Genomic DNA, 57,671 nt, shown 5'->3' with positions numbered 1-57,671 from the left:
AAATGGTTGGGAAAAATTGGGCCGGTGACGAATTGTCTGGCCATGATTACCAATGGCGCTGATGTCTGCTGGCGTTAATGATTGTTGTTTTAAAAACTGCTGGACAGCGGCGGCAAATTTTGTTGCCAGCAACTTATCCAATACACCCATTTGGTCAATCTCATTATTGCCAGGTGTGTATAAAGCGGTTATTTGTTGCCGGGTGTCAGCATCAAACGCCTGAAAATAAGAGGCAACCAGCTGGTGCGGAGTTTGGCCGAAATCAACCAGTGCCAGATCGATGCCATCGGCACTGGTTCCTGACATCAGGCCAAGGTAAAACTTGGCCGTGAGGTTATTCGGCAATGGTGCTAACCGCAGTATCCGTAGCGGCTAAGAATGCTTGCTTGGAGCCTTCGAGCTGGCTGATCATATTGTTGGCAACCAGGCTGAATTCCGCTTTGTATTTTTTATCAATCGGCAATGCATCCGGTAATTTAACCGTACGCGGGTTGCGATGCACCCCATTTAATAAGAATTCATAGTGCAAATGTGGCGCCTGCGATAACCCGGTGGAGCCGACATAGCCAATCACTTGACCTTGTTTAACCCGCGCACCTTTTTTTACGGCGCGTTTTGAAAAGTGCAGATATTTGGTCACGATGTTATTGGCGTGTTGAATAAACACGTAATTGCCATTGTACTTATTAAAAGTTGCGGCAATAACCCGGCCATTACCGGCGGCTTTAACCGGAGTGCCTTGCGGCGCGCGATAATCAACACCATTGTGAGCTTTTACCCGTTTTAATATCGGGTGATAGCGTTTTGGCTTAAAACTTGAACTGATGTATTGGAAGCTCACTGGCGCGCGTAAGAACGATTTACGCATACTGTCGCCATTGGCCGCATAATACTCGCCATCTTTAAAGCGAATGGCCTTGAAGGTTTCGCCCTGATTACTAAATTCTGCCGCTAAAATATTGCCATGGCCAACAAAATCGCCATCGACGTACTGGTTTTCAAACATCACGGTAAAACTGTCGCCCTCACGAATATCCAGGGCAAAGTCAATATCCCAGCCAAATACATTGGCCAAATTCATCGTTTGGTTATTGCTTAACCCCGACGCTAACGCCGCACTCCAAAAGTTACTGGTAATTTGCGCCTGGGCGTAGTCGATACGAGTTTCTATTTGTTTTTGTTCAACGCTACTGCTAAAGCCGGTATCCGTTTTATTGACTATGAGCGTGTCGGTTAACGACATTTGGTATTTTAATTTAATTAAATCACCGTCATCATTGCTGGCAATGTTAATTTCATCGCCCACTTTTAATGAACGCAGGTTTTTGCCTGCTGCGGTGTTATCAACGGCATAGGTTGTTGCGGCACTAAAACCAAAGCGCTTAAATATTTTCCCCAGAGAATCACCACTTTTCACGATTGCCGTTTGCCAGGAAATCTGTTCCGCCTTAACTGCAGCAACTTCAGGCTCTGCTATTTGCGTTTCTTCAGGAATGTCTAATTGGTAAATTTTACCAACTTCGATTGCCGATTTAGTATTGTTACGGCTTGCAGATGCCTTTTCTGAAGGAAAAACCAACAAAATGAGTAAAAAAAGGCTGCAACCACTGATCAACACCTGGTGTTTTTTGGGGAGGTCTAAAAATATATTTTTTAATTTAATCAATGTGTTACTGCTATATGTTGTTGTGATCACTAGTTTTCTAGGATCAACTATAGCAAAAAAACCAAAAAACTCACAACCCTAGGGTTCCCACAAGCCGCCTATTTGCAGTAGAATTCCCTGATATTTATGAGAATTAGCGAAAATTAAAGGCGAAAAAATGACCGATATTGAGCAAGCGTTTGCCGAAATTAAACGTGGCGCAGAAGAGATATTGCTTGAAGATGAATTGTTAGCAAAGTTAAAAACTGGCAAACCGTTAAAAATTAAGGCAGGTTTTGATCCAACCGCCCCTGATCTGCATTTAGGTCACACGGTACTGATTAATAAGATGCGTCAGTTTCAGCAATTAGGTCACGAAGTTATCTTCCTTATCGGTGATTTCACCGGCATGATCGGCGACCCTACCGGCAAAAATGTTACCCGCAAGCCGTTAACTGAAGTCGACGTATTAGCCAACGCCGAAACTTATAAAGAACAAGTATTCAAAATTTTAGACCCCGCCAAAACTCGCGTTGAATTTAACTCAACCTGGATGGAAAAATTAGGCTCTGCCGGCATGTTAAAGCTTGCATCGCGTCAAACCGTGGCACGAATGATGGAGCGTGATGACTTTAAAAAGCGTTTTAAAGAAGGCCAGTCTATTGCCATACATGAGTTTATGTATCCACTGGTACAAGGTTGGGATTCGGTCGCGTTAGAGTCGGATGTAGAGCTTGGTGGCACCGATCAAAAATTCAACTTGCTGATGGGCCGAGAATTGCAAAAAGGCGAAGGTCAACGTCCACAAACCGTATTAATGATGCCATTGCTTGAAGGCCTGGATGGTGTGCAAAAAATGTCTAAATCATTAGGCAACTACATTGGCATTACCGACAGTCCGAACGATATGTTTGGTAAAATCATGAGTATTTCTGATGTGTTAATGTGGCGTTATTACGATTTACTAAGCTTTAAACCGATTGCTGAAATTGAAGGCTTTAAAACGAAAATTAGCGAAGGCGCTAACCCTCGTGATATTAAAATTGAATTGGCAAAAGAGCTTATTGAGCGTTTCCACAGTAGCGATGCAGCAACTGCCGCGCATCAAGAGTTCATCAATCGTTTCCAAAAAGGTGCGATGCCAGATGAAATCGATGAGAAGGCGGTTTCTACTGAAGGTGGTGAAATTGCCATTGCTAATTTATTAAAAGATGCGGGCTTAGTCGCCAGTACTTCCGAAGCGATGCGCATGATCAAACAAGGTGCGGTTAAAATTGATGGTGAAAAAGTTAGCGACAATAAATTACAATGCCAATCCGGCACGGTTGCGGTTTATCAGGTTGGCAAGCGCAAGTTTGCCAAAGTTACTCTGACTTAAGCAATTAGCTCAGCCTTAATAAATAACAATTTTAAAGCCAGTATTTATAGCAAGCGACATAAATACTGGCTTTTTTATGTCGTTATGGCTTAAAGTTAAATAATTGAAATCTTGCAAAATCTAATACATGATCACTAAAAACAATATCCTGCTTTATTTAGCCACTATCGCCACTGCGGTGTTGCTCTTAGCCTGTACTTCAAATATTGACACTGACTACAATAATAAATTTGATTTTACTCAGGTCAAGAGTTATGGCATTTTTCCGCGCGAATCAAAGTTTACCGAGTTGCAAAGAATGAGTGACTTTCAACGCAACCGAATAGAATTGGCGATTGAAAATCAAATGGACAGCCAGAATTTTGAATATAAAAACTTCGAACAGGCTGACGTTATCGTCACTTACTTCCTGGTGGGAACCAGCTTAGGTGAATTGCAAACATACAATAAAGGGGTGATGGCCTGTTTGGCTTGTAGTCAAAAAGAACAAGCGACTTTAAATGCCGGAATTCGTCGTTCAATGTTGGTTATCGACATCTTGGACAGTGACAAAAAGCGTTCCGTTTTTCGTGGTTTCATCAAGGTAAATATCAAAGAAAAAAATACCAGCGAAGAAAATCAGGCGGAAACAGTGCAAGCGGTAAAAGAAATTTTATCGCAATTTCCACCGATACAATGATCACATATTTAATTCGAGGGTGAACTTCGAATTATCATCGATGATAAACTTTCGCTATGCATGCTATTTATCCATTTTTGCTGATGAAAAAGTAGAGCACATAGATAATCAAATTGCTATAATTCCGCCATAATGAAAGAAAAAAATTACAGGCAATTTAATGACACTTCCAAATGATGAAAACGGTTCGGTTTTAGCTGAAATGCAAGCGGCAGGTATCGACTTGTCACAACCGATTATTGTTGAATTTTTTCAGTTATTTGAGCAGCAAGAAAATGCCAATGCCCTGGCTCAACATTTAACCGATAGCGAGATGGACGTTAAAGTGAATGTCCACCCGGATCAAACGCCAAACGTTTGGGATGTAGACTGTCAAATTGAAATGATCCCAAGCTATGACAATATCATTGCTATGGAAGAAACCTTTGAACAGTTAGCGAGAAAATTTGACGGTTACAACGATGGTTGGGGCGTTCATTATGCATAAAACGTTTCGGTACCAGTTTCGGTTCACGGATTAATAAAATGGTGAGCAAGGAGGTAAAAAATATCGCCACTACATACTCGGTTTGCACCGGCCAAAACACTGGAGCACCTAAAATGATGTCTCTGATTGTCCCACCACCGACAGCAGTAACGGCGGCTAGAACCATCACCCCAAATGGGTCTAAACAATAGCGTCCGGCCAATAATGCTCCGGACAAAGCAAAGACTATGACCCCAAAAATATCGGCAAAATAAATAAACGTACTTATTGGGTTGTCACTAGGTACCATGGCTTAAACTCTGTTACTGCTTGTTGCTCACTGTCGGCAAATTGGCTGCTTGCCAACCATTCATATCACCAGATAGGTGACTTACTTTGTGAAAACCACTGTCTTGCAATAGCTTAATAGCGATCCCCGCCCGACGTCCTGAGCGGCAGTAAACTATGATGTTTTTATCTTTGTATTGCGCAATCGATGACATTTTATCGCCCAGCTGAAGATGGGAAATATTGACCGCACCCTCGATATAGCCGGCTTGATATTCCTCATCACTGCGTACATCGAGTAATAACCATTGTTCATTAGTTTGCTGCATGCTCAGTAACTGCTGCTGCTCGACTTCAGCAGGTAATGCGGCAATATCTGGCTGATTAGCACAAGCCGATAACCACGCCATAAATAGTAAAGCTAGACATTTTTGAAACATTGAAGCTCCTGATTATAAACTGATATATGCTCAATATAGCCTAAACTATTACCAAAACGAAAGTTAACTTAATGATTTACCTTTTAAATCATTTAACATATTGATCACCAGCTTAGAAGAATTCACTGACGCGGTTTCTAAATAGGCTTCAAATGAGGTTGGTGATTCTTTACCGGCAATATCACTCATTGAGCGAATTACCACAAACGGCAACTTAAACTGGTGACAAGTTTGGGCAATTGCCGCACCTTCCATTTCAACGGCGGCCATGGTGGGGAAATTTGCTCGTGCTTTGGCAATATCGTCATCTTTGGTCATGAAGGTATCGCCGGTGGTAATTAACCCGGTTAAGGTTTTAATAGCCGCTAATTTATCGATGCCTGATTGTGCTGCGGTAACTAAGGTTGGGTGTGGCAGAAATGCTGCCGGCATGCCCGGTAGCTGACCAATTTCGTAGCCGAACGCGGTAACATCTACGTCGTGATGACGAACTTCTGCGCTGATCACGATATCACCCACTTTTAACGATTGTTCAAAGCCACCCGCAGAGCCGGTATTGACGATGTAATCTGGGCCATACTTTTCAATCATTAGCGCTGTTGCCAACGCTGAGGCAACTTTACCGATACCAGACTGCACTAAGACCACGTCTGTGCCTTCTATTTGACCGGTAAAAAACGTGTAACCGGCATGTTGTTGTTCAGCGAAGTTTTGCAGTTTTGCCTTTAAAATTGCCACTTCCGGCTCCATTGCGCCGATAATACCTGCTTTCATTAGTGCTACTCTTAGGTTGGTAAAATATTGCCGCAATTATAGAGCTAAATTCTGGCAATTACATTAAATAATATTGGCGTCTGGTTTAATAATAAATGGGTTGGTCATGTTTGGGGATATGGATCAAGTTTAGGTTGGCTTGTCGTGCTCGGTTTACTGCCAGCTGGCTGGCCGAAGCTAAACTGATCAGCGTACCTACGTTGGCAATTATCGCTTTGTGGACTAATTCAACGGAGCAACGGCTGGTGACTAAGAACGCCAATTCACCCGTTGGCTGTGTATTCATTTGTAGTTTGCAACCGATTAGCTTATCTAAGGCATTGTGTCGGCCAATATCTTCTCGACAGGCGATTATTTTATTATTCTGCAATAAAAATGCGGCGTGCATAGCGCCAGAACTTTGGCCTTGTGTTTGCCAGGCTGATAATTGTTGTTTTAATGCCAATACACTGGCTGAGTCTGGAGCTTTGCTGCGGATTAACGGCGTCAGCTTTGGCATTGCCTGTGCCAGTGAAATGACGCCACAGATACCACAGCCGCTATTGCCTTGAGTTTGTCTACCCGCCGCTTGCAATTTTGATAAACATCGATTGGCAATTTGCACGTTTACGATGGCAGTGAGCTCTGCAGCATTGATGCGGATGTCGATGTCGTGAATATCATAACTATTGACAATCACTCGTTCGCTGAACAAAAAACCAAAGGCAAAATCTTCAAGGTCGTTCGGGCTTAACATCATCACCGCATAGTCAATATTATTGATGGTGATCGCCACTGCGTACTCTTTTACCAGCAGCTTGGTATTCGATAGATCGGCTAAATGTTTTTCCATAATCTCAAGCGTTGTTGCCATTATACCAAGTTAACTGATTATCTGCTTATTGGCAGACAAATCGAAATCGATAATAAAGTGGGGACTGTTGAGCCATTGTAGCATTAAAACCGGCAGAAAAATGCCGTCAGGAATTTTTCGATATCTGTTGATATCTGAAGCTGTTTATCAGCAAACATCGCCGGGTCTTCTGCCGTCGACAGAATATCGTGATGCCTCGCCCGCAACCTGCACTATCGCTCTTTAATATAGGCAGTTAGAGCAATTTATTTTATCTTATTTTGACATATTAATTTTTTTCTGCAGAGCGGATACGGCCACATCATCGCTCACTGATTATCTTTAACCGAGCATTGATCCTCGCTCTGTTGCATATAGTTGACTGAAAATGCAGATCATTATTCTAATGGCGTGATTTATGCTTGCTAGTGTTTGCAATTTCGAATTGGATCAAAGCAAGCAAGGTTGTAGCGTCGTAAAAATGCGCCGTTCGATAGCTCGTTGGAGTAGAAAAATCGCTCGTATGGTCTAGACTATGGGGTTGACAGCTCAAGATGAATTGAGGAGTGAACTTATGAATTCAATCTCCACTCTTAAGGGAATAGCAGTCCGAATAATGCTCCGGCTTAAGATGCATCAGTGGCCGGGACTTCAGTGTAAGCTATATAGATGCGAGATGCAGTCGGCAACACTCAGTGGGCGAAGCCGCATAGGCCATGGCATTTTTCTGGCTTTCTGGGTTTTGCTGGCGATACACCCGGGTCAGGCCCTGGGCGAAGATGAAATCGTCATTCAGTCCGTCGGCAACAGCCCGGTGGATGCAACCAATTCAGTGCTTAGCGCCGGGGAACGCGGCGGTTTCAGGGGAGCGTTATGCGATGTGCCGACCGACGCTGCCCCCAGCCCGCTCTTTGATGCCCAATCCTTCAGCCAGCAGATGCTACGGTTTGAAGAGTTCGGCTCCAGGAAAATTGAAGAGCCGTGTCCCACCGGCGACTGTCCGCTAACGCTGCCCTCGCCAGTCAACGCCTACAGCACGGTAGGCGGCGCGGCGCTGGACAATTTTTTAAACCAGCGTATTCATCCCTTTCCCAGCGAGCAGCGCAATAATAACGTCCTCAACCCATGGCAGACAGCTATTGAGAGCATGCACACCGGGTCACTGTTACCGCTGACGCCGGGGGCGTTGACCAGCTACGGCGATGGCAGACCACCGGGACCGCAATACGGCCATCAGCGCTGGCAGGAATTTTTTCCACAGGTCTATGTCGAGACGGCGATAGCCGGCGCACGGTATAGCCTTGGCGCTCGCGACCAGTATCAGAAGCATCAATACAGCTACGGCGAGTTCGGCAAGGGACCCGACGGAGAATCGGGCACCAGCGATGACGGACTCTATCATAATACCGTGGGCCAGCCGGGATTTGAGGGCACTACCGCTGGCATCCCCATCAGGTTTCATCCCAATATGCCGCTGCAGGATCCCCAGTCGCTCTGGACCTTCGACGGCACGCTGCCGCCGAAACTGCTGATGGCACGCTATGGTGAACCCATACTGTTTCGAAATTACAACGCGCTGCCGATCAAGTTCGAGGCCAACCGCGGCTTTGGCAATCACTTCATTACCACCCACGAGCACAATGGTCACACACCGGCCGAGAGTGACGGTTATGCCAATGCCTTCTTTCTTCCCGGTCAGTTTTACGATTACCATTGGCCGGTGATCTTGGCCGGACAGGATTCGATCAATACCGATGCCACCGATAAACGGGCCTCGAGCCCCTGTATTCCCGGAGAAACCATGGTGATCAGTAAACCCGGCGCGACCCCGCCTACTTCATTCACCAAGACAACGGTGACCTGTCCGGCCGAGGGCCGCATTAACATACCCGGTGACTGGCGCGAAACCATGAGTACCCACTGGTTTCATGATCATATGCTCGACTACACCGCGCAGAATGTCTACAAGGGCAACGCGGCCATGATGAACTACTATAGTGCGCTTGACCGCGGCAACGAGTGTGTGGATGACGGCGTAAACCTGAGATTCCCCAGCGGCTGTGCCATGGGGCCGCACAGCTGGGGCAACCGCGACTATGATGTCAATCTGGAAATAGCCGGTAAGGCCTGGGGCCAGGACACCGCCGCCTATACCGGAACGGCGGTGAGCGATACCCGCGGCCAGCTCTGGTTCGCCACCTTCGAGGATGACGGTTTCCTCGGGGACCGAATGACAGTTAACTGGCTCTACGATCCCTACCTAAATGTCCGTGCCCGCAGTTATCGCTTCCGCGTCCTCAATGCCCATGTATCGCGCTTTCTGCGCCTCGCGCTGGTGGTTGAGCGAACCGATGGCAACGGCGAGTTTGCCGGTGAGACCGAGAATGTCTCTTATGATCGGGTGGGGTTTCATATGATCGCCAACGACGGCAATATCATGGAGCATGCGATACCGTTCGACGGCAGCTTAGATCTCGATGCCGACGGTAAGACGTTGGATCACTTTGGCATTCTGCCAACCCAGTCGATCGCCGAGCGCTATGACATTATCGTTGATTTCAGTCAGTTTACCCCGGACGTTGCCGGCAATATCAGCCAGTTTGGCGCAGAGCCCAGACTTTATCTGGTCAACCTGCTGGAACATGAAAATGGCAAGAAACCGGAGGCCGTGGTGTCTCTGGCCGAGATACTGGCGGGCGATTATGACGATTGTGACACCATTGTTGGTAAGTTGCTGGAGTTTCGGGTCAAACCCTATAGCGGCACCGACTTGAGTATGAACCCCGCCGACTATGTGCCGGGTAAAAAGAAGATGATCCCACTGCCTGAGATCAGCGAGCAGGAGCTGGCGAGTGCGCATCACCGGACCTTTGTTTTCGGCAGAGGCGCGGCCACCGACCTGGAGCCGGTGACCATCACTCAGGCCAGTTTCACCGACAGCCCGGCACCGAGTCAGGCCGGCACTAACTTTCCGTTTGAGGTCAACGGCGAAGGGGTTAACCATACCGAGTTCAAACAATTGCCCGAACATGCCGATAAACCCTGGGGCATTGCAACCGATGGCAGTGACATTACCTTGCCGATGGATGCGCGCCGGCTGACGGCGGCGCCCAAGCTCGGGGATTTTGAGATCTGGCATCTGCAAAACGGTGGTGGCGGCTGGAGCCACAATGTCCACATTCATTTCGAGGAAGGGCGGATCCTGACCCGTGATGGTAAGGCGCCTCCCGAGTGGGATAAGTGGGCGCGCAAGGATGTTTACCGTATCGGTCCCATGGATGACAGCGGCGATGAGGTCACTCTGGCTATCCGTTTTCGGGAGTTTGCCGGTACCTTTATGGAGCATTGCCACAATACCCAGCACGAAGATCACGCGATGCTGATGCGCTGGGACATCGAGAACCCGGGCCAGCTGAAAGCCTTCCTGACACCAGAGCCGCAATGGAATGGCGTTACCTATACCGAGAGCTACGAGCTGCCGACCGCCAGTGCGGTGCGGGCAACGCAGGTCGGCGACGTTGAGGCAGCTGAGAACTTTCTTCAGGATCACGAAGCAAGCGAGTTGCTCTGTCCACCGGGCGCGACGACTGCCTGTCCTGGGGCTCCTGATGGGGTCATACTGGAACTGACCTTTACCGGCACGGTCGACGAGAGCGGACGCATCCGGATCATGGGCGAGATTGGCGCCGGTAATCAGGCCAGCTCGCCTGGCCTGCAGTGCCGTACAGACTCCGATGGCGAATTTCGTTGTCGCGGCAGGGGATTGACCCCAGGTGATACGTACACAGTAACAGCATCGGCGCCAGAGCCAGAGCCAGAATCAGAGCCAGAGCCAGAGCCAGTAGCGAACACCGGTACGGTCGATGAGCGCGGACGCATTGACATCAAGGGCAATGTCGGAGCGGGCAATCAGGCCAGCGCGACGGATCTGCGTTGTATTACGGAAGCCAACGGCGACTTTCGCTGTCGCGGCAGGGGGCTGACCCCGGGGGATGTGATCCCCGTGACCGGGATCTAGAAGCTGCGGTTGCATGAGTCTAAGGCTCGCTTTTGACCAGGTTCAGGTTTGGGCACTGCAGGCCGTGCCCCTAGGGCCCATTGCCAATGATTAGCAAAAGCTTACAAGGAGTCGGTATCATGCATAATGATAAAATAGTCATCAAGGTGATGCTTGCCGCCCTTTGTCTGGTGAGCGCATTGAGCCTGGCAATCAGGCCGGCAGGAGCCGGAGGCGCCAGTTACTTTCCCAATATTGCCCTTATCACCCATCATGGTAACAAGGTGCATTTATACGATGATTTGCTCAAGGATAAAGTGGTTGTTATCAACTTTATTTATACCAGTTGTCCAAACAGCTGCCCGTTGGAAACCGCTCGTTTACGTGCGGTACAAGAGCTGCTCGGAGAACGCGTTGGCCGGGATATCTTTATGTATTCCATTACCATAGATCCCGAGGTGGATACCGTGCAAGTTCTCAACCACTATGCCGAGAAATTCGACATTGGGCCCGGCTGGGTCTTCCTTACCGGCAAAGAAGATGACATTATTTTGTTGCGCAAAAAACTGGGCTTATACATGGATGAAATCCAGAATGGTGATGAGCTGGATCATAATCTTACGATGATCGTAGGCAATGAGGCCACTGGCAAGTGGATCAAGCGCTCACCGTTCGATAACCCGAAAGGGCTGGCGAACCTCATCGGATATGATCTATTCGACGGCATGGTAGCGCGCACGGGTGCCAAAAGTTATGCCAGTGTCCCGGAGGTGTCCAAGCCATCACGTGGGCAGTATCTGTATCGCACCCGCTGCACCGCTTGTCATACTTTGGGGCAGGGGGACGGACTCGGACCGGATTTGTTGGGAGTCGTAGCAAAGCGGGACAGGACATGGCTTGCCCGGTGGCTGAAAGTTCCGGATGAAATGCTGGCAGAAAAAGATCCTATTGCGATGCAGCTGTTTGCCCAATATCAGCAGCTGGCCATGCCGAATTTACAGCTCAGCGATATCGATGTGGCTGCGCTGATCGACTACATGGCCGCCGAAAGCCGCCGCATCACGATGACGAATGTCGAAGCTAGTGCCAAAGACGAGCAGTTCGATCACAAAAATCACTGAAGTCCCGCCCAGACGCTGGGCAATCGGCTAGGCTGGCAGGTTTTTGGCCGATTCTTCAGACAATTCAACAACTGGTTTGTCTGAGCAATAGGCACTTGTGATTCATCTTAAATTTTTTGAAAACCGTTGCCTAATACACGATAACAGTCTCCAGTCATTCCATACTCCCAGTTCCTAGTTCCCAGTTCCTTACTCCTTGTCCCTAACTCCTTATTTTACTTTTGCGCTAGCTGCAGCTGGACAGCGAGAGACTGGGTAACGGAAGTCATCTGTACGACCTCTACCGCCAACTTGCCCGGCCCGAGGAGTTCGTCAACCAGGTGTTGTGAGAACGGCCAATAATTAAGCTCGGCATTCAAAACCAAGGGCCCCTGAATACCGGTTGGGATGGTAAAGGTATAATCGACAATGGCATAACCTTTTGGCAGTATCCGGGTATCGGCAAGCACCCGATCGACTGACCATACATCCAAGTCGACCACGTTATTGTCTTTATCTCCCAGATACACCTTAAAGTTCCTGGTCCCAGTCTCGGTCTTACCATTACGGATAGCGCCTGAACGGTAGATGAGATTGCCGCTGCTATCGGTCACTTTGAAATCCACCCACATTTCCCGCCCTTCCGGAAATCCGGTGGGAATTTTATGGCCGGCGCCGACATTGCTGACTTTAACCTTAATGGTCGCTAGCTCCCCGCCGAGCAGCGTCTGCTCCGGTGTCAGTACTTCAATCGTGGCGGCAGACCTGAGCATTTCTCTTGCACGCTCCGCCATCTCGTGCTGACCAAAATGCTTGTGCAGGGTGACATTGCCGCCGGTAAAATGATGAGAAGCAATATGATCCCGTTGCTTGCCCATCGGTGCGGATTTTCCCGGGTTGGTTGTCACTCCTGGTCCTGGGGTCATATGACAGTCCTGGCACTGAACTCCCTGCTCGTTGTAGGCGCTCTCGCTCCATTCGTCGTAGGTCCGCTCAATCGGTGTGCTGTTAAACGGGTGAGAAACATTATGGCAAACCGCGCAAAATTCTGATTTCGTCAGCAGTTCCGAGTAATTAGATTGATGATAAGGCGAAGCAGCATCGCGGTGGGGGCCATACTTGACGCGCTTACCGTTTTCACTGGGGGTTAATACATAGGCACCGTTATCGTTGCCGCTGACGGCCGAAATATTATGGCAGACTTCGCAGCTGACCCCTGGCGGTGTAAACGACTTGGTTAAGTCCGCGGTGGTGATGTTATGTGCGGTCATGCCGATAGGGCTATGACAGCCGATACAAAAATTATCCACCTTGGCGTCAGTCGCCGCGCTTGCCCGCTGCAATAAGGCCTGGTAAATGGGGTCAACCCAAGCCTGGGCCATCGCGGAACCCTGCCATTGTTGATAAATTTGCTGATGGCAACCACGACAGGTTTCAGCAGAGTCAAACATCTCCGGGGTCAGAGCCCGCCCTTGCGTCGATGCCCGCGACGGATAAAATGGCATCGCGTTTGGTGTCTGCTCAATCACGCTGCGTTCGGGTTGCACCCACTTATCATTGTCTGCCATCGTTGAGACACTAACCCCGGCCAAGATAACAGTGAGTAACAACAGCAGCAAAGATCTGACATCCGCCCAGCGTCCAATAAATGTCCGCCAGATAATCCGACGATGATTGTTGTCAGCCATGTGCAACCTCAACTATTCCGTTATAAAGAGCAATAAATTCATGTTGTTTGGCATTTACCGGGTACCAACCAAACTTTACCGATATTTTTACCTGTAAACGTTATGCATCAACTGCGCCATAAATGAATTAATCCAATTTTTCAGTTAGATATGAAAAGCAGTAGTAAGCGATTTCCTTCGAGCGTAAAACAAGCTGACAGTAGCGGGTATTTCTCTTGGGTCCGTGCGTTAAGGTAGAGCAGGAATATACAAACAATAACATCGACCGGAGGCTCAGCCTGACAAAGCCCTAAGCCTCACAGAGCCCTAAATACAGCACCAGTATACGGCCGCGGTAAGTTATCAGAATAAGAAAACTGCCACATAAAGATTATCCTTTTGGCGGGCAGTTTCAGCCAGATCACTGTCAGCCTATTTTACACAGACAAGATTTGGCTCTGGCTCTAATTTTATAGCTGACTGAAAATACAGACTATTATGATGATGGCGCGATTTATGCAATACATAAGGTTTTCAAAGTGAAAGTGTGGCTAAGCCAGGTTGGAGCAAAGAAATGCGCAGTACGATGATATCGCTGATGTGGGAATAGTATTCGCGGTGGATCTGGACTAGGGAGTGGACAACCTAAGGTCAACTAAGGAGTGAAATTATGGATTTAACCAGCACGTTTAAGGGGATAATAGCCCGAATATTGCCCCTGCTTAAGGCGTATCAGGATGGGGGTGGTCGTAAACAAGACAGACAGGAGTTGAAGTCGGGGACACACTTTCGACGAAACCGTAAAAGCCATGTCATTCCTCTGGCAATGCTTTGTTGTCTGCTGGGCATGAGTCCGGGCCAGGCTCTGGCCGAAGAGGAGATCGTGGTTCAGTCTGTTGGCAACAGTCCGGTTGATGACGCCAATCCGGCGCTCACGGCGGGGCTGGAAGGTGGTTCCAGAGGAGCGCTATGCGATGTGCCGACCGACGCTGCCCCTAGTCCGCTGTTTGGCGCCCAATCCTTCAGCCAGCAGATGCTGCGCTTTGAGGAATTTGGCACCAGAAAGCTCGAAGGACCATGTCCCGCTGGCGGTTGTCCGTTGACGCTGCCACCGCCACCAGACCCCTATAGTGCGGTGGACAGCGTGGCACTGGACAATTTTTTAAATCAGCGCATTCATCCTTACCCCACCGAGCAGCGCAACAATAACGTCCTCAACCCTTGGCAGACGGCCATTGAGAGCATGCACACCGGGCCACTGCTACCTCTGACTCCAGGAGCGCCGACCAGCTACGCCGATGGCAGACCACCTGGACCGCAATACGGTCACCAGCGGTGGCAAGAATTCTTCCCACAGGTATATTTTAAGTCGGCGGTGTCCGGCGCACGTGATGGCCGCGGAGGTCGCGACCAGTATCAGAAGCACCAATACAGCTTTGGGGAGTTCGGCAAGGGGCCAGACGGAGAATCTGGCACTGCTGACGACGGACTCTACCATAATACCGTGGGAGTACCGGGGTTTGAGGGCACCTCCGCCGGAATCCCTATCAGGTTTCATCCCAATATGCCGGTGCAGGATCCCCAGTCGCTCTGGACCTTCGACGGGACCCTGCCACCGAAGCTGCTGATGGCGCGCTACGGTGAACCGATTTTGTTTCGCAATCGCGACGCGCTGCCGATCAAATTTGAGGCCAACCGCGGCTTTGGCAATCACTTTATTACCACCCACGAACACAATGGTCACACCCCGGCCGAGAGTGATGGTTACGCCAATGCCTTCTTTCTTCCGGGCCAGTTTTATGATTACCACTGGCCAATGATTTTAGCCGGACACGACTCGATTAACACCGATGCCACCGATAAGCGGGCTTCGAGCCCCTGTATTCCCGGCGAAAGCATGGTGATCAGCAAACCCGGCGCGACCCCGCCAACCTCTTATAGCAAGACAACTGTGATCTGTCCGGCCGAGGGGCGCATTAACATTCCCGGAGACTGGCGCGAGACCATGAGTACCCACTGGTTTCACGATCATATGCTCGACTATACCGCCCAAAATGTCTATAAGGGCAATGCGGCGATGATGAACTACTATAGCGCGCTTGATCGCGGCAACGAGTGTGTGGAAGACGGCGTCAACCTGAGGTTCCCCAGCGGCTGTGCCATGGGCCCGCACAGCTGGGGTAACCGTGACTATGATGTCAACCTGGAAATCGCCGGTAAGGCCTGGGGCCAGGACACCGCCGCCTATACGGGAACGACTGTGGCTGATACCCGCGGCCAGCTCTGGTTCGCCACCTTCGAGGATGACGGCTTCCTTGGCGACCGAATGACAGTTAACTGGCTCTTCGATCCCTACTTACAGGTCCGTGCGCGCAGTTACCGCTTCCGCCTCCTTAATGCCCATGTGTCGCGCTTTTTGCGTATAGCCCTGGTGGTACAGCGAGCCGATGGCAACGGTGAGTTTCCCGGTGCGACGGCGAATGTTTCCTACGACCGGGTGCCGTTTCATATGATCGCCAACGACGGCAATATCATGGAGCATGCGATACCGTTTGATGGCAGCCTAGATCTCGATGCCGACGGTGAAACGCTGGATCACTTTGGCATTCTGCCGACCCAGTCGATCGCCGAGCGCTATGACATTATCGTCGACTTCAGCCTGTTTTCCCCGGATGCCCCTGGCAATATCAGCCGATTTGGCGCAGAGCCCAAGCTCTACTTGGTCAACCTGCTGGAACATGAAGATGGCAAGCGGCCTGAGCAAATGGTGTCTCTGGCCGATGTTCTGTCTGGTAATTATGACGATTGTGACACCATTGTCGGTAAGTTTCTGGAGCTGCGGGTCAAACCATACAGTGGCACCGATCTGAGCATGAACCCTGCCGACTATGTGCCGGGTAAAAAGAAGATGATCCCACTGCCCGAAATCACTGAACAGGAACTCGCAGATGCTCATCACCGGACCTTTGTCTTCGGCAGAGATGCCGCCACCGATACCGAACCGGTGACCATCACCCAGGCCAGCTTCACCGACAGCCCGGCACCTAATCTGCCCGGCAATGACTACCCGTTTGAGGTTAATGGCGAAGCGGTCAACATTACCGAGTTTGAGCAACTGCCCGAACAGGCCAACAAACCCTGGGGCATTGAGACCGATGGCAGTGACATTGCGTTGCCGATGGATCCGCACCGGGTCTCGGCGGCACCTAAGCTGGGCGATTTTGAGATCTGGCATCTGGAGAACGGCGGTGGCGGCATGAGCCATAATGTCCACATTCATTTTGAGGAGGGGCGGATCCTGACTCGTGACGGTGTGGCGCCCCCCGAATGGGATAAGTGGGCCCGCAAGGATGTTTACCGCGTCGGTCCGATGGACGACAGCGGCGATGAGGTCACTGTGGCCGTACGTTTCCGGGAGTTTGCCGGCACCTTCATGGAGCATTGCCACAATACCCAGCACGAAGACCACTCGATGTTGATGCGCTGGGACATCGAGAACCCGGGCCAGCTTAAAGCCTTCCTGACGCCGGAGCCGCAGTGGAATGGCGTTACCTATACCGAGAGCTTCGAGTTGCCGACCGCCAGTGCAGTGCGGGCGTCGCAGGTCGGCGATGTCACTGCGGCAGAGGAGTTCCTTCAGAATAACGATGCAAGCGATTTACTCTGTCCGCCGGGCGCTACAACGGCTTGCCCAGGGGCCCCGGATGTGATCGTACCGGAACCGACGATTACCGGCACGGTCAATGATCTCGGACGCATCCGGATTACAGGCAACGTGGGGGCTGGCAATGAGGCCACGGCACCCGGCCTACAGTGTGTTACGGATCCCGAAGGTGAGTTCCGCTGCCGAGGCAGAGATCTGACTCCTGGCGATATAATCACTGTAACAACCTCGGTGCCAGCGCCAGAGCCAGAACCAGAGCCGGAGCCAGTAGCGTTCACCGGTACGGTAGATCAGCGCGGACACGTTGAAATCGCCGGCAACGTGGGAGCAGGCAATCAGGCTATCGCGCCAGAACTACGCTGTATTACCGAAACCAACGGCGACTTCCTCTGCCGCGGCAGGGGGTTGACCCCGGGGGACGTGATCACCGTAACCGGGGACTAAAAGCTGTGCTTGGATGAGTCAGAGGCTCGTTTTAACTACGTTCAGGCAGGATCACGCCATGCAGTGATCCTGCGATCCATTTCCAATGATCACTACAAGTTTACAAGGAGTCTGCATCATGCACAATTATATCGTAGTCAACAGGGTGGTGGTTGCCGCCCTTTTTCTGCTAAGCGCCATGAGCTTCACCATCAGGCCGGTAGCGGCCGGAGGCGCCAACTACTTTCCTAACATCCCCCTTATCACCCATGAAGGCAAAAAGGTTAATTTATACGATGATCTGATCAAGGATAAAGTGGTCGTTATCAACTTTATTTATACCAGTTGTCCAAACAGCTGCCCGCTGGAAACCGCTCGTTTACGCGCGGTACAAGAGTTGCTCGGAGACCGCGTTGGCCGGGATATCTTTATGTATTCGATCACCATAGATCCCGAGGTGGATACCGTGCAGGTGCTCAGCCACTATGCCGAAAAATTTAACATTGGGCCTGGTTGGGTCTTTCTTACCGGCAAGGAAGATGACATTATTTTGCTGCGCAAAAAACTGGGCTTATATATGGATGAAATCCAGAGTGATGATAATATGGACCATAATCTCACCATGATCGTTGGCAACGAGACTACTGGCAAGTGGATCAAGCGCTCACCGTTTGATAACCCAAAAGGGCTGGCGAACCTTATAGGTTATGATCTGTTCGACGGCGTGATACCACGCAAGGGTGCCAAGAGTTATGCGAGTGTCCCCGAAGTGTCCAAGCTATCACGCGGACAGTATCTTTATCGCACCCGCTGCACCGCTTGTCATACCCTGGGGCAGGGGGACGGGCTCGGGCCGGATTTGTTGGGAGTCGTAGCCAAACGGGACAGTAAATGGCTTACCCGCTGGCTGAAAGTTCCGGATAAAATGCTGGCAGAGAAGGATCCTATTGCAATGCAGCTGTTTGCCCAATACCAGGAACTGGCCATGCCCAATCTTCAGCTCAGCGATATCGATGTGGCTGCGCTGATCGATTACATGGCCACCGAAAGCCGCCGTATCGCCATGGCGAATGTCGAGGCTCCTGCCAAGGACGAGCAGGCCAACCACAAACACCACTAAAGTCCCGCCCGGGCGTTGCGTGAGTCGGCCGGGCCGACAGGCTTTCGTCACGAACGAGTAGGGTCTGTTGATCTTGGCGGTACAAATTTTATTCAAAAATGCACCGCAAAGGTCAACAGACCCTAGAAAAATTCGTAAATCTTTGCCAGCTTGTTATACCGACTCCATTGCTGATGTCTCAGTTAACGGTTGCTATCTATTCAATCCAAACCAGTCACTCTGACCACTAGTTGTTGTGACAGAACAACCACGAATGATCCTTTCATCAGTCTGCTGTCAATTCGTCTTCTGACAATAGGATGGGCAGCAAATTTTGTTGTCAGATAATTTTACACTCTGTGATTTTAAAAAAAAATATACCGCCTAAATTTACCCTAAGTTGTTAATAAATAAATATATTTCCATGTTGGCACAGGAACTGCAAGTTTAATGTCGGTTAATACATAGTTAGATCAGGGTCAGTGTAAAGTGAGGTCTTGGTCAATGTGAAGTTAAGTTTTGGTTAATGGGTAGTATGCCAAATAAGATTTATTTTCTTCACATGCTAAAAATTATTAGCATCTGATCTTGTGAACCATTGATGCTGCCATTGTGGTAGCGAATGAATTAAATATATTTTGGAGAACTGTTATGAAACATAAAATTTTAGCATACGGCCTGGCGATGGCCATGTTCCTGATTGGGGCAGCGCCGGCATCGGCGGGAATGATCGTTACCTTTAATGGCGACCCATTAGCGGATATTGATATGGAAGGCGGCAATGCAGTGACGCTTACCATAAGCGATATGGGGGAGATCCTGGATCTCAATATCGCCATGATGATCAATAACCCTTACTTTCCTGAGGATGCGTCGATTACTGATATGACTATTACCCTGTCCCATAATGGCACTGATGTAGTCTTGTTTAACAGCACCGGAAACCTTCAATTTGGCTGGATGGATATATTATTCGACAGTGAAGCGGCAGAAGAAGTCGACGAATCAGATCCTTTGAGCTGGTTTGGAGTCAAGCAGCCTCATGGCGACCTTTCGGACTTCTACGGCATGGATATTAGCGGAGACTGGGTACTGAGCTTCATGGACAACCACTTCGAAGACGATGGCGACATGCTGTACGAATGGAGCCTGATCGCCCACTTAGAAGGTGATCACGGTGGCGGCGGCTGTGATTATGACTGTTGTGATAATGACTGTGGCGGCGGTGGTGGTGGTGGCAATAACCAGATCCCTGTACCCTCAACCGTATTGCTATTTGGTCTGGGCATGACAGCACTTGGCCTGAGACGCCAAAACCGGTCGGTAGCAGCATGATAACAAGCTGGCAACCCGCCACTCTAAACGAGCTTAAAGTTAACAGGAGTCGATCATGAATTACGTACTATTGAAATTCACATTGTTTTTCGCTATTGCCGTTATAACCACTAATGCCATAGCTAATGAAGAACGAGACCAGTTCGACCAACTTGAACAAGGTATGACGAAGGCGGGTATCGCTTTCGATGAATATCAAGCTTGTTTAGAGAAAGCGCTAACTGCTAAGTCAGGCGACGTTTGCCGGGTTAGGCAATCGGACGCACACTTAGCGTTAAGCGAATTAAGAAATAAGGTAGACCAGGTACGCAATGCGGTTGATTCCAGCATTGATGTCTGCGTGTTGATAAACGATTAACATGGATTATGTTAATCGTTTATCTGTCGCTTGCTAATTTAAAGCAAATTTTTTAAATATAGAGTTTGCTTTTAGTTGGTTTGAACCTGGTCAATATCACCTTCTATTTTGGTCAGTAACAGTTTGATTATGGGCCGTGTAACACTCCTCACATAATCAGGCTGCAGAGCTCATAGAGCCCTTAAATTAAACAGGTAGGTATATGAACAGAGTACGACCCGAGTTTTTGTGTCTATCTCTGTTTTTAGTATGTCATGTGGTTCGGTTAATACTCTTTAGTGAGTCGCAGAGTAGCGAACTATAGCGTAGCAAGCGGTCGGCAGCGATAATTTCGGCCGCTACGCCATGCTCTGAAACACCGGAAATTATGACAAAACAACGTTATAAGGTTAATATTCAATGAAACCATTAAAACCAAACCCGTCGGCTTTGGGCCGACACACCGGCCCTAAGCGGTCACTCCTGGCTATTGCCATCACGCTCGGCCTCGCCGGCGGGCCAATTCTTTGGTCCGAAACTGCAGAAGCAGCCTCAGACCTGGCATTCAACACAGAAGATCTGGATTTCATCCTTAAGCAGATTAAATACGCCGAGCGGCACGCCGCCGGTGAAAATTTGCTTGATATTCTTCCTAACGCGAGCATCCCCTGGGGTCTGCGTACGGTGGACGGTTCATTTAACAACCTGATCCCGGGAAATGAAGCTTTCGGTCAGGCCGACCAGGAGTTTCCGGCAGAGGTTGTTCGGGTCTATCCGGACGCTCAGGACCTGACTATGGTACTTGCACCTGCTACCGGTGAGGTAGCTGGAGATGCGACTACTTATAGTTCGGGCAACGGTAAGACGGTGCAGGACTCGACCCCACGCATGATCAGCCATCTGACCACCAACATGTCGGTCGACAACCCGGCAGCGCTCTCCGCTGCAGCCGGAAATGAGGGGTCGCTGATTTTGGACCCGGACATCACCGGTGTTAGTCAACTTTACATTCCAAACGTGGCAGTGGACGAGGGCCTCTCGGCGCCGTTTAATGCCTTCATGACTTTTTTCGGCCAGTTCTTCGACCACGGTCTCGACCTGGTGAACAAGGGTGGCAACGGCCTGGTCTTCATGCCGCTGCAGCCAGATGATCCCTTGTTCGTGCCGGGAGGCAATAGTAACTTTATGTTGATGACCCGGGCGAGCCGCGATGCAGGGCCTGACGGGGTTATTGGCACCGCGGATGATGTCTCGGATCCGATCAATGCTACCACCCCGCATGTCGACCAACAGCAGACCTACGCTTCGCATTCCTCGTCGCAGATACTGCTGCGCCACTACGAGGTCAGGGGCGGCATTCTGCAGAATACCGGATATCTACTTAATGGTTTTGGTAATGACCGCACGCTAGATAACGCCGATGACGGCGGCATGGGAACCTGGGACACCGTCCAGGCTCAGGCGCTGGAGAAATTCGGGATCATACTCGATGACACCGACGGCAACAATGTGCCGATGTTCGCAGCCGATCAATACGGTAACTTCATTCCCGGACCACTACGAGGCTTGCCTCAGTTGGTGATGACGAATAATACCCTGGTTGAAGGTGATGTGGCCAACCCGGTCGACGCCTCTGGCGCGATCCGTGTTAACCAAAGCTTCTTCCTCGATGTCGCCCATTCGGCCAACCCGAACGGCAAGGTACCAGACGCTGATAACGTGATCAACGCTCGCACCGATACGCTCAGCGGCCAGACCACCCGCGGCATCCGCGCAGATGGGGCCGAGCCAAACTCCTATGACGATGAGTTACTTGGCATGCACTTTACCTGTGGCGATGGCCGCTGTAACGAAAACATCGCGCTCAGCACCATCCACACCATCTTCCATTCCGAGCACAACCGGCTCGTCGACATCACCAAGCGGGTGTTGCTCGATGCTGGTGATCTGGCGGCCCTAAACGAGTGGCTTGATACTCCGTTGGCGGCGTTGCCTGCCTGGGCTGGTTTGCCGTTCTTGGTTTCCGACGCCTCGATGGCGCAGCAGGAGCAGACCAGAACTGCCATTGATGCATTAAACCTCGACTGGAACGGCGAGCGGGTATTTCAGGCCGCTAGGTTTGGTACCGAGATGCAATACAATCGCGTCGTGTTCGATGAGTTTGGGCCAACGTTGGCTGGACTCAAAGACGCGTTCGAGGGCTTCCATACTAATGTCGATCCTTCGATTGGACTCGAGTTCTCGCAATCTGTCTATCGCTTCGGCCACTCGATGCTGACCGAGACGGTGGACCGCTATGATGCCGACTTCAATCCGATAGTCGAGACAGTTTCCGGTGACGGTACGCAACTGGGCTTGTTTGAGGCCTTCCTCAACCCGCTGGCACTCTATAATGCTGATGCTGACGGCAACGCTACGCTCTCTCCGGAAGAGGCTACCGGTGCCGTTGTCCGTGGTGTCACCCGGACCGTCGCTAATGAGATCGATGAGTTCGTGACCGGGGCATTGCAGAATAACCTGGTCGGGTTGCCGCTCGATCTTGGTGCCATTAATATTGCGCGCGGCCGTGACGTTGGTAACCCCACACTGAACGATGCCCGCCGCACATTCTTTGAAGCAACCCTGGATCTTAGGTTAATGCCCTACGCCCACTGGATGGACTACGCCGACAATCTGCGCCATGAAGAGTCGTTGACTAACTTTATCGCGGCCTACGGTACCCATCCGTTGGTGGCGGCCGAAACGACCTACGCCGGAAGGCGTGCAGCGGCTTGTGCGATTGTTGGTGCGCTGACCGCGGATGCGGTGGCGTATTGTATGAGCACGGGCTTTATTACCGATCCAGTCGATTTGCCTGCATCGCCAGCCGACTCGGTGGACTTCCTGTTTAACCACAACGCCTGGGCCGGAGTCAACACCGGCCTCGATGACGTTGATTTTTGGAACGGCGGTCTGGCCGAAGAGCGGATGCCGTTTGGTGGCTCGCTCGGCTCGACCCATAACTTCGTGTTCGAGAATCAGTTGGAAAACCTGCAGAATGGCGACCGCTTCTACTATGTTGGGCGAACGGCTACCATCAACCTGTTTAGCGAACTCGAGTCGAACTCGTTTACCGCTCTGGTGATGCGCAACACCGATCTCGGTGAAGTGGGCGGCGGTGCGATGTCGCTGAACATTTTCTCGGTGCCAAATCACATCCTCGAAGTCGATCAAACCCAGCAGTTTGACGCCGGGCTGTCAGCTGCTGCAACCGATGCCGCTGCCGCACTTGCGCAGGCTGAGGCAGATCTGGCCGCTGCGATAGCGGCGGGCGGTGGTCCAGTAGACCCTGCGTTCCAACAAGCCGTTGACGATGCCGTTGCTGCACTTGCAGCCGCTCAGGCGGCCGCCAGTGCGGCTCAGGCAGACGCCGATGCCGCTCAGGCTGCGGTTGATGCGGCCATGTCAACTGCCGCGCTAAGCCAAGCCGCTGCTGATGCCGCTCAGGCCGCAGCCGATACCGCTCAGGCTGCAGCCGATGCTGCTCAGGCCTTGGCCAACCAGACGGGATCGGTTGAGCTCGCCAGTGTCATAGTCGGGGCCGACGGCAGAGTTAATGTCGAGGTTACGACAAGTGCTGGCAGCGTGGCTGAAAGCAGCGACGCAGGCGTACTCTGTCAGGATCGGGGCGGAGACGTGTTCCGCTGCCGCGGCAGAGGCATTGCCGTAGGAAGCACAGTTATAATCAGCGATCCAAATGGAATGGTGACAGACCCCGCCCTCCAAGCTGCTGCTGATGCTGCACAAGCAACTGCGGATGGCTTACAGGCCGATGCAAATGCCGCTCTTGCGATCGCTCAAGCCGATGCTCAGGCTGTGACCGATGCGGCCGATGCGCTAACGCTAGCCCTAGCTGCCTTTACCGCGGCTCAGGCCAACGTGGCGACTGCCGAGGCCAACCTAACGGCGGCCGAGGACGCGCTTGCAGCCGCTATATTGAATGCGAACGCCAATAGCCAAGCTGTGATAGATGCGACGGCTGCAGTAGCTGCTGCACAAGCCGCTCTCGATGCGGCTCTGATTGCTGCGGCTGGCGATCCGACCGGCGATTCGGAGCTAATCCCGCTGGTCATTCGTGATCCAGCCATGTCGACGACCAACATTATCGTGCCAGATCCAGCTTGTTTCGTTCAATACACTGGTGGCGATCACGTAACCATCGGCGGTACTGACTGCGACGACACCCTGATCGGTGGCATTGGTGATGATACGCTCTGGGGCTTGGCCGGTAACGACCGACTCGAGGGCGGCGACGGTGCCGATTTGATCGAGGGCGGACCTGGTGATGACATTATCACCGATCTATCCGGTCCGGATGTGATCGAAGGCGGCGCCGGTAACGACGTCATCGCAAGTGGTAATGAGGAAGATGTAATATTCGGTGACTCCGGCAAGGACTTCATCGTCAACTCGAGCGAGTTAGGCGAGATCTTCGCCGGCCAAGGCGACGATTTCATCTTTGACGGAAATCATCTTGGCCACATCAGGGGCGGAGCCGGTAACGACTGGATGGAAAATCTGGGCGGCGGTGAAGACCTGTGGCAGGGTGATAATGGCGCGGCACCTGAGGCCGGTGAACCACCACTCAAAGGTCACGATGTTATGATCGCCCATGGCGGCAACAATGACATGGACATGGAAAATGGTGATGACATCATGGTTGACGGCCCGGGCATCGAACGGATGGAAGGCCAGCTTGGTTTCGACTGGGCGAGCTTCCAAAACGACAGCTTCGGCGTCAAGGCCGATCTCGAGCTGACCATCTTCATTCGTCCGATTTTACCGCCGTCTAATGACTCGGTGCAAAACCGCTACGACGGAGTTGAGGGCATGAGTGGTTCACCGCACGGTGATATCCTCACCGGTACCGACCTACCTCTTGACAGAGGCAATGTGCTGGTTAACTTCGACCTGATTGACGGCTTAAGCGATCTGGTACCGCTAACAGAGCGAGGACCTCTGCCGCGCGATCCAGTAACGAGGGAGGCGCAGTTCGGCTGGGCCGGTGGCGAGATCATTCTCGGCGGCGCTGGCAGTGACATGATCATTCCTATGGGTGCCGACGACATTGTCGATGGCGACTCTGCGCTGCATGTTGACCTCCAAGTGGGCGCTCAGCACTTCAGCGGAATGCAGGAGCTGTTTGGTGACGTGTTATCCGGAGCCATTAATCCGGGCGATATCTCGATCAGTCGGGTGATCAGCGATCAATCTGCTGGTGGTGATACGGACAGTGTCGTTTATTCGGGCAACCGGATTAACTACCTGATCGGAGCCCCCACACCGGAAGGCTTTATCCGAGTGACGGATCAACGTATTCTCGCGCTCGATCCTCTGCCAGGCGATGACGGCTCAGATTTGCTGAAAAACATCGAACGACTGGTGTTTGCCGATCAGACTGTGGTCTTATCTGCGGGCGAAGCTGGCTCTGCCGGCAATAACAACGCCTTGGCGACGGGAGCGCCGACGATTTCGGGCAATCCAATACTGGGAGCAGTATTAACCGCTTCAACCGCCGGTATCAACGATGCTGACAACACTAGTACTGGCGGGGCAGTAGATGCAGCCGCAGTCGAGTGGAGCTGGGAAGTCGAGCTAGACCCGGGCACTGGCGCGTTCGCGCCTATCGTGCGGATAGAAGGCGGCGACCCGTTCGAAGTTCACGGCGATACCTTCACGGTAACCGCCGAAGAATCTGGACTGCGCATTAGGGCTGTAGCTGTCTTCATGGATGAGGCGGGTGCGTTCGAAATATCTCGTTCACTACCGGTGTTGGTGAACTAGTGCACGATGTGCCGGCTCCTTAGGGAGCGGATACCTTGGGGGCCTGTTATTACAAGGGCCCCTTAATACCGATTGGTATAACCAGATGCTGGTGAAGACCACCAGCCATGATTATAAGGCAAATAATAAAGCGGCAGACGATCCATCGTCTGGCCGCTTTTTTTGTTCAAGAGCTATTGCCTTATACCAACTTGGTATTAAACCGGGTAAGCTGCTTTTAAGCCGTCGTATACGTTCTGTTGGAAGTTAACTGATGAGGTATCAAGTGAGGAAACCAGATCGGCCAATACTTCGTTATCTTCCTTACCGTTCCAAATCTTGATGTAAGTGCCTTCTTTGTAACCAAAATCCTGACGGAAGAAATTTAAGGTGTTTTTACCCACATATTGGCGGAACAATTCATCCAAATCCATGTTCATCAGTGCCATACAAGCAGTAAACGCTTTACCGTCAAATGCTTTATCACTCACCGCGGCTGCCGCTAAATCTTCTAATGCCAGTTTAAAGTCAGTATGTTCGACGCTTTGCTGTAATTCATTGGCCAATTGCTCGGCAATCACTTGCGTATTTGGCTCCGCCATTAACCGTAAACTTAAACCAAAGTGGAAAATATCAACCAGTTCCAGTTGCACTTGTGGTACATCACACTCTTGATGTTTCCACCACTTCCAGCCGTGATGGTCGAGCATTTCGGCACACTCGACCCAGATGGCTCGATACCACTCAAAGTTGTTTTCTCGCCAAGTGTCACTCACCCGTGAGTTCATCGCATTTTGCATGCTTAACATTTGTTGAATTTGCTTAATCGCGGTTGATAAATCTGACATGAGTAGCCTTTTAAACTTTAAAATTATAATAAATATATAGCCGTTACCATTCAAAGCGCTGAAATCGGAATCTTGAATGGTGACCGGTTTAGATGTGATTATTTTGCCAGAAAAGCGTGAGCAAAACTAGTTTCATTGATTAAATTTACGACTTAGCTTTGTTCTCGGCGCATTTGTTTAAACAAAGACAACTCCCAGGGGCGCATCGCCGTTAACACCCCGATATGCTGGCGCTTCGATAATGGCAATTGCCCATCCTGATGATTCAATTCAGCACATTCCTGAGTTAAATGTTTGAGTTTTTTGATAATGCTGGCGATTGAATTTTGACTGTAACTGCCACGAATATAAAAACGAAAAGAATCGTCACTGGCAAAATCCGACATCAAAAATTTAGCCATTACATCCTGACTGATAAAGCGCTCTAAAGGACCCCGGTGTTGCCATTTAAAGTCTTGCGAAATTAATAATTTATACTGGTTATTCGGCAAGAGTTGGATCATTTTTAACTTGTCGAGACGAGCAAGCAGGCGGATGGCGGCAAATTGATCAATTTGGTAATGAGTGATGATTTCCTCAAAACTCCAGCCATCACGAACACAGGCGGCAACCAGCAGTAACTTAGGATCATTCACCAGCTCTTGCTCTTGTTCTATGGTCAATTGCGATATTTTTTCTTGCTGACGTTCAATTAATAAAAACAGGTCGGTTAACGATAAATCCATCAACTGACAAATGCTTTCAAGTCGCTGCAAGCTAAAGCTTTCGTTCGAAAAAATTCGTTTTATGTTGGCTTCACTCATACTGAGCTGCTCGGCAACATCGGCATAAGTCAGTTGCTGTTGTTTCAATAATGTTTTCAACACATCGCTAATTTGTTTTATTTGGCTCATAGCAAAACTCTATTATTGTGTTATTTAATAGCGGAAGTATTAAATAACTATACTTGTGGTGGCTGAATTCAATACGTTCACATTTAAGGTATACATAAATGCTTTTTCTGTCCATAGTTAATTTGCGTTCAACGAGAGCGCTTATAAATGATTCACTTTGAGAAAGGAAGAGATGATGAAAACAATCAATAAAATCGCCTTAGTTATTTTAACGATGACATCGAGCAGTGTGTTTGCTGCAGGAGGTGCTTCTGAGCATTCGGCGCAATCGGTAAAACATTCGGCCTTGGCAGCGTCAAACGGAGTTGTGGCCAGTGCCAAAACGGCAAGTGGCGTGATTGCCGTGCCATTAAAAATTGTTGGCGCAGTTGGTAATGTCAGTGGCGCAGCCGGTGATTCGTTAATGGAAAATGCGATCACCACGACACCGCTTGAGGTCAGTGATAAAACGGTAACTGCAGGTCCACCACCTAATGAGGCGCTGAAAAAGAAAGAGCCTGAAACGAATCCATTACAGGAGCTTTAATGATGAAAGCATTAATTAAAACGTTAATCCTGTCATTAGTGTTTGTTAATGCGTCAGTTTGGGCCGGCAGTGCCAGCCCAACTGACAACCAGCATGACACAGAGACATTAACTGGGTTTGCAAAAAATGTAGAGAAATATGCTGCCAGCCAGGGAGCTCAGGCGTTTATTATTGGGCGAGTAGGGCGGCCTGAGAAAGACTTGCCGAAAGGTGTCGCTTTCACTCATGCGGCTATCGCCATCTACTCAAGTATTGAATTGGAAAACGGTGAAACCATTAAAGGTTACGCCATCCATAACCTTTATCAAAAGCAAGAAAAAAAGCATCGAAGTAGCCTGGTAACCGACTATCCGATAGATTTCTTTTGGGGCGTAGATGCGCTAAAAGCCGGGATTATTATTCCGACCGTTGAGTTGCAAGCGAAACTTATAGACGCCATTGCTACCGGTAAGAATAAAGACGTTCATAATCCGAAATACTCGGTGCTGTCTAATCCCTTTGATGGCAGGTATCAAAATTGTACTGAGCATACGTTGGATGTGATTAATGCGGCGATATACGGTACCACTGAGCAGGCGCAATTAAAAGCCAATGCCAAGGCCTATTTTAAACCACAACGGATCCGAACTAACCCTGTGAAATTACTGTTAGGCAGCATTTTCCTGGACGATGTGAAGTTGAAAGATCATCAAGGCAAAGTCAAAACAGCAACCTTTACTTCCATCGGCAAGTATCTACAGAGCAATCAATTGTTGGCGAAAGCGGTTATTTTAGATGAGCAAGGTAACAGCAAAGATTTACTGTAATATTTTCAACGTTGGTTATTTCGCCTTAGTTAAAATTCTATCGAGATTGTTGGCGAACGCTTGTTTGTCGGCTTGGTTTAACGCTGGGGGGCCACCGGTTTGCACGCCACTGGCTCGCATGGTATCCATAAAGTCACGCATATTTAAGCGTGAACGTATGTTACTTGTGGTATACAGCTCGCCTCTGGGGTTGAGTGCGGTTGCCCCTTTTTCTATCACTTCAGCAGCCAATGGAATGTCTTGCGTTACCACTAAATCACCAGCAACGACACGTTTTACAATTTCATCATCGGCAACATCAAAGCCCGAGCTTACCTGAATAAATTTAATAAACCGTGATGGTGGAATGCGCAAAGCATGATTTGCCAATAGTGTGGTTGGTGTTTTTGTCCGGTCAGCGGCCTTAAATAAAATTTCTTTTATCGCTACCGGGCAGGCATCGGCATCAACCCAAATATTCATTATGACTTACCTTGCTCTACCCAGTAAGCACTACCGTTACATTCTTGAATTTGGTAGCACTCGGCATTTGCGCGTACATTACAGGAGTGTACCACTAAAGAGTTACCCCCCTGTAATTGGGTATTCACTTGCAGCTCTCTAATTAAATGACTTCTTGCCGAGGCGCTAAAATGAGCTGGGCGAGTGATACTTTCGCCATCCCCAGCAGTGTTGCGCAGACAAACTTCGGAATGAACACTGCTGATGAAATCGCCTTGATAATGACGAATTTCTTGCATCGTGTATTGTTCTACCAATGAAGAACTGATTTCAGCTCGAACAAATGGTCCCATATTAGAATCAAACCTGACATTGCTGCAGGAAAGTAGCGCAATACTCGTTACCATCAATAGTAAATACTTCATATCAATCCTTAATCTTATCTAGTGCGGTCATATTACTGTTATATGTGCTTTTTTTACCAGTGAAATTTTCGAATAACTGTTGGTGTGCCGTTTTTGAAAACGTGTCATCGCGCATGTCGTAGTCACTAATCCACTCTAACAGCATCGGTAAGTTATCGTCTTGTTGTTGCTTACTTTGATATTTATGCGGTTCAAATGCTCTGTTTTTGGCGTTGCTAATGCAATCTTCAACAGATAAGTTTAAATAGATCATTTCATTCGCTGTTGCGCTTAATAAAATAAGCAGATCAGCATAGCAGCCTTCGATCACCCAATTATCATTATTGCAGATAAAGGCGTTTATTTTTTGCCATGATTGTTCAATGGGAGCACGAGTGGGTGGTGTGCCGGGCAGCCAGGCAAGGATATCTAAATCTAAATGAGCGGCGCTATATTGCTGGCACAGCTGTTTTGCTAAGGTCGACTTGCCTGAGCCAGAATTGCCAAAAATCAGGGTTTTCCTCGTAGTGATCATTGGCATATTGCTTCTACCCGAGGCTGCTTTTCGCTGGAATATTCATGATAAATATCATCCAGAAATTTACAAAACTCGCTTTCGTCCATCTCGGCGGGGATCACCACATCATAAACCCGGGCACGCATGCCGCTTGCTGAATCGGTAAACAATTGCCATTCACCGTTGATACGATGAATCGACATTTTTTTGCCAAACACATTAAAACGATGCATAAACTTCCTTTATTTCTCGTTATTTATTTTTTGTCGTTTGCCAGTTTGCAAACCACCAGGTAAAAATGATCAACAAAGCATACTTGGGTAATGTTGTTGCGATAAATGCGCTTGGATCAGAGTTAACAACAGAGAATCCAAGATAGTAAGTGTGCAAGAGTAAAAATGGCAAAAGCAACAATGCATACGGCAAACGTTGTTTAGCGCCATTGAATAAATTTAATACCGCAGCAAAGACAAAAAGCGCCAATAACAGTGGTAATCCCATGGCGACTATATCTAAAACAACGAGAATAAGCAGAGGATAATCCTGGGCTAAATCGCTGATCTCCAACGGAATTGCTATTGCCGCACCATAACTAAGGATAGCAACCGACAGATAGACAAATAACAGCCCGAGTAGGGTACTAATGATATTAATTTTATTCAGCATGGTTCAGTCCTTGTCAATCTTCTTGTTCTTTTTCACTTTCACAATATCATATGGGCTTTTGTTGGGGATCTCAGAGTCTTTAAATGTAGTGCCCTGATTTTCGGCAAAGCCTTTGGTTAAATATACCAGCCAATATTCCACATGTGGTGTTTGCCATTCTCGCATAAAAGCAATGCCGATTTCATCTTGCTCTAAGTACAATTCGTTTTGTCATCAATAGGACGCTAAGCAATAAAATGTAATGGGGAAAAGTGATGACGTTCAAAGGAGACTCAAAAACTGAAAGAATGAATTTGTTATCAGCTTAACGCATTTTATCGCATAAAAAAACCAGAGTCGAAACTCTGGCTTTATAAGCATGGCTTGGCGATTTAACGTTTAGGCTTGCTGAATTTGGATCAGTTGTTCATCAAAAACAAAATCCAAGATCCCCATGGCTGCTTTTCTGCCTTCATCCACGGCAGTTACTACCAAGTCAGAACCGCGCACCATATCGCCACCGGCAAATATGTTTTGCTTGCTGGTTTGCATGGCAAAGCTTGAGCCCTCTGTCGCAATAACGCGACCACGAGAGTCGACTTCAACACCGGCATCTTTCATCCATTGAGGCGGGCTTGGTAGGAAGCCAAAGGCAATAATTACGGCATCAGCTTTCATCATGAACTCACTACCGGCAGCAAAGGTAACAGGACTTCTACGACCATTCTCATCTACTGGCCCAAGTTGAGTTTTTACAAACTTAACGCCACAAGCATTACCATTGTCATCTACGGCGACATCAAGAGGTTGAATGTTAAACTGAAAATCAACACCCTCTTCTTTGGCGTTTAACACTTCTTTGGGGGAACCCGGCATATTGCTTTCGTCACGACGATAAGCACAAGTCACCTCTGTTGCTCCTTGACGAATTGCGGTGCGAACACAATCCATCGCGGTATCACCACCGCCGAGGACAATGACTTTTTTGTTTTTAAAGCTGGTGTAGGGCTTTATGTTTTCCGTAAGCCCCATGGTGTGTTGGGTGTTAGCAATAAGGTAATCCAGTGCGCTATACACGCCAGGAGCATGCTCATTTTCAAAACCACCGGTCATATCGGTATATGTCCCTAACCCTAAAAATACCGCATCGTATTGCTCGCTGATCTCACTAAAGCTGATATCGCTACCCACATTGGTATTAAGTTTAAATTCAATGCCCATGCCTTCAAATATCTTACGACGACGTTTGATCACATCTTTTTCAAGCTTAAACGATGGAATACCAAAGGTCAGCAAGCCGCCAATTTCTGCTTGTTTATCATAAACCACGGCTTTGATGCCATTACGGGTAAGGACATCGGCACACGCTAAACCAGCAGGTCCGGCACCGATAACGGCTACGGTTTTACCTGTTGGAACAACTTTACTCAGGTCGGGGGTCCAACCTTGGGCAAAGGCGGTATCGGTAATGTATTTTTCAATATTACCAATCGTTACCGCGCCAAATTCATCGTTTAGGGTACAAGCGGATTCACACAATCTGTCTTGTGGACAAACCCGGCCGCACATTTCTGGCAATGAGTTGGTTTCATGACATAACTCTGCCGCTTCTAAAATTCTGCCTTCGGTAACCAATTCTAACCATTGTGGAATGTAGTTATGTACCGGACATTTCCATTCACAGTACGGGTTACCACAGTCTAAACAACGGTCGGCTTGACCTTCACTTTGTTCATTACTTAGTGGTTGGTAAATTTCAACGAAATTAGCCTTGCGCAAATCGATGGCTTTTTTCGGTGGATCAATTCGTTTTACATCAATAAATTGATAAACATTCTTACTCATAATTCTTACTAACCTTCTACTCTTAACTCAGCTGATGAACGGCTGCGATGGCCTAATAATGTTTTTACATCAGTAGCTGTCGGTTTGATCAATTTAAATTTCGGTGAAAATTCGTTGAAATTCTCAAGAATATATTCAGCTCTCAGGCTGCCGGTTTCTTCAAAATGGTGGTTGATAATGCCACGTAAATGTTCTTGATGAATCGCTAATTCAGTAAGCTCTATTATTTCAATAGACTCGCCATTTAAACGTACATCCAAATCATCATGCTCATCTAAGACATAAGCAAAACCACCCGTCATACCCGCACCAAAGTTCAGTCCGACAGCGCCTAAGAAGGTCACAATACCACCGGTCATGTATTCACAAGCGTGATCGCCAGCACCTTCAACCACGGCACTACAACCTGAGTTACGTACGGCAAAACGTTCACCTGCACAACCTGCGGCATATAAGTGGCCACCGGTTGCACCATACAAACAGGTATTACCCATAATTGGCGTTAGATGACTTTGATAAGTGACACCTTTTGGCGGCATGATAGTGATTGTACCACCAGCCATACCTTTACCGACGTAATCGTTGGCATCGCCAGTAAGGGTGATATTCAAGCCACCGGCATTCCAGCAAGCAAATGATTGACCAACCGTACCGGTTAAATGCAGATGAATAGGGTTTGAACTCATCCCCTGGTTACCGTGATGACGAGCAATTTCTCCAGAGATCAACGCGCCAACTGAACGGTCAGTATTCTGCGCTGAAAAATGGTAGTCGCCACCCGTTTTCTCTAATATCGCATCTTGTACTTGCGCTAAAATATTGTGGTTAAGCTCAGCTTTATCAAACGGTTCGTTTGCTTCAGTTTGATGTAAAGCACTGCCTTCTGGTGCCACCACATCGGCGATAATGCCGGATAAATCGAGTTTTTGCTGCTTCGCGGTGATACCCTCTAGTTCTACCAACAAATCGTTACGACCAATTAACGTGGTTAACGATTCAACCCCTAATTGCGCCAGAATTTCACGAACTTCCTGGGCGACAAAACGGAAGTAATTCATTACCTGCTCAGGCAAGCCTTTAAAGTATTCGTCGCGCAACAATTGATCTTGGGTGGCAACACCGGTGGCACAGTTATTGAGATGACAAATTCGTAAGAATTTACAGCCCAACGCCACCATAGGCACTGTACCAAAACCAAAACTTTCGGCACCTAAAATTGCCGCTTTGACAATATCAACACCAGTTTTCAGACCGCCATCGACTTGTAAACGTACTTTATGACGTAAACCATTGGCGACTAATGATTGATGTGCTTCTGCTAAGCCGAGCTCCCATGGACAACCCGCGTATTTAACCGAAGTTAACGGGCTGGCACCGGTACCACCGTCATAACCTGAGATGGTAATGAAATCGGCATACGCTTTGGCAACCCCTGAGGCGATAGTGCCAACACCTGGACCTGAAACTAATTTAACCGAGACGATACAGGTTGGGTTCACTTGTTTTAAATCGAAAATTAGCTGAGCCAAATCTTCAATGGAGTAAATATCGTGATGTGGTGGTGGTGAAATCAGCGTCACACCAGGCACCGAGAAACGCAGTTTGGCGATCAGTGGTGTTACTTTATCGCCTGGTAATTGACCACCTTCACCAGGTTTTGCCCCTTGTGCAACTTTAATCTGCAGCACATCGGCATTGACCAGGTAATGTGGAGTTACACCAAAACGGCCAGAAGCCACTTGTTTAATACGTGAGTTACGCACCGTACCAAAACGGCTGGCATCTTCACCACCTTCCCCCGAGTTTGATGAGCCACCTAAACGGTTCATTGCAATGGCTAACGCTTCATGAGCTTCAGGGCTTAAGGCACCAATGCTCATCGCCGCGCTGTCAAAACGTTTAAACATTTCAGTATCGGCTTCCACCTTATCAATACTGATTGACTCGGTATCATCTTTTAAGGCAATTAAATCACGCAATGTCGCTGGCGGGCGAGTGTTTACATGGTCGGCAAATACTTTGTAATCGTCATAGTTACCAGTTTTTACCGAATTTTGTAAGCTGGCGACAACATCCGGGTTAAAGCAGTGATATTCTTCACCGTGGACGTATTTCAACTGGCCACCATGAGTGATTTTCTGATGGGGTAACCAGGCTCTACGTGCCAAGTTAACGTTGTCTTGTTCAATATCACTAAAGTCACTACCTTCGATACGACTCGGAATACCCGGGAAACAAAGCTCCATAATGGTTGAAGATAGACCAACCACTTCAAACAAACCGGCACAACGATAACTGGCAATGGTGGAAATGCCCATTTTCGATAAGATTTTTAATAAACCTTTATTAATCGCATTGCGGTAATTCTCTACCGCATCACGAGGTGATATTTGCAATTGGCCTTGTTCAACCAGCTGTTCTATGGTTTCGTATGCCATAAATGGATATACAGCGGTTGCCCCTAAACCAAGCAATACGGCAAAATGATGGGGATCACGGGCCGAAGCAGTTTCTACCACAATGTTTGAATCACAACGCAGGTTTTCATTCACCAGACGTTGTTGTACGGCACCAACGGCCATCGCCGCAGGAATTAGCAGGGTGTTTTTGGCAATGTCACGGTCACTTAATATTAAAATAACGGTGTTGCTGTTGCGCACCAGATCAACCGCTTTATCACATACTCGTTGAATCGCTGCCTCTAACCCTTCTGCTGGCGCATAGTTCAAACAAATAGTGTCAGAACGGTAAGATTCTGGGTTAAACTCTCTGAGTTGCTTAATGCCGGTATACATCAGTATTGGCGTGTCAAATAACACTCTGTCGGCATGACCTGTGGTTTCATTGAAGACATTATGCTCACGACCAATACAGGTGCCCAATGACATCACAAAGCGCTCACGCAGTGGGTCGATAGGCGGGTTGGTGACTTGCGCAAACTGCTGACGGAAGTAATCGTAAAGCGTTCTCGATTTGCTCGATAATACTGCCATCGGCGTATCATCGCCCATGGAACCAGTCGCTTCCTGACCGTTTTCGGCCATGGTTTTTATCACCTGCTGAATTTCTTCGTACGAGTAGTTAAACAACTTATGAAATTCATTCATTTGCTGATCACTAAAGCTGCGTTTACCGATAAGTTCGGCTTCAAGTTGATCAAAGGGGACTAAATGACGAATGTTGTTGTTCAGCCATTCACGATATGGGTGACGCGATTTCAGTTCATTATCGATGTCGGATGATTTCATTAATGTACCGGTGTAGGTATCGACCGATAACATTTCGCCTGGGCCCACTCGGCCTTTTTCAACCACTTCATCTTCGCCGTATTCCCAAATGCCAACTTCTGAGGCAAGGGTAATGAAACCGTTACGAGTTCTGACATAGCGTGCCGGACGTAAGCCGTTACGATCCAGGTTACAAGCCACGTGACGACCGTTGGTCATTACGATGCCCGCTGGACCATCCCAAGGCTCCATATGCATAGAGTTGAATTCGTAAAAAGCTCTTAAATCATCGTCCATGGAAGGATTGTTTTGCCAGGCGGGTGGCATTAACAAGCGCATGCCACGGTATAAATCCATACCGCCGGCCATGAACAATTCCAGCATATTATCTAATGACGATGAATCGGAACCACTTTCATTGACAAATGGTGCGGCCTCTTTCAAATCAGGCATTAACGGCGTGCTAAATTTATAGGTACGGGCACGACTCCATTGGCGGTTACCACGAATGGTATTGATTTCACCATTATGGGCTAAATATCTAAACGGCTGAGCCAAATGCCATTGTGGTGAGGTATTGGTTGAAAAGCGTTGATGAAATACACAAATCGCCGTTTGCATTCGAATATCGGCCAAATCCAAATAAAAGTTTGGTAAATCTTTTGGCATCACCAAACCTTTATAGATGGTGACTAAACCCGATAAACTGGCAACGTAAAAACGGCTATCGGTGATGCGTTTTTCGGCACGGCGTCTGGCCATGTATAAACGACGTTCGATATCCTGCGAGCGCCAGCCCGAAGGACCGTTTACAAATACTTGTTCTATACTCGGTAAATTTCCTTTGGCAATAGCGCCCAGGATGTTTACATCGACAGGCACGGTGCGCCAACCGACCACTTCCAGAGTTTCTTGTTCAAGCTCTTGCTCTAGTATTTTTTTACATTCAGCAGCGGCGATCGGATCTGGATTTAAAAATACGGTACCAACCGCATACTTTGCGTTAAGGTTCCATTGTTTTTCTTCAGCGACAGCTCTAAAAAAGCTATCCGGTATTTGCATTAATAAGCCACAACCATCGCCTGTTTTGCCGTCAGCAGCAATACCACCACGATGTTGCATGCGATCCAAAGCTGAAATGGCGGTTTTAATAAGCTTATGACTCGTCTCACCTTCTTGGTGCGCGATTAAGCCAAATCCACAATTGTCTTTTTGATAATTCGGATCATATAGTTGCATGCATGTTATCTCCTGTAAATTTCGCGCTGGCGTGGTTTTGCAATCTGGAATAAGAATAACTAAAAATTGAATAATTATAGCAAAACCCCAACGGGGGAACCTTGTACAATATAGGGATGTAAAGCAAAGGTCAATGGAAAATAGAGTGATTACTCTGTTTTTCTGGTTGCTGTATTAACTTACCGATAACATCTGCTGGCTTGTTGTTTTTGCTAAGTCCAGTAAAAACAAGGGGTAAAGCAGCTTTGTAATAAAAGCTGAAAACTTTTGGGTTGAATTCTATCTGGGAGTAAAAAACTATGAAAAATATGGTGGCTAAAGTGACAGTTATTTACTATTCACTATTTATTCAATAGAAAGAGACAAAAAAGCCGAGATAGTCTCGGCTTCAGCGATTATGGCGATAGCAAGCGACATAAATAATGATCACTTAGCGATAGCTAAAAAGAGCTTGCTATCAGGACGTTAAGGGTTAAGCCTGGTAGCCGTTTTTGATACCTTTAGTCGTTACCGCGATGGCATCGTGAGCATGAAGCGATTCTAGGTGGTTTATCTTTACCCAAAAATCGTCGTAGCCCTCAATCAGGTTCATCGCATGTTGTACGCGGCGGGCGGCGTCTTCACAAAACATCAGGTTTTGACCATTTAGACGAGCAAATTCTTGTTCGTCTTCACGTTTAACCGCAGCCTGTACCGGTGTTTGTAAGGCCGCCTCTACGGTATCGACGATATCGGTTAACGGAAAGCTGCTTACTTTTGAATTTAATTTAACTTTCATTTCCGCAATTGAGCGTTGGCTGTGCGGTGTTGCTATAATACCTTCGGTGCTACCTAACCAGGCATGAACATCGGCTTTATCGACACTCTGTTGTTGCCCAAATTTTTCGGTAAATGCTTGCTGAATAAGCTGACGTGCAAGAGCCGCAGAACATGGACACGTTGATGAATAGGCAATATCTACGCATAATTCAATATCAAATTTACCTTTATCCAATTTACCGATAATGGTTACCGGATATACGCGCCAGCCTTTTTTACCACTAATTAACGCTTCACGGCGCATTGGGTAATCAAAACTGAATTTCACATAAGCGGTATCACTTAAGTCTTCATGCGAACTGATAAACTCATTTAATAGCGTGACTAATGACTGGTAATTGAGCACATTATTACTGGCTAACTCATCCAGTAATAGGTAAAGACGAGACATGTGGATGCCTTTCGCTTTCGGGTCGTTTAAATTCACGAACGCATCGATATGGGCTGAAACAACACGTTCGGCTTCATCTTTAGCTGCTACCATTACCGGCATTTCAATATTACCCATACCCACTCTATCAAGAGTACCTTCGGTTTGTGCCGCGGTTTGGTTGGCTATATCTGGCATTGATGTAGGCATTTTAACTGTGCTTCCTATTTATTTGTTCGTTTAATGTAACTGTCGTTTAAAACTACTGCATATCGCAGGGCGCATATTCTAGCGAAACTAACGACATTTTTTTACTTTTTTTTAGTTTTTTCTGTGAAAACCAAAAGACCAAGTAAAATGGTCGGCTATTTTGAATGAATTACGCACTAAAATCAATATTTATACCCGTGCTACTTCAAAGTGAAAGTGAAACGTACATCTTGAGGTAGCACGGGTATAAAAGGACGCAACCCGTTTGCAACTATATGCCCAGGTAAGAAATTGGTTAAAGTTGTTAACTTTAGGCTGATTATTTGTGGTTTAAATGTAGTTTCTTTTGCGTTCTGTATTTTTTTAAAGCAGCCCCTGTTTTTTCGTGCTATGTTTTGCCAAATATATAAGCATAGATAAAGCATTAATTCCCAGGAGAACAGGTAATGGACTTTCTTGATGATACCTTAATTGAACAATACCTTGATGTATTGGGCTTTGACGTGTTTCTGCAAACCGTTGCACTATATGTAGAACAATCGTCGATATACCTTCAGCAATTAGATCAGGCTATCGAGCAACAAGACTATGCAATGTGGCAAGAGAGCTGCCATATTCTTAAATCCGCGTCGGGCAACACCGGGTTAAAGCAAGTGTTTAGCAAAGCCGGTGAGTTAGAATATTCAACACAAGAATTTACTAAATTAGCGCAAGGGCTAGCTGAGTTAAAACAGTTAAATAAAGTCAGTATCGAACGGATACAAAAAAGGCTAGCTTAACGCTAGCCTCACTCAGGGCAATGAAGTGTTGCTTACCCTAGTTCAGGTTATCCAGTGAACCCACAAAACGATAGCCTTCGCCGTGTATGGTGTTGATAAACTCAGGGCTAGCATCATCGCTTTCAAAGTGTTTGCGTAAACGACGAATTGTCACATCTACGGTTCGATCATTTTCACGTAAATCACGACCGGTCATCTCCTGAATAAGATCCTGACGGGTGACAATTTTTCCACGGTTAGCCATTAACAACCGTAATGCACGATATTCACCACGTGGAATTGGAAAAGTATTTCCCTGTGGCGACGTCATTTGACGTGAATTTGGGTCTAATTGCCAGTTATTAAAGTTGATCATCAAAGTATCTGCTACCACTGCCGGACTGTCTGTTGGCGCCATACGCTTTAATAAATTACGCACTCGAATGGTTAATTCGCGCGGGTTAAAGGGTTTAGTGATGTAATCATCAGCACCAATTTCTAACCCTAATACTTTATCAACTTCACTGTCGCGACCAGTAATAAAAATTAACCCGGTTTCTTTTTTCTCGACTAACTCTCGGGCTAGTAATAAACCGTTTTTACCCGGTAAATTGACATCCATTAATACTAAATCAATGTCGTTGCTTTGCAACTGCTGGCTCATACTCTCACCATTTGTTGCCACAAAAGTGTTATAACCTTCTGCTTCAAATAAGTGCTTCAGGCTTACCCGTGTTACTTCTTCATCTTCAACAATTAAAATATTTGCTTGTGCTTGATTGTTCATATCGACCTCTGATAATTAAACGTTAACAAGTATTGTTTACTTGCTGTTCAGAAAAAGTTGCTGTTTAAGCCAATTGATTTCTGTTCAAAAATGTACGTTGCCTATCTTAGAGAAAGTTGAGAACGAAACAATGGTGAAATTGTTGTAAAAATGTAAGTTAAAATTTGTAAACGGATTACTGGTATGATTAGTTAAGTTGTTGATTCTATTGGTTATGATTTTTGTTATTGATGTTTTTTGAAAAAAATGAATTTGCAACAAATTGTTATCAGCACGGCATTTTCGAGTTATTGGAGTATTAATTCGGCAAAAAAATAATTAATTAATAGTAAAATTATGGTTGCTGTTAACGTTATCGAAACAGCAAAAATAAATGTGGTTATTGAATTTTACAATGGTGAATAGCAAAGCCCTTAACATTAGCAAGTTGTTCACAAGGTGCTATTTCAGCTTTGATGATCGGCGCGTATTTTAAAAAGTTATTCGCCACTATGGTTAACGTAGCATTTTTATTCAGGTGTTTTTTGATGCCTTTTAAGAAGGTTTCAGTCGCCTGATAGTTGGTTTTTATACCTTGATGAAATGGCGGGTTCGATAGCACCGCATGATATTTACCCTGCACATTACTGAGTCCGTCTGAGGCAAAGACATTACCTTTGAGCTGATTTAGTGCTAATGTTTGTTTGGCACTGGCAATGGCCAACGCGTTTACATCCAGCATATCTACTTCGGTGTTGCTATTTACTTTATTTACATAGCTGCCAATAATGCCGGCGCCACAACCAAAGTCCAGTACTTTGCCCGAAATGCCCTTGGGCAAATGTTCTAACAACAATTGGGTGCCATTATCTAATTCACCATTACTAAATACTCCAGGTAAAGACGCTACCTTAATTTCTAAATCGTTTACTTTTACGATGAAATGCTCATACCATTGGGCTAAATTAAACTCTGATGCAACATTATTAAAAATAATTTCATACAAAATACAATGGCGCGCAGAATCTATTTTACTTGAACTTAAGCAATACTCGTTACTGAGCTTTTCTGCTGATTTAACCCCGCCCTTGTTTTCACCAACAACAAGGATTACCGCATTGTCGGCTAGGATAGGTGCCAACATGGCCAATAAAAATTGATATTCTTTTTTCGACTTGGGGAAATAAATGATCGCTAAATCATGCTTAACTTCACTTTGATAATGTTCCGAAAACACACAGTTTATTTGTTCACTAAAGCGCGATGCTATGCTTTGGTGTTGCGCGAAATTCACTTGGTAACTGCTAATTTTTGCCATAGGGGCAGCCGCTTGCAAATGGCTAAAAAAATCGCTATCAGGACAACCGACGACTAAAGGTGAGTTACTTTGTAATAAGTCTTCATTGCGTAATAGCAATTGTGAAGGATTTGATAATGACATGGTTAAATTACTCAGCTTCAGTGATAACGGCGAATTGGATTATGGCTATTTTCTTAATTAAGCAGAGATTAGTAAAGAAAATATTTATCAATCTGAGCTTAATTTGTATTTAACGATAACTAATTCCTAATATGACTAACGCAATGTGGACTCATTGATTGCAATATCAATGAAGAAATGATTAAATAACCGCCATTGAATCCTCATTAATTTCATTAACGGGGAGCAGAAGAGGAGCGTTAACCAGGCAGTTATCTCGAGGGGCCTCACCCCGTAGACAGGTAACCAGGGGGATTAACGCCGAGATGACAGTCATAAGGTAATACTGTTGTCGGACGATTGGGTTGAATCCCGTCGGCTGTCACTTAACGATACCCTTAAGGGTTTATTTGGTTTAAGTGGAGAGCTTCTGGTATTGACGCTTAACGCGTGAATTCCTGTCCTTTCTACTTGTCTCAAATACTAATATCAATATTTAAATACTGGTACAATGCGCGGCAATTAACGGCATTTGCCTCGCATACCAATTTGCTTCATTCAAAATGAGCGAACAACGAGTCAATTTGGTATCACTAGCAGTAAAGAGATTTAACATGGCAACTTTTCAACTTAATGATTTTTATGTATGGACAGCGTTAATCACCCCGTTCGATCAACATGGCGCGGTAGATTACGACTCTTTGGCAAAAATAGTTGATGACCAGCAACAAGCTGGCAATGGTATTTTGATTTGTGGCAGCACCGGCGAAGGTCTGGCCATTGAGCAAGAAGAACAATTAAGAATTGTTAAATTTATTTGTGAGTTAAAACCACAAGTACCATTGATGGTGTCGGTGGGCGGTGCCAATTTACCAGCGCAAACGGCATGGATTAACGCTTGCAATGAATTGCCAATCGATTGTTATTTATTAACGGTGCCATTGTATGCCAAGCCTGGTGTGGTTGGCCAAAGCCAATGGTTTTCAGCGTTAATGGATGCGGCAAAATTTCCTTGTATGCTATATAACGTACCGTCTCGCTCTGGGGTGAGTATTCCAAAACAAACCGTGAAAAACTTGGCAAATCACAAAAACTTATGGGCATTAAAAGAAGCCAGTGGTGATATCAATGAGTTTTTAGGCTTTGTTGAAGCCGCGCCGCAACTGAAAATGTATTCGGGTGAAGATGCGTTAATGCCGTATTTGGCATCGGCTGGTGCGGTTGGATTAGTTTCTGTCTGTGCCAATGCCTGGCCTGAGGCGACCAATTTATACGTAGAAAAAGCTCTAGCCGGTTACAGCGACGAATTATTTCCAACCTGGTATAACGCCATTAATTCATTGTTTGAAGTGTCAAATCCTATCCCGGTTAAAGTATTAATGCACAAGCAGGCAGTGATCAATACGCCAGTTTTACGTGCGCCACTCACTCATTTAGAACTTGAGTGCGATGCCGCAGTAACGGCTGCAGATTCTGCGATAACCGAATGGTTATGTCAAAGCCGCTCGGCGCTTCGAGCAGTTAACTAAAATTCAGACAAATAAATTTTAAACTTTCAACGGGAAAGGCTTTATACCAATCGCAGAGTGACTCATTCTTTATGCAGATTGGTTTTATTCGCTTATTTCTTGTTGAAAGTAGTTCATACAATGTTGATAAAAAGACTGAGTAAGCCTGTTCATCGGGGCATGGGCAGAGGTTATAAATCCATATTCATGTTTGATCTGCGGATGAAAGGGCACCAGAACTAACCCTTCTTCTTCGTATTGTTTCGCCAGTAATTCGTTAACAATGGCGATGCCAATATTTCTCTTGGCGAACGTACAGGCTATGGCCACCGTATGAGTTTCTACTTTTACCCGCATACGTACATTTTTTTGCCGAAATATATTCTCTATTTGCAGTCTGGAATAGCGACCTTTTCCTAAAAGAATTAAATTTTCATTTTGCAGATCACTCGGCTGAATTTTTTTTAGTTTGGCCAGTTTATGATCACGAGCTATAGCGCAAACCGTGCCATTGGTAATTATGCTTTCACATATTAGCCCTGGATGACTCTCTGGGAGCTGTATAAAACCACAATCTGCTGAACGATGAGCGACGATTTCTCTCGCTCGTTCAGGGCTGTGGGTATCTAAACTGATATTGACCTGCGGATGGTCTGTTAAAAAGCTTTCTACCACATCGGCAAGCGGTCCGGCAATAAAACTGTTCGGCGCGACAATTTTTAATAAACCGAGGTTAGATTTGAAAATATTTTGTGCCAGCAGAGATATCCTATCGACGCTGGTTAGTGTTAGTTCAACTTCTTTGATAAGTGCCAAGGCTTCATCACTTGGAATTAATCGACCTTTCTCCCGGTAAAATAACTGAAAGCCAATATGCTCTTCCAATAGCGCCAGCAATCGGCTAATGCCGGGTTGGGTTAAACCCAGCTGTTTGGCAGCCGCCGTGGCAGAGCCGGTCTGAATAATCGCCCTGAATGCTTCTAAACTTTTGATGCTAATGTTGCTAGTCGGTGTTGTCATGTCACTCTCCACTCCATAACAAATTGTTATGTACTAATGAGTTTTTTTCATAATATTGCATAAAGTTGCAATAATTGTAAAGTGTAAGAAATACACAGAATAATTGTTTCAATTGATAATGAGAGCTTGGAGAGAGTGAGATGAATACGCAAATGTTCCGAAAATCAGCCATCGCAATAGCAATAATCAGTGCCTGTACCTTTGGTACTGGCCCTGTTTTTTCCGCCGAAGAAAGTGAAGAAGTAAACCAAGACATGGAAGTTATTGCCGTAACTGGTTCTAGAATTAAGCGCCAAAGAGAAACCCCTAGTCCGGTGCAAGATCTAGATGCGGAAGCATTAAATCAAACCGGCTCGTTATCGTTAGGCGAGGTGCTACAAACATTGCCATCGGTAGGCTCTAGTCTAAATGGCAATGGTTCATCCGGTACCAGTCATGGTACCAGTAGCCTGAACTTACGTAACCTTGGTGCGAATAGATCCCTTGTTCTGGTTAATGGCCAGCGCTGGGTAAACGGTGCCGGTACTCGTGGTTTTCGTGATTTTGTCGATATGAATACCATTCCGCAAGCCATTGTCAATCGCGTTGAAGTGCTACAAGACGGAGCAACTGCCATTTATGGTGCCGATGCCATTGCCGGTGTGGTAAATATTTACACCCATTCTGACTTTGTTGGTACCAAGATTAAAACCTATTACGGGCAATCATCGGAGGGAGATCGTGAATCGGTTAACCTTGATCTATTATGGGGCAAAGATTTTGGCGACAGCAACCTGATGTTTGCCGCCAGTTATTCAGACCAAAAGCCAGTGTATACTCAAGATAGAGCATTAACCGCGGTACCACTTAATGGCCTAACGTCAGCAACACCGGAAGGACTATTTAGAGAGGACGGTTTAGCCGGTATTGTCGATTTCGATGTGCCAGCAGGCGGCATAACCCGAGATGCTGGGATTGACGGTTCAGACATCTCAAATTGGCGGGCAACGACAAGTGATGACAAATATAATCGTTATTACAATAATTACGTTGTTGGACCCAGTGAACGCACCGCCTTGTATGCTCAAGCGTTGGTTCCTTTTGACAACGTTAACCTAAGAATTGAAGCGTTATACAATCAACGTAAATCGGATCAACAATTTTCAGAGGCTCTTTCAGCCGTAAGAGGCAGCCGTGGTTTTAGCATTGCCAACGATCCTTCGGTAAACCCTTTTGGCGTTGAATTTTCGGGCAGTGATTTCCGTCATAGTGCATTCTTTAGAGATAATGGTTATCGGGTAAACGCGCAAGATGTTGAGACCACTCGATTGGGCATTGGTCTGGATGGTGAAGTAGGCAACGATTGGAGTTGGGACGCCTACTTATCCTGGGCGCAAAACAAAGGTGAATTTACCTCAAATAATCAAATGCATCTAGACAAATTGGCATTGGGCTTGCGTGCTTGTGATACCTCAGATATTGAGGGCGATGTTTCCGATCTCGCTGTTGGTTGTGTGCCTGTTAACCTGTTCAATCCGTTAACTGACGATATGGTGAACTACATTAACTTTACCGGCCATGATAAAAATGAAGCGAGCCAGGTAGATTTTACCCTGAATGCAACCGGGTTTCTTTTTGAATTACCTGCGGGTGATTTAGCCATGGCTGTCGGTATCGAATATCGTAAAGAGAAAGGCGAAGACACCCCTGACAGTGTCATTAGCTCGGCACCACGACTTAATTCCTATCGCACCACATCATCGTCTCCGCGCTTGGGTACTGTGGGTGAATACGATTTGAAAGAAGCCTATATTGAGTTAAGTGTGCCATTGCTCGAGGGTGAGCCTATGGCCGAATACCTGGAATTAAGCTTAGCGACCCGATATTCCGATTACAGCACCTTTGGTAGCACCACCAACAGTAAAGCCGGCGTGTTATATACACCGACAGAGGGACTTTCTTTTCGAGGAACATGGGCCGAAGGCTTTCGGGCGCCATCGATATTAGAACTGTTTGAAGGCCAACGAGTAACGTTTAATCCGGTAGTCGACCCTTGTGCCGAAGATAAAAGCTTACCGGGTTGTACCGGTGTGCCTGAAAGCTATCAGCAAGAAGATAGCAACGTGCAAATCACCACCGGCGGAAATAACTTATTGCAGCCGGAAACATCAGAAAACACCTCGTTTGGTTTAATTTACATGCCGACGTTCTTCGATGATTTTAGCATCACGGTTGACTGGTATGACATAGATATCGACAACACCATCAGTGAATTTGGTTCACAAAACATTTTAGACTTATGTGCTTACACCAATAAAAATTGTGAGGTGATCACCCGTAATAGCCTTGGTGAAATTGATAATATTGTAGATGGTCCGGTGAATATTAATAAAACAAGCGTCAGTGGCATGGATGTGGTGATGAAATACGGCATGGCAAACCAAACTGGCGAATGGGATTTTTCGGTTAACGTTTCGAAACTGAATGAACTGACCGAAGTTTCAACATTATCGGATGGCAGTACCCAGGAAGTAGACTTGGTCGGCACCGCAGCATCAAGAGAATCGTACCCAGAATGGCGTGGCGCACTATCGGCTAGTTGGAAACACAACGATTGGTTTGCTGCCTACAGTGCGCGATACATTGGCGGCACCACAGAAATGGTAAGCAATGAGCCCAGAGATATCGGCTCGGTGACCTATCACAATATTTCTGGCGGTTATCATTTTGACAATGGCTTATCATTCAAACTTGGCATTAATAATGTTGCCGATAAGCAGCCACCATCGTCTTTTACCAACAAAAATATTAACTTTGATCAAAATACCTATGACCCTATTGGACGATTTTTCTTCGTACAAGTGGATTATAAATTATAAATCTTAGTGTGAATCTGTGGCCTGTCATTTGGCAGGCACATTTCCCTTTCCAATATTTTGTGGGTAATTAATAAGATGAAATCACCATTTACACTTTTATCGCCAGCAGAAAAAGACTGTTTACCTTTAGTCTTTGATTCTCCTCATAGCGGTATTCATGTGCCAACAGATTTTCAATCAAACGCTTCCGCGGCGCAATTAAAAACTGGTTGGGATGCGTTTATTGAACATCTTTGGCAAGATGTGGTAGCAATTGGCGGGCATTTATTGCATGCGAATTTTTCCCGGATGTACATTGACCCAAACAGAGCCCCTAACGATATCGACCCGGCCTTGGTAGATTCCCCCTGGCAAGGTTGTCAGCCAACTAAATACAGTGAACGCGGTATGGGGCTGATTCGCCGCTACGCTTTACCTGATGTCGCTATGTATCAGCAACCACTAACCAGAGCTGAAGTGGAACAACGAATTGCCAGTTATTACCAGCCATATCATCAAACATTAGCAACAACGCTTGAGCAACTGCATAGTCAGTTTGGCGCGGTATGGCATATCGATTGTCATTCGATGAAATCGAAAGGCAATGCGATGAACATCGATAGCGGCGCCAGTCGCCCGGATATCATTCTGGGTGATAATGATGGCCTATGCGCCGGAGCCGAATTTGTTGAGGTTGTTGAACAGGCTTTTGTTAACCTTGGCTATAATGTGGTACGAAACGATCCTTATAAAGGCGGCTATTTGATCACTCATTACAGTAACGTAAAAGCAAACCGACACAGCATGCAAATTGAAATTAACAGAGCGCTGTATATGAATGAAAAAGAATTTACCCTTAACGATAACTATTTCAATTTTAAAAAAGATTTGACCAGCGTGGCGAATGATATCGCGAAATACGTTAGTAGCAACATTTAAGTTTGATCATGAATAGCGCAACCACACCCTTTAAGGAGAGCAATATGTCTGCTGAAAAACATCCCGTGAACGAGATTTCTCATGCGCATATTTCGATGCCTGAGAAAGAACACAAAACCGTGAACCCTATCATCATCTTGCTTGGCATTTTATTGCTGGCAATGTGTATGTCTTATGTGATCGATTCCGGTCGCTACGAGCGTAACGGTGCCATTGTCGTGCCAAATACTTATCAGGTAATGGACAAAGACGTTTCGATGGAAAGTGTGCTTTTTCAAAAACAGACAACGAGTGACGATCTCGCCTATCCCGTCAGTATTAGCGGAGTCTTAATGTCCATTCCTGAAGGACTGGAAAGGGGGGCTGGCCTTATTTTTATGGTGCTGATCATCGGCGGTTTGTTCGGTATTATGAGCAAAGCGGGCACCATAGATTTAGGACTTGAACGATTATTAAGCCTGGTAAAAGGTAATATTTATGTGCTCGTTATCACCTTAATGCTGGTACTTTCTGCCGGCAGTACATTTTTAGGTCTGGCTTCTGAGTACCTGCTGGTGATCCCACTTATGGTGGCCATGGCTAATCGTCTGGGCATGTCGCGTATTATTGGTTTTGCCATTGTCGCGGTATCGGTCAAAGCCGGTTATTTAGCGTCAGTGACCAATCCATTACCCCTGACCATTGCCCAGCCATTGTTGGGCTTACAAATTTTTAGTGGTGCCGGCGTTCGCTTTTTATTTTATTTAGTGTTTTTAGCCATTGGTATTGGTTTTGTGTTAATGATGATTAAACGCCAGGGATTTGATCATGACAAAGAGATCCAATTTCATTCCGATAAGCTGCCACTTCGCCATACTGTGATGTTAACGGCGCTGGCGATTGGCATTGGCTTTTTAGTTTACGCATCTAATGAATGGCATTGGAAGCACCATGCTTTGTCAGCTTATTACATTGGTTTGAGTATTTTACTCTCTGCAATGAGTGGTTTAGGTGCAAGTGCTGCGGCCGATGCCTTTGTCAGTGGCATGAAAAAAGTCCTGATGGCAAGTTTTTTAATTGGGGTTGCCACCGCGGTTGCCGTGACTTTAGAAAAAGGCCAAATTTTAGATACTGTTGTCTATTCGCTGATGTCGATTATTAATGATAGCGGGCCAACTACCTCAGCTATTGGCATGTTTTTTTCACAGTTGCTACTGGACTTCCTCATTCCTTCTACTTCTGGGCAAGCCGCGGTTAGCATGCCGATTTTGGGGCCTATTGGTCAATTATCCGGGGTGTCACCACAAACCACCGTTATCGCGTTTTTATTTGGTAATGGCATTACCAATATGTTGACTCCGACTTCTGGAACTTTACTGGCTTATTTGGCAACCGCGAGAGTGAGCTGGACCCAATGGGCAAAGTTTATTTTACCCCTTTGGGCCATTTACATTGTTGTCGCGATGATCTTACTCGCAGTCTCTGTGAATATGGGTTTTTAAAGACAACAACGGGCTCTCATTCTTTAAAGGTGAAAGTAAGTACGCAAATAATTAAGTAAGGGTAAGAAAAATGAAAATTATCAGCAAGTCATCGAACGAACAAATAAAAGAGAAAGCGGAATATGCAGAGGCATTTAATGCCAGAAAAATCATTCGTGATGATATCCGCAAAAGCTTTGTTCGAATCCTCTTAGAATCGGAGAAAGATACCCATTATGGTTTTGTGCTGGGGTATAACTAAAGCTGTGTGCACTCGAAATTGAAGGAGGGGGTGAAAGCGAGAAAGTTTGTTCCTGTTCCACAATTGCCACTATATGGTCTTTTACAGGTGAGAGACCATATAGTGGTATTCGTCGTCTAAGTGAACTTAGTAACGCTAAAAACGGGCGAAACAACAGGTGCCGGGATGGCGAGACTGCCTTCGACTTGCAGAAGCTAACCTCCCTCAAGCTCATTGCCACCCTTGGCTGGCCTTAATCATTTGTAAATATACAATACATGATGTTATTGTAAAACCACAAGTTTTTAGTTGTCGCCACTGATGGCTGTGTCGAATCTCTGCCCTTTATACTTAGGTAGTAGACTATTGTAACACCAATGAAGAATATCCTATTCCATCAGGTCCATCACCTGTGGGTAGTTCAAATAAAGTTTCACCTGATGGTATATCAATGACAATAATCTTATCTTTACCGTAGGAAGACATAAACAAAGTACGATCATCAGGATGATAAACCACACCATTAGGTATTGTTCTCCAGCCAAAATCTATTTGATGCAATTTCTTTTTATTCTTTACATCAATAATATCGAGCGTATTGTTTTTATAATCAGGGATCACGGCAAACTGCTCATCACGTGTTAATAATACCCGATAAGGAAAACTAAACCCTCGCCATTGCTTAATGAGTCCGCCATTTATTAAATTAAATACACTTACTAAACCATCCTCATTACTCCCAACCCAAAGCTCTGTTCCAGCTTTATTAATCGTTATCGCTTCGGGTACATCGGGCGTAGAAATTTTTCGTAGTAAAGTTCCAGATTGAACGTCTAATTCAGATACTGTATTAGAGTCCATATTAGTGGTGTATATACGCTCGCTAGACTCAGGCAATGCCACCATATGGGAGCCTTTCTGTTTAGTACCGATCACCTTTACAATTTGGCCTGAAGTAATATCGACTATTACCACACTGTCTGAGCCTTCAGAAGAAACAGCGACTCTTCGCTGATCTTTTAAAAACAACACTCCATGAGGCCTAGGGTATTTAGACAAATCAATTGTTTTTATTTTTCTTGCTTGTTGAACATCAAAAACCGTTAAACTATTACCGCCAATATAATCAGTGACTACAGCCAAGCGTCCATCAGCACTCATCGCCAATTCATGAGGCCCCTTGCCAGTTGTACGGGTGAATTTAATTTTACGACTCTTAAGGTCAATGAAATTAACCGTATCATCGTTTTTGTTTACGACGACTATTGTTCCTGACAAGCTCTTATCGCCAGCTATTGAGGGGGGGCAGAAGAAGTACCCAAATAGAAATATATAAACTAAGTAATTAAGAATTTTCATGGTAACTGAACATAATTAATAAAACATTTATAGAGTTGCGTACCACATAATACGGATGCCGAAGGGAAGTGCAGTATGGCGATTAAATCTTCCGGCGCATATATGTAACTGACCGCGTTGTCATTATCCAAATCATCGACATTGAGCACTTTCGCCAGTACCTCGCCTTGTTTTACGTGCTGCCCTGGTTTTACTTTATATTCAATAATGCCACCTTCCTGGGTATATAAAATTTTATAATCAGCAAGAAATACCGCGTATCGATCTATGCTGTCTGGCTGCAGGTTGGCGTCGACAAGACAGTTTTTGTAATTCAGGTAGGCCAATATGCCATTGGCGTCGTATTTTCCCGAGTCAAAATCAATAACTTCCTGACTGCCCATTTCCAGAGTAAATGCTTCCACCGGTACTGACCATTGTTGCTGCGGAAATTTAGCTGCAAGCTTGTCAGCCAGAGTCCACCAATGACAAAACATGGCTTCATCGAGGGCGCCATTAAATTGATTAGGGATGAATATCACATGCGGGATATTGAAGTACTTGGCCGAGTCTTTGGCATATTCCGGGACATAAATATGGCGGGTGGCAACAGGACCATTATGTAAATCGATGACGATATCGGCATCAAACGCTTGTGCTTGCAGCTGAAGATTTAAACGCGGTGCTAATCCTATGCCCCAGGTTTTGCTGAGCTCGGCTTCTATCGCTTGTTTTACCCGTTGCCTGAAATTGTGTTTGATCTGCTCAAATGAATCCGTTGCATTTACCGTTTCGACAAAGTCGTTGATTAATTCATCTTTAAAATAATAGCCGCGATTCCAATTTTGACCGTTGATCGGATCAAATCGCCCCAGGGTATACTCACCCGACTTGATATTTGTGCCCACCGGATTACAGTTGGGCACCAACACTACCTCGCCGCGAATTGGCGTGGTTTTCAAATATTCGATAAGGTGGTAGATCACCACATTACCTTGTACTTCGGCGCCGTGTATCGAGCTTTGAATGTACACTTTAGGGCCAGGCTGCTGCCCTTTAAAACGATAAATGGGGACATTCATTTTACGTCCCGAGGCGTTCGAGGCGACAGTTAAATGTTCTTTGTAAAAATTATTCATCGATTAGCCAAAGTGGAAGTGCTTATTGCTGTGATGATACGGTGTTTGAGTGCGCGAATCAATTTTAGACTTTGTTAGCGACTTACGTATCAGCGAGTTTTTTGTTATGTCATACTTAGCATCAATGACTAGCACCAATAACATTTGGTATTTTAATGAAAAAACAACAACAATCACCGTCAGCCGAAACGATTGCGACAGCACAAAAAGTAGCCGCGGGCATTAAAAAGCCCGGACAAACCAAAGAGCAAACTAAGCTGATTGAGCAGGGCATTCAAAAGGGCATTGAGCAGTTTAAAAAAGCGCAAAAGGCGAAATCACGTGATGCCAACAAAGCGAAAAAGAAACAGCAGAAGTTAAAAGCTGAGGCCGCCGGTGTTGACATAAATCAAGATGCATTGATAGCTAAGCAGGCGAACAATACAATTTTGCCTTGGGCGTTATTGCTAATTTCGTGGCTGGGGTTTGCCGGTTATCTTGCGCTGCAATAGATAAGCAATAATGTTAGCCGCTACCGGCTAATCATTGAACGGTATGCTCGATAAGGAAAAGCATCTTTACCATTTTGCTCGCTCTTGGTATTGCCTGTTTTTTTCGGGAGCCAATTGTTTTGCTACCGCCACTTTCTGGTTTTTACCCAAAATGATTTTCAGCTGGTAATACGACTCTTTTGCCAGCATTTTCCAGCCAGCTAACGTCCAGTTCTGGTTATACAATTTTTTCACCGCGGCCACAGAATCGGGAGAGCGATCACAGATCTGTTTGGCAAGCTCTAGTGCTTTCTCTGTTACATCATCACAGATGTGGGTCACTAAGCCGTATTGTTTCGCTTGCTCTGCGGATATTACTTTGCCGGTCATCGACAACTCTTTGGCGTGATCAATAGGCATCAACTCACGTAATGCGATATTACCACCCATATCTGGAATTAATCCCCAACGTGCTTCCATAATCGATAACGAGGCATTCGTATCTGCAATTCTAAAGTCTCCCCCTAAGGCGATTTGCATGCCGCCACCCCAGCATCTGCCTTGCATGGCAAAAATCACCGGCACCGGAATTTTGCGCCAGTTGCTACTTACCCGTTGCGCCAAGTTACTGCTGCCCGGCCATAATTTAAATAATAGCCGGCCGATATTAGATTTGTTCTGCATTACGGCTTTCACATCTAAGCCGCTGCAAAAATCTTCACCATCGCCACTGACAATAACGGCTCTGAGGTATCGATCTTTGCTTAGGTTTTTGCTCACCTTATCCAGGGCATAGAACATCTCCATATCGATGGCATTATGTTTAGCGGCGCGGTTTAAGCGCACAAAGGCAATTTGTTGTTTTATTTCTACGGTGACTCGTGGTGCAGACATGATCACTTCCCTTTATCAAATTAGGCTTAACAGCAATTGTGCTAACAGCAGCCATAAGGCGATTGCGCCAATAATATAAATAACAAAACGGTGCATAACCTTATTGTAAGTGCATTGCACTATGCTATGCAGAATTCTGCTGAACACAAAAAACCAGGATGTATAGAGTATGACCTGGTTAATGGTGTTGGTGAGTAGGGCCAGTAACATAAGGGCATAGAAGATTACCGGTAATTCAAATAAGTTTTTAAAGTTATTGGCCGGGCGGTTAATGTGCTCTGGTAACAATTGTGGAATTAACTCCGGCGACGATAGCTGTTGCGCATGTATCTTATGTTTTATCACATAGCTCAGTCGTAACGTATACATATACAGCCAAACCAGTGCGGTTAAGCACATAAGAGTGAACATTGGCGCTATAAGCTCGGTTGAGAACGCTAGCTCGGTTGAGTTCATCCTTTATCCTGTTAGTAAATTGTTAATTGCTAACTAGTACACTAACTGGTAATACCAGTATGTCAATTAAATTTACAAAAAGATATCAACAATTGATAGGCAGAGTTCAAAGAATGGTGTTAACATGTGATATTATCACAAAGTGTTATATTCACTTTCATTATAACTTTAACCATAGCTGAGTTTTGCTTTAACCATTATGAGCCTGTTTAACCGCTACCCACATAAATCGAATATATGGTCTGCAATCACGATTGTCGCCGTATTGCTATTTATGCCAGTAGCAAAAAGCCAGCATTTGTTACAACATGACTCAATTGCCGAAGAGTTACATTGTCAGGTCTGTTTGTCCTCAGCCATAGATGATTTTGTGGTTAGCGATGATTGCCAGCCTCAGTTGCAGCTACAATTATTCGACAGCGAGTTTGATTCATATGCTTCGCTTGATTTAGAGTTATTCACCCATTTCTGTGCAAGAGCACCTCCGGTTATTTTCAAAAGATAAACTTTTAATTTATGGCGCTAACTGCCATAAAATTTACTTAATATTTTTTGGAATAAAGATGAAACGAAATACATTAACCACAGCAGTGGTTTTCGCGGCTACTTGTGGTTCAGTGCAAGCGGCGCAAGATATCAACATCAGTGCGATTGTCAACGTCGGTTATACCGAACGTGAAGATTTTCAAGGCATCGCCGGTTTTGGTGTCGATGAACACGCTGCCGGCTTAAAGAGTGGCTTTTGGACCGACCATACTGAATTGGCGATAAGTGCGCCGATTGACGATATGTTCTTTGGTAAAATGACCATGGTGCTCGATGAGCATGATGGCGAAACTGAAATAGAGCTCGAAGAAGCGTTTATTCAAACCACGGGTTTGGACTATGATTTGTCGCTGCGGGCGGGGCGTTTCCTGTCGAATGTAGGCTACCTTAATGGCAAACACACCCATACCGACAGTTTTGCCGACCGGCCACTGCTGTATCGCGCCTTCATGAATGGCCATTATTTTGATGATGGTGCGCGTTTATCCTGGCTGGCACCAACCGATGTATATCTCGAATTAGGCAGCGAACTATTTAAAGGTGGGAAGATGCCGGCGTATGCATCTGGCGATGGTATTGGTGCACAATCGCTATTTGTTAAAACCGGCGGTGATTTTAACCATGAACACAGTTGGCAGCTAGGCGTCTCTTATCTGGGTTTTGATAATGATGAAGGCTTTTGTAGCGACCACGGTCATGAAGAAGAACATGAAGAAGAACATCACGAAGAGCATGATGCTGGTGCACTAGAAGATGAGCATGAGGAAGGATTTGGTGCCTGTGCATTTAGCGGCGAAAAAGACTACTACATCGTTGATGCGGTATGGAAATGGGCGCCAAATGGTAACTATAAATACCAGAACTTTACCCTGTCAGCCGAGTATTTCCGGGTTGAGGAAAAAGGCGAGTTACTTCACCAAGAAGAGCATCATGACGAAAACCCAGCCCTGCTAGAAGAGCATCACGATCCTATCGATGCTGAGCATTCGGGTTTTTATCTGAGTGCGGTCTATCAATTTAGCCCGAACTGGGCCACCGGATTACGTTATTCAGAAATTGATTTCGATGAACCTTACTCGCATGGTTTTACCCCTAGCGTAAGCACAGCTATGCTCGAGTATCGGCATTCGCACTTTTCTACGGTACGCATACAATACAGTCAGGATAAATCCACCGAACACCTTAGTGATGATCAAATCACTCTGCAGTTTTCAATGGCATTAGGAGCACATGGTGCGCATCAATTTTAAGCAAGCATTGTTGTTGGCCGGTAGTTTACTTGCCGGCGCATTATTACCGGCAAAAGCCGAGTTGAATATTTTTGCCTGTGAACCAGAGTACGCGGCACTGGCAGCAGAAATAACCGGCGAAAGTGCAAACATATTTAGCGCAACAACGGCGCAGCAAGATCCGCACTTCATTCAGGCAAGGCCAAGTTTGATCGCGAAAATGCGCCGTGCCGACTTAGTGATATGCGCAGGCGCCGATTTGGAAATCGGCTGGCTGCCTATGTTGCAAATGAAATCGAATAATCGCCAGGTGCAAACAACCGATAAAGGTTTGTTTTACGCCGCTGATCATGTGGAAAATCTTGATATTCCGGTAACGGTCGACCGTTCGATGGGAGATGTCCATACCTTAGGCAATCCGCATGTGCACTTAGATCCTGTTCGCGTCGGAAAACTGGCGACAGCACTCACCGCCAAACTTATCGACCTTGATGCGGCTAACCGTGAGCTCTATCAACAAAACTTGGCAAGTTTTAGCCAACGCTGGCAACAGGCAACGGTGAAATGGCAACAACAAGCTAAACCATTAGCCGGGATGAAAGTGATCACCTATCATGCTTCGTTTCGTTACCTGTTAGATTTTTTGGCGATGGAAAAAGTAGCCGATTTAGAGCCTAAGCCGGGTATGCCGCCAAGCAGTTCGCATTTGCGTCAGTTACTTGATATTGTCGATGAGCAACAAGTACAACTGGTGCTCTATACTGCTTATCAGGATGCGAAAGCGGCAAAGTGGCTGGCAGAAAAAGCCGGTGTTGTTCGTATGCAGTTACCCTATACCGTTGGCGGCGACCAACATGCGCAAGATCTGTTTTCGTTAATGGACAGACAAATCGCCATGTTGCTGTCAGCGAAAAGAAACTAAAGGGCTGATGCTAAATGTTTGAACTGTCTGAGTTGTTTGAAATATTACTACCTGCTTTGGTTGCTGGGGTCCTGGTGTTAAGTACCCACGTGCCTTTAGGGTATCAGGTGCTTAAACGGGGGATCATTTTCATCGATTTGGCCATCGCCCAAATTGCCGGCTTAGGGGCTGTGGTGGTAACCATTACGGATGTTGGCCATCATATACCCGGGGCAAGTTACCTCACCGCTGCAATTTTTGCGTTAACTGGCGCAGGTCTCATCGCCTTATTTGAACGCTTTGCCAAGCCACAATTGGAAGCGCTGATCGGTTGTTTGTATGTATTGTCAGCAACCGCTGCGTTTTTGCTGTTGGCCAATGATCCGCACGGTGGCGACTTATTAAAACAGGTGCTCTCAGGTCAAATTTTGTGGGTAACGTTTAGTGATTTGTATCTGCATATGGTGTTATATGCCATTATTTTGGCGCTGATGATGGTGAAACCACATTTGCTTTCGGGTAAATGGTTTTACTTCATCTTTGCTATCACCATCACCAGCTCTGTGCAAATGGTTGGGGTGTTTTTAGTGTTTAGCACCTTGATCATCCCCGCCTTGGCAACGGCGCAATTTACCCGGTTTAAGCTGCCAAGTGCCTACCTGCTAGGCTTTGTTGCCTACTTGCTTGGCCTAATTGCCTCGGCCTTGTGGGATTTACCCAGTGGTGCCGCCATTGTTTGGTCGTTGGCGTTAGTTGCCATTGTCGGTAGTGTGATGGTGCATAAATTTGGCAAAAAACTAGCACCGCAATGATAGGTTGGCGGGGTTTTAACCTGAAGGATCCCCGCAAGTTTAATCTCACGTTTCATTAACTAATTCAGTTAGAGCGAGCCTAAGTTCGCTCTTTGTTAGTCGATATTGCCTTCCTTGGTGCTGCAATAATCTCAATGCTAAATAGCCATATGATAAAACTCTTCTTTGTAAGGTGTTGGCTTGAAATTGACGGTGATAACCGTTTATTTCAGCGGCTTTAC

The 57,671-nt window shown here is 46.6% G+C and carries 48 protein-coding genes and 1 riboswitch (1 of these 49 running past the window's edge); of the genes, 23 read left to right on the top strand and 25 right to left on the bottom strand.

Features of this window, described 5'->3' with window-relative positions; all coding sequences use genetic code 11:
* Together ND16A_RS13635 and ND16A_RS13640 are read right to left on the bottom strand one after the other, a co-directional pair.
* Positions 1 to 345, bottom strand: partial view of an anhydro-N-acetylmuramic acid kinase gene (locus ND16A_RS13635; protein WP_052072921.1) — the 5' portion only. Its footprint begins 795 nt before the window's first position; 345 of the gene's 1,140 nt are visible here — the first part of the coding sequence; its start codon is at positions 343 to 345; its stop codon lies beyond the left edge, outside the window.
* Positions 335 to 1,696, bottom strand: coding sequence for a peptidoglycan DD-metalloendopeptidase family protein (locus ND16A_RS13640; protein WP_235281990.1), 1,362 nt, complete (start codon positions 1,694 to 1,696; stop codon positions 335 to 337). The genes ND16A_RS13635 and ND16A_RS13640 overlap by 11 nt, the downstream gene beginning before the upstream one ends.
* Positions 1,697 to 1,823: 127 nt before the next feature.
* Here ND16A_RS13640 and tyrS point away from each other — a divergent pair, with 127 nt between their 5' ends.
* From tyrS to ND16A_RS13655, 3 genes are all read left to right on the top strand, one after another.
* Entirely contained in the window at positions 1,824 to 3,023 is a 1,200-nt protein-coding gene (tyrS, locus tag ND16A_RS13645; protein ID WP_033076708.1) for a tyrosine--tRNA ligase, read from the top strand.
* A gap of 127 nt (positions 3,024 to 3,150) precedes the next feature.
* Positions 3,151 to 3,702, top strand: coding sequence for a DUF4136 domain-containing protein (locus tag ND16A_RS13650; protein ID WP_033076707.1), 552 nt, complete (start codon positions 3,151 to 3,153; stop codon positions 3,700 to 3,702).
* A gap of 160 nt (positions 3,703 to 3,862) precedes the next feature.
* Positions 3,863 to 4,189, top strand: a complete 327-nt coding sequence (locus tag ND16A_RS13655) for a ribonuclease E inhibitor RraB (protein ID WP_033076706.1) — start codon at positions 3,863 to 3,865, stop codon at positions 4,187 to 4,189.
* Here ND16A_RS13655 and ND16A_RS20550 read toward each other — a convergent pair.
* The 4 genes from ND16A_RS20550 to ND16A_RS13670 all read right to left on the bottom strand — a co-directional run bounded on the left by ND16A_RS20550 (position 4,113) and on the right by ND16A_RS13670 (position 6,523).
* Positions 4,113 to 4,478, bottom strand: a complete 366-nt coding sequence (locus tag ND16A_RS20550; RefSeq protein ID WP_152593812.1) for a trimeric intracellular cation channel family protein — start codon at positions 4,476 to 4,478, stop codon at positions 4,113 to 4,115. The two genes, ND16A_RS13655 and ND16A_RS20550, sit on opposite strands and share 77 nt — an antisense overlap.
* Before the next feature lie 13 nt (positions 4,479 to 4,491).
* Complete coding sequence (locus tag ND16A_RS13660; protein ID WP_052072920.1) at positions 4,492 to 4,896, bottom strand: rhodanese-like domain-containing protein; 405 nt, start codon at positions 4,894 to 4,896, stop codon at positions 4,492 to 4,494.
* A 63-nt stretch (positions 4,897 to 4,959) separates the two neighbouring features.
* The gene (mtnN, locus tag ND16A_RS13665; protein WP_033076705.1) at positions 4,960 to 5,670 is read right to left on the bottom strand and encodes a 5'-methylthioadenosine/S-adenosylhomocysteine nucleosidase; all 711 of its coding nucleotides are present in this window, start codon (positions 5,668 to 5,670) and stop codon (positions 4,960 to 4,962) included.
* Positions 5,671 to 5,755: 85 nt separating this feature from the next.
* Positions 5,756 to 6,523 (bottom strand): formate dehydrogenase accessory sulfurtransferase FdhD, encoded by a 768-nt coding sequence (locus tag ND16A_RS13670; protein ID WP_052072919.1) that lies wholly within the window; start codon positions 6,521 to 6,523, stop codon positions 5,756 to 5,758.
* A 655-nt stretch (positions 6,524 to 7,178) separates the two neighbouring features.
* Here ND16A_RS13670 and ND16A_RS19885 point away from each other — a divergent pair.
* Together ND16A_RS19885 and ND16A_RS13675 are read left to right on the top strand one after the other, a co-directional pair.
* A complete protein-coding gene (locus ND16A_RS19885) occupies positions 7,179 to 10,520 on the top strand; it encodes a multicopper oxidase domain-containing protein (RefSeq protein ID WP_052072918.1) in 3,342 nt (1,113 codons plus the stop codon).
* A gap of 119 nt (positions 10,521 to 10,639) precedes the next feature.
* The gene (locus tag ND16A_RS13675) at positions 10,640 to 11,620 is read left to right on the top strand and encodes an SCO family protein (protein ID WP_052072917.1); all 981 of its coding nucleotides are present in this window, start codon (positions 10,640 to 10,642) and stop codon (positions 11,618 to 11,620) included.
* A 215-nt stretch (positions 11,621 to 11,835) separates the two neighbouring features.
* Here the strand turns inward: ND16A_RS13675 and ND16A_RS13680 are convergent, their stop codons facing one another.
* Positions 11,836 to 13,287, bottom strand: a complete 1,452-nt coding sequence (locus ND16A_RS13680; protein WP_081945490.1) for a multiheme c-type cytochrome — start codon at positions 13,285 to 13,287, stop codon at positions 11,836 to 11,838.
* A 649-nt stretch (positions 13,288 to 13,936) separates the two neighbouring features.
* Here ND16A_RS13680 and ND16A_RS19880 point away from each other — a divergent pair.
* The 5 genes from ND16A_RS19880 to ND16A_RS20130 all read left to right on the top strand — a co-directional run bounded on the left by ND16A_RS19880 (position 13,937) and on the right by ND16A_RS20130 (position 25,947).
* Entirely contained in the window at positions 13,937 to 17,374 is a 3,438-nt protein-coding gene (locus tag ND16A_RS19880; protein WP_081945489.1) for a multicopper oxidase domain-containing protein, read from the top strand.
* Positions 17,375 to 17,492: 118 nt separating this feature from the next.
* Positions 17,493 to 18,473, top strand: coding sequence for an SCO family protein (locus tag ND16A_RS13685; protein ID WP_052072915.1), 981 nt, complete (start codon positions 17,493 to 17,495; stop codon positions 18,471 to 18,473).
* 630 nt (positions 18,474 to 19,103) lie between these two features.
* Positions 19,104 to 19,787, top strand: coding sequence for a PEP-CTERM sorting domain-containing protein (locus ND16A_RS13690; protein ID WP_033076704.1), 684 nt, complete (start codon positions 19,104 to 19,106; stop codon positions 19,785 to 19,787).
* 55 nt (positions 19,788 to 19,842) lie between these two features.
* Positions 19,843 to 20,145 (top strand): hypothetical protein, encoded by a 303-nt coding sequence (locus tag ND16A_RS13695; protein ID WP_033076703.1) that lies wholly within the window; start codon positions 19,843 to 19,845, stop codon positions 20,143 to 20,145.
* Between the two features lie 399 nt (positions 20,146 to 20,544).
* Positions 20,545 to 25,947: a peroxidase family protein gene (locus tag ND16A_RS20130; RefSeq protein WP_052072914.1), complete on the top strand. Its 5,403-nt coding sequence runs from the start codon at positions 20,545 to 20,547 to the stop codon at positions 25,945 to 25,947.
* Positions 25,948 to 26,144: 197 nt separating this feature from the next.
* Here the strand turns inward: ND16A_RS20130 and ND16A_RS13700 are convergent, their stop codons facing one another.
* Both ND16A_RS13700 and ND16A_RS13705 read right to left on the bottom strand, forming a co-directional pair.
* Positions 26,145 to 26,774 (bottom strand): dUTP diphosphatase, encoded by a 630-nt coding sequence (locus ND16A_RS13700; protein WP_033076702.1) that lies wholly within the window; start codon positions 26,772 to 26,774, stop codon positions 26,145 to 26,147.
* Positions 26,775 to 26,926: 152 nt separating this feature from the next.
* On the bottom strand, positions 26,927 to 27,667 hold the full coding sequence (locus ND16A_RS13705; protein WP_033076701.1) for a helix-turn-helix domain-containing protein: 741 nt from the start codon (positions 27,665 to 27,667) through the stop codon (positions 26,927 to 26,929).
* A gap of 172 nt (positions 27,668 to 27,839) precedes the next feature.
* Between ND16A_RS13705 and ND16A_RS13710 the strand changes: the two genes are divergently transcribed.
* Both ND16A_RS13710 and ND16A_RS13715 read left to right on the top strand, forming a co-directional pair.
* The gene (locus ND16A_RS13710) at positions 27,840 to 28,193 is read left to right on the top strand and encodes a mechanosensitive ion channel protein MscS (RefSeq protein WP_152593810.1); all 354 of its coding nucleotides are present in this window, start codon (positions 27,840 to 27,842) and stop codon (positions 28,191 to 28,193) included.
* Positions 28,194 to 28,195: 2 nt separating this feature from the next.
* Entirely contained in the window at positions 28,196 to 28,999 is an 804-nt protein-coding gene (locus ND16A_RS13715) for a DUF2145 domain-containing protein (protein WP_033076747.1), read from the top strand.
* Positions 29,000 to 29,014: 15 nt separating this feature from the next.
* Here the strand turns inward: ND16A_RS13715 and ND16A_RS13720 are convergent, their stop codons facing one another.
* The 9 genes from ND16A_RS13720 to folE2 all read right to left on the bottom strand — a co-directional run bounded on the left by ND16A_RS13720 (position 29,015) and on the right by folE2 (position 38,716).
* Positions 29,015 to 29,461, bottom strand: coding sequence for a YaiI/YqxD family protein (locus tag ND16A_RS13720; RefSeq protein ID WP_033076699.1), 447 nt, complete (start codon positions 29,459 to 29,461; stop codon positions 29,015 to 29,017).
* On the bottom strand, positions 29,461 to 29,865 hold the full coding sequence (locus ND16A_RS13725) for a hypothetical protein (RefSeq protein WP_033076698.1): 405 nt from the start codon (positions 29,863 to 29,865) through the stop codon (positions 29,461 to 29,463). The genes ND16A_RS13720 and ND16A_RS13725 overlap by 1 nt, the downstream gene beginning before the upstream one ends.
* Position 29,866: 1 nt before the next feature.
* Positions 29,867 to 30,379 (bottom strand): shikimate kinase, encoded by a 513-nt coding sequence (locus ND16A_RS13730; RefSeq protein ID WP_152593809.1) that lies wholly within the window; start codon positions 30,377 to 30,379, stop codon positions 29,867 to 29,869.
* Positions 30,376 to 30,594: a DUF7661 family protein gene (locus ND16A_RS13735; protein WP_033076696.1), complete on the bottom strand. Its 219-nt coding sequence runs from the start codon at positions 30,592 to 30,594 to the stop codon at positions 30,376 to 30,378. Before ND16A_RS13735 ends, ND16A_RS13730 begins: the two co-directional genes overlap by 4 nt.
* 19 nt (positions 30,595 to 30,613) lie before the next feature.
* Entirely contained in the window at positions 30,614 to 31,027 is a 414-nt protein-coding gene (locus tag ND16A_RS13740) for a hypothetical protein (protein WP_033076695.1), read from the bottom strand.
* 3 nt (positions 31,028 to 31,030) lie between these two features.
* Positions 31,031 to 31,228 carry a hypothetical protein gene (locus ND16A_RS0118905; RefSeq protein WP_033076694.1) on the bottom strand — a complete coding sequence of 66 codons (198 nt, stop codon included), beginning with the start codon at positions 31,226 to 31,228 and terminating at the stop codon, positions 31,031 to 31,033.
* A gap of 177 nt (positions 31,229 to 31,405) precedes the next feature.
* Positions 31,406 to 32,851 carry an FAD-dependent oxidoreductase gene (locus tag ND16A_RS13745; protein WP_052072913.1) on the bottom strand — a complete coding sequence of 482 codons (1,446 nt, stop codon included), beginning with the start codon at positions 32,849 to 32,851 and terminating at the stop codon, positions 31,406 to 31,408.
* Positions 32,852 to 32,859: 8 nt separating this feature from the next.
* Positions 32,860 to 37,317, bottom strand: coding sequence for a glutamate synthase large subunit (gltB, locus tag ND16A_RS13750; RefSeq protein ID WP_033076693.1), 4,458 nt, complete (start codon positions 37,315 to 37,317; stop codon positions 32,860 to 32,862).
* Positions 37,318 to 37,789: 472 nt separating this feature from the next.
* Positions 37,790 to 38,716 carry a GTP cyclohydrolase FolE2 gene (gene folE2, locus ND16A_RS13755; RefSeq protein ID WP_033076692.1) on the bottom strand — a complete coding sequence of 309 codons (927 nt, stop codon included), beginning with the start codon at positions 38,714 to 38,716 and terminating at the stop codon, positions 37,790 to 37,792.
* 446 nt (positions 38,717 to 39,162) lie between these two features.
* Here folE2 and ND16A_RS13760 point away from each other — a divergent pair, with 446 nt between their 5' ends.
* The gene (locus ND16A_RS13760) at positions 39,163 to 39,495 is read left to right on the top strand and encodes an Hpt domain-containing protein (RefSeq protein ID WP_033076691.1); all 333 of its coding nucleotides are present in this window, start codon (positions 39,163 to 39,165) and stop codon (positions 39,493 to 39,495) included.
* Between the two features lie 37 nt (positions 39,496 to 39,532).
* Here the strand turns inward: ND16A_RS13760 and arcA are convergent, their stop codons facing one another.
* Positions 39,533 to 40,261: a two-component system response regulator ArcA gene (arcA, locus tag ND16A_RS13765; RefSeq protein ID WP_033076690.1), complete on the bottom strand. Its 729-nt coding sequence runs from the start codon at positions 40,259 to 40,261 to the stop codon at positions 39,533 to 39,535.
* Positions 40,262 to 40,640: 379 nt separating this feature from the next.
* Positions 40,641 to 41,681: a methyltransferase gene (locus ND16A_RS13770; RefSeq protein WP_033076689.1), complete on the bottom strand. Its 1,041-nt coding sequence runs from the start codon at positions 41,679 to 41,681 to the stop codon at positions 40,641 to 40,643.
* Positions 41,682 to 41,902: 221 nt separating this feature from the next.
* Positions 41,903 to 42,098: riboswitch (Lysine riboswitch) on the top strand.
* Between the two features lie 176 nt (positions 42,099 to 42,274).
* Between ND16A_RS13770 and dapA the strand changes: the two genes are divergently transcribed.
* Positions 42,275 to 43,189 carry a 4-hydroxy-tetrahydrodipicolinate synthase gene (dapA, locus tag ND16A_RS13775; protein WP_052072912.1) on the top strand — a complete coding sequence of 305 codons (915 nt, stop codon included), beginning with the start codon at positions 42,275 to 42,277 and terminating at the stop codon, positions 43,187 to 43,189.
* An 84-nt stretch (positions 43,190 to 43,273) separates the two neighbouring features.
* On the opposite strand, the gene ND16A_RS13780 is transcribed toward dapA, so the two are convergent.
* On the bottom strand, positions 43,274 to 44,188 hold the full coding sequence (locus ND16A_RS13780) for a LysR family transcriptional regulator (protein WP_033076688.1): 915 nt from the start codon (positions 44,186 to 44,188) through the stop codon (positions 43,274 to 43,276).
* Between the two features lie 140 nt (positions 44,189 to 44,328).
* On the opposite strand from ND16A_RS13780, the gene ND16A_RS13785 reads away from it, so the two are divergent.
* The 4 genes from ND16A_RS13785 (at position 44,329) to ND16A_RS21250 (ending at position 49,686) form a co-directional block, all read left to right on the top strand.
* Entirely contained in the window at positions 44,329 to 47,046 is a 2,718-nt protein-coding gene (locus ND16A_RS13785; protein ID WP_033076687.1) for a TonB-dependent receptor, read from the top strand.
* Positions 47,047 to 47,121: 75 nt separating this feature from the next.
* Positions 47,122 to 47,964: an N-formylglutamate amidohydrolase gene (locus tag ND16A_RS13790; protein WP_033076686.1), complete on the top strand. Its 843-nt coding sequence runs from the start codon at positions 47,122 to 47,124 to the stop codon at positions 47,962 to 47,964.
* A 44-nt stretch (positions 47,965 to 48,008) separates the two neighbouring features.
* Positions 48,009 to 49,445: a YfcC family protein gene (locus ND16A_RS13795; RefSeq protein ID WP_235281988.1), complete on the top strand. Its 1,437-nt coding sequence runs from the start codon at positions 48,009 to 48,011 to the stop codon at positions 49,443 to 49,445.
* 70 nt (positions 49,446 to 49,515) lie between these two features.
* Entirely contained in the window at positions 49,516 to 49,686 is a 171-nt protein-coding gene (locus ND16A_RS21250) for a hypothetical protein (RefSeq protein WP_160173489.1), read from the top strand.
* Positions 49,687 to 50,028: 342 nt separating this feature from the next.
* On the opposite strand, the gene ND16A_RS13800 is transcribed toward ND16A_RS21250, so the two are convergent.
* On the bottom strand, positions 50,029 to 51,024 hold the full coding sequence (locus ND16A_RS13800) for a YncE family protein (RefSeq protein WP_033076685.1): 996 nt from the start codon (positions 51,022 to 51,024) through the stop codon (positions 50,029 to 50,031).
* Positions 51,021 to 52,142, bottom strand: a complete 1,122-nt coding sequence (locus ND16A_RS13805) for a succinylglutamate desuccinylase/aspartoacylase domain-containing protein (RefSeq protein ID WP_033076684.1) — start codon at positions 52,140 to 52,142, stop codon at positions 51,021 to 51,023. Before ND16A_RS13805 ends, ND16A_RS13800 begins: the two co-directional genes overlap by 4 nt.
* 155 nt (positions 52,143 to 52,297) lie before the next feature.
* On the opposite strand from ND16A_RS13805, the gene ND16A_RS13810 reads away from it, so the two are divergent.
* Entirely contained in the window at positions 52,298 to 52,633 is a 336-nt protein-coding gene (locus tag ND16A_RS13810; RefSeq protein WP_033076683.1) for a DUF2956 family protein, read from the top strand.
* 66 nt (positions 52,634 to 52,699) lie between these two features.
* Here the strand turns inward: ND16A_RS13810 and ND16A_RS13815 are convergent, their stop codons facing one another.
* A complete protein-coding gene (locus ND16A_RS13815; RefSeq protein WP_033076682.1) occupies positions 52,700 to 53,506 on the bottom strand; it encodes a crotonase/enoyl-CoA hydratase family protein in 807 nt (268 codons plus the stop codon).
* 15 nt (positions 53,507 to 53,521) lie between these two features.
* Entirely contained in the window at positions 53,522 to 53,962 is a 441-nt protein-coding gene (locus ND16A_RS13820) for an MAPEG family protein (RefSeq protein WP_033076681.1), read from the bottom strand.
* A 199-nt stretch (positions 53,963 to 54,161) separates the two neighbouring features.
* Here ND16A_RS13820 and ND16A_RS13825 point away from each other — a divergent pair, with 199 nt between their 5' ends.
* From ND16A_RS13825 to ND16A_RS13840, 4 genes are read left to right on the top strand one after another with little or no spacing between them, the layout of a single operon-like run.
* Positions 54,162 to 54,467, top strand: a complete 306-nt coding sequence (locus ND16A_RS13825) for a hypothetical protein (protein WP_033076680.1) — start codon at positions 54,162 to 54,164, stop codon at positions 54,465 to 54,467.
* 58 nt (positions 54,468 to 54,525) lie between these two features.
* Entirely contained in the window at positions 54,526 to 55,758 is a 1,233-nt protein-coding gene (locus tag ND16A_RS13830) for a hypothetical protein (RefSeq protein WP_052072911.1), read from the top strand.
* Positions 55,742 to 56,659, top strand: a complete 918-nt coding sequence (locus tag ND16A_RS13835; RefSeq protein ID WP_033076742.1) for a metal ABC transporter solute-binding protein, Zn/Mn family — start codon at positions 55,742 to 55,744, stop codon at positions 56,657 to 56,659. The genes ND16A_RS13830 and ND16A_RS13835 overlap by 17 nt, the downstream gene beginning before the upstream one ends.
* A 14-nt stretch (positions 56,660 to 56,673) precedes the next feature.
* Positions 56,674 to 57,450, top strand: coding sequence for a metal ABC transporter permease (locus tag ND16A_RS13840; RefSeq protein ID WP_033076679.1), 777 nt, complete (start codon positions 56,674 to 56,676; stop codon positions 57,448 to 57,450).
* Positions 57,451 to 57,671: the final 221 nt, after the last annotated feature.

The organism is Thalassotalea sp. ND16A (assembly GCF_000764205.1).
Taxonomy (GTDB): domain Bacteria; phylum Pseudomonadota; class Gammaproteobacteria; order Enterobacterales; family Alteromonadaceae; genus Thalassotalea_A.
This window is presented reverse-complemented; position numbering and strand designations above follow the sequence as displayed.

What these genes read in the sequence shown, in the direction of transcription:
- ND16A_RS13725 (WP_033076698.1), bottom strand. Translation starts at nt 29,865, where the DNA reads ATGAAGTATTTACTATTGATGGTAACGAGTATTGCGCTACTTTCCTGC.
- ND16A_RS13820 (WP_033076681.1), bottom strand. Translation starts at nt 53,962, where the DNA reads ATGAACTCAACCGAGCTAGCGTTCTCAACCGAGCTTATAGCGCCAATG.
- ND16A_RS13660 (WP_052072920.1), bottom strand. Translation starts at nt 4,896, where the DNA reads ATGTTTCAAAAATGTCTAGCTTTACTATTTATGGCGTGGTTATCGGCT.
- ND16A_RS13810 (WP_033076683.1), top strand. Translation starts at nt 52,298, where the DNA reads ATGAAAAAACAACAACAATCACCGTCAGCCGAAACGATTGCGACAGCA.
- ND16A_RS13675 (WP_052072917.1), top strand. Translation starts at nt 10,640, where the DNA reads ATGCATAATGATAAAATAGTCATCAAGGTGATGCTTGCCGCCCTTTGT.
- ND16A_RS13670 (WP_052072919.1), bottom strand. Translation starts at nt 6,523, where the DNA reads ATGGCAACAACGCTTGAGATTATGGAAAAACATTTAGCCGATCTATCG.
- ND16A_RS13650 (WP_033076707.1), top strand. Translation starts at nt 3,151, where the DNA reads ATGATCACTAAAAACAATATCCTGCTTTATTTAGCCACTATCGCCACT.
- dapA (WP_052072912.1), top strand. Translation starts at nt 42,275, where the DNA reads ATGGCAACTTTTCAACTTAATGATTTTTATGTATGGACAGCGTTAATC.
- ND16A_RS13800 (WP_033076685.1), bottom strand. Translation starts at nt 51,024, where the DNA reads ATGAAAATTCTTAATTACTTAGTTTATATATTTCTATTTGGGTACTTC.
- ND16A_RS13740 (WP_033076695.1), bottom strand. Translation starts at nt 31,027, where the DNA reads ATGCTGAATAAAATTAATATCATTAGTACCCTACTCGGGCTGTTATTT.
- ND16A_RS13830 (WP_052072911.1), top strand. Translation starts at nt 54,526, where the DNA reads ATGAAACGAAATACATTAACCACAGCAGTGGTTTTCGCGGCTACTTGT.
- ND16A_RS13745 (WP_052072913.1), bottom strand. Translation starts at nt 32,851, where the DNA reads ATGAGTAAGAATGTTTATCAATTTATTGATGTAAAACGAATTGATCCA.
- ND16A_RS13685 (WP_052072915.1), top strand. Translation starts at nt 17,493, where the DNA reads ATGCACAATTATATCGTAGTCAACAGGGTGGTGGTTGCCGCCCTTTTT.
- ND16A_RS13805 (WP_033076684.1), bottom strand. Translation starts at nt 52,142, where the DNA reads ATGAATAATTTTTACAAAGAACATTTAACTGTCGCCTCGAACGCCTCG.
- ND16A_RS13700 (WP_033076702.1), bottom strand. Translation starts at nt 26,774, where the DNA reads ATGTCAGATTTATCAACCGCGATTAAGCAAATTCAACAAATGTTAAGC.
- ND16A_RS13780 (WP_033076688.1), bottom strand. Translation starts at nt 44,188, where the DNA reads ATGACAACACCGACTAGCAACATTAGCATCAAAAGTTTAGAAGCATTC.
- ND16A_RS13840 (WP_033076679.1), top strand. Translation starts at nt 56,674, where the DNA reads ATGTTTGAACTGTCTGAGTTGTTTGAAATATTACTACCTGCTTTGGTT.
- ND16A_RS13680 (WP_081945490.1), bottom strand. Translation starts at nt 13,287, where the DNA reads ATGGCTGACAACAATCATCGTCGGATTATCTGGCGGACATTTATTGGA.
- ND16A_RS13785 (WP_033076687.1), top strand. Translation starts at nt 44,329, where the DNA reads ATGAATACGCAAATGTTCCGAAAATCAGCCATCGCAATAGCAATAATC.
- ND16A_RS19885 (WP_052072918.1), top strand. Translation starts at nt 7,179, where the DNA reads ATGCAGTCGGCAACACTCAGTGGGCGAAGCCGCATAGGCCATGGCATT.
- ND16A_RS13790 (WP_033076686.1), top strand. Translation starts at nt 47,122, where the DNA reads ATGAAATCACCATTTACACTTTTATCGCCAGCAGAAAAAGACTGTTTA.
- tyrS (WP_033076708.1), top strand. Translation starts at nt 1,824, where the DNA reads ATGACCGATATTGAGCAAGCGTTTGCCGAAATTAAACGTGGCGCAGAA.
- ND16A_RS13795 (WP_235281988.1), top strand. Translation starts at nt 48,009, where the DNA reads ATGTCTGCTGAAAAACATCCCGTGAACGAGATTTCTCATGCGCATATT.
- ND16A_RS13815 (WP_033076682.1), bottom strand. Translation starts at nt 53,506, where the DNA reads ATGTCTGCACCACGAGTCACCGTAGAAATAAAACAACAAATTGCCTTT.
- ND16A_RS13730 (WP_152593809.1), bottom strand. Translation starts at nt 30,379, where the DNA reads ATGATCACTACGAGGAAAACCCTGATTTTTGGCAATTCTGGCTCAGGC.
- ND16A_RS13825 (WP_033076680.1), top strand. Translation starts at nt 54,162, where the DNA reads ATGAGCCTGTTTAACCGCTACCCACATAAATCGAATATATGGTCTGCA.
- ND16A_RS20550 (WP_152593812.1), bottom strand. Translation starts at nt 4,478, where the DNA reads ATGGTACCTAGTGACAACCCAATAAGTACGTTTATTTATTTTGCCGAT.
- ND16A_RS13690 (WP_033076704.1), top strand. Translation starts at nt 19,104, where the DNA reads ATGAAACATAAAATTTTAGCATACGGCCTGGCGATGGCCATGTTCCTG.
- folE2 (WP_033076692.1), bottom strand. Translation starts at nt 38,716, where the DNA reads ATGCCTACATCAATGCCAGATATAGCCAACCAAACCGCGGCACAAACC.
- mtnN (WP_033076705.1), bottom strand. Translation starts at nt 5,670, where the DNA reads ATGAAAGCAGGTATTATCGGCGCAATGGAGCCGGAAGTGGCAATTTTA.
- ND16A_RS19880 (WP_081945489.1), top strand. Translation starts at nt 13,937, where the DNA reads ATGGATTTAACCAGCACGTTTAAGGGGATAATAGCCCGAATATTGCCC.
- ND16A_RS13695 (WP_033076703.1), top strand. Translation starts at nt 19,843, where the DNA reads ATGAATTACGTACTATTGAAATTCACATTGTTTTTCGCTATTGCCGTT.
- ND16A_RS13770 (WP_033076689.1), bottom strand. Translation starts at nt 41,681, where the DNA reads ATGTCATTATCAAATCCTTCACAATTGCTATTACGCAATGAAGACTTA.
- ND16A_RS21250 (WP_160173489.1), top strand. Translation starts at nt 49,516, where the DNA reads ATGAAAATTATCAGCAAGTCATCGAACGAACAAATAAAAGAGAAAGCG.
- ND16A_RS13760 (WP_033076691.1), top strand. Translation starts at nt 39,163, where the DNA reads ATGGACTTTCTTGATGATACCTTAATTGAACAATACCTTGATGTATTG.
- ND16A_RS13655 (WP_033076706.1), top strand. Translation starts at nt 3,863, where the DNA reads ATGACACTTCCAAATGATGAAAACGGTTCGGTTTTAGCTGAAATGCAA.
- gltB (WP_033076693.1), bottom strand. Translation starts at nt 37,317, where the DNA reads ATGCAACTATATGATCCGAATTATCAAAAAGACAATTGTGGATTTGGC.
- arcA (WP_033076690.1), bottom strand. Translation starts at nt 40,261, where the DNA reads ATGAACAATCAAGCACAAGCAAATATTTTAATTGTTGAAGATGAAGAA.
- ND16A_RS13735 (WP_033076696.1), bottom strand. Translation starts at nt 30,594, where the DNA reads ATGCATCGTTTTAATGTGTTTGGCAAAAAAATGTCGATTCATCGTATC.
- ND16A_RS13720 (WP_033076699.1), bottom strand. Translation starts at nt 29,461, where the DNA reads ATGAATATTTGGGTTGATGCCGATGCCTGCCCGGTAGCGATAAAAGAA.
- ND16A_RS13715 (WP_033076747.1), top strand. Translation starts at nt 28,196, where the DNA reads ATGAAAGCATTAATTAAAACGTTAATCCTGTCATTAGTGTTTGTTAAT.
- ND16A_RS13710 (WP_152593810.1), top strand. Translation starts at nt 27,840, where the DNA reads ATGATGAAAACAATCAATAAAATCGCCTTAGTTATTTTAACGATGACA.
- ND16A_RS20130 (WP_052072914.1), top strand. Translation starts at nt 20,545, where the DNA reads ATGAAACCATTAAAACCAAACCCGTCGGCTTTGGGCCGACACACCGGC.
- ND16A_RS13705 (WP_033076701.1), bottom strand. Translation starts at nt 27,667, where the DNA reads ATGAGCCAAATAAAACAAATTAGCGATGTGTTGAAAACATTATTGAAA.